Origin of the sequence: Kribbella sp. ALI-6-A (assembly GCF_001984195.1) — a bacterium.
Lineage (GTDB): Bacteria > Actinomycetota > Actinomycetes > Propionibacteriales > Kribbellaceae > Kribbella.
In genome coordinates, this window is sequence record NZ_MTQN01000009.1 from 227,629 (window position 1) to 281,539 (window position 53,911).

The 53,911-nt window shown below is 70.8% G+C and carries 61 protein-coding genes (2 of these 61 running past the window's edge); 32 read left to right on the plus strand and 29 right to left on the minus strand.

The genetic code is table 11. The features are described 5' to 3' along the window. On the minus strand, positions 1-530 hold the 5' portion of the coding sequence (locus BWI15_RS10055) for a histidine phosphatase family protein (RefSeq protein WP_077014068.1). 178 nt of this gene lie to the left of the window's left edge; the window shows 530 of its 708 coding nt (coding positions 1-530); its start codon is at positions 528-530; its stop codon lies off the left edge, out of view. Positions 531-567: 37 nt separating this feature from the next. Between BWI15_RS10055 and corA the strand changes: the two genes are divergently transcribed. Then, positions 568-1,554 carry a magnesium/cobalt transporter CorA gene (corA, locus tag BWI15_RS10060; RefSeq protein WP_083750658.1) on the plus strand — a complete coding sequence of 329 codons (987 nt, stop codon included), beginning with the start codon at positions 568-570 and terminating at the stop codon, positions 1,552-1,554. A 109-nt stretch (positions 1,555-1,663) separates the two neighbouring features. Here corA and BWI15_RS10065 read toward each other — a convergent pair whose 3' ends face one another. After that, positions 1,664-2,491: an undecaprenyl-diphosphate phosphatase gene (locus tag BWI15_RS10065; protein WP_077014069.1), complete on the minus strand. Its 828-nt coding sequence runs from the start codon at positions 2,489-2,491 to the stop codon at positions 1,664-1,666. Then, positions 2,492-3,565 carry an LLM class F420-dependent oxidoreductase gene (locus BWI15_RS10070; RefSeq protein ID WP_077014070.1) on the minus strand — a complete coding sequence of 358 codons (1,074 nt, stop codon included), beginning with the start codon at positions 3,563-3,565 and terminating at the stop codon, positions 2,492-2,494. A 52-nt stretch (positions 3,566-3,617) separates the two neighbouring features. On the opposite strand from BWI15_RS10070, the gene BWI15_RS10075 reads away from it, so the two are divergent. From BWI15_RS10075 to BWI15_RS10085, 3 genes are all read left to right on the plus strand, one after another. Beyond that, positions 3,618-4,559, plus strand: a complete 942-nt coding sequence (locus BWI15_RS10075; protein ID WP_077014071.1) for an aldo/keto reductase — start codon at positions 3,618-3,620, stop codon at positions 4,557-4,559. A 29-nt stretch (positions 4,560-4,588) separates the two neighbouring features. Beyond that, entirely contained in the window at positions 4,589-4,774 is a 186-nt protein-coding gene (locus tag BWI15_RS10080) for a DUF5703 family protein (RefSeq protein WP_077014804.1), read from the plus strand. A gap of 71 nt (positions 4,775-4,845) precedes the next feature. Continuing rightward, positions 4,846-6,531, plus strand: coding sequence for a RecQ family ATP-dependent DNA helicase (locus BWI15_RS10085; RefSeq protein ID WP_077014072.1), 1,686 nt, complete (start codon positions 4,846-4,848; stop codon positions 6,529-6,531). On the opposite strand, the gene BWI15_RS10090 is transcribed toward BWI15_RS10085, so the two are convergent. Continuing rightward, the gene (locus tag BWI15_RS10090) at positions 6,532-7,779 is read right to left on the minus strand and encodes an MFS transporter (RefSeq protein WP_077014073.1); all 1,248 of its coding nucleotides are present in this window, start codon (positions 7,777-7,779) and stop codon (positions 6,532-6,534) included. A gap of 73 nt (positions 7,780-7,852) precedes the next feature. Here BWI15_RS10090 and BWI15_RS10095 point away from each other — a divergent pair, with 73 nt between their 5' ends. Next, entirely contained in the window at positions 7,853-8,722 is an 870-nt protein-coding gene (locus BWI15_RS10095; protein ID WP_077014074.1) for a LysR family transcriptional regulator, read from the plus strand. 16 nt (positions 8,723-8,738) lie between these two features. Here the strand turns inward: BWI15_RS10095 and BWI15_RS10100 are convergent, their stop codons facing one another. Continuing rightward, positions 8,739-10,070: a M20/M25/M40 family metallo-hydrolase gene (locus tag BWI15_RS10100; RefSeq protein ID WP_077014075.1), complete on the minus strand. Its 1,332-nt coding sequence runs from the start codon at positions 10,068-10,070 to the stop codon at positions 8,739-8,741. Between the two features lie 163 nt (positions 10,071-10,233). On the opposite strand from BWI15_RS10100, the gene BWI15_RS10105 reads away from it, so the two are divergent. After that, positions 10,234-11,016 (plus strand): carbonic anhydrase family protein, encoded by a 783-nt coding sequence (locus BWI15_RS10105; RefSeq protein ID WP_077014076.1) that lies wholly within the window; start codon positions 10,234-10,236, stop codon positions 11,014-11,016. Positions 11,017-11,067: 51 nt separating this feature from the next. Here the strand turns inward: BWI15_RS10105 and BWI15_RS10110 are convergent, their stop codons facing one another. Beyond that, positions 11,068-11,463: a DUF5997 family protein gene (locus tag BWI15_RS10110; RefSeq protein ID WP_077014077.1), complete on the minus strand. Its 396-nt coding sequence runs from the start codon at positions 11,461-11,463 to the stop codon at positions 11,068-11,070. A 58-nt stretch (positions 11,464-11,521) separates the two neighbouring features. On the opposite strand from BWI15_RS10110, the gene BWI15_RS10115 reads away from it, so the two are divergent. Next, positions 11,522-12,280: a LysR family transcriptional regulator substrate-binding protein gene (locus BWI15_RS10115; protein WP_077014078.1), complete on the plus strand. Its 759-nt coding sequence runs from the start codon at positions 11,522-11,524 to the stop codon at positions 12,278-12,280. Positions 12,281-12,345: 65 nt separating this feature from the next. Beyond that, positions 12,346-13,170: an SDR family oxidoreductase gene (locus tag BWI15_RS10120; RefSeq protein ID WP_077014079.1), complete on the plus strand. Its 825-nt coding sequence runs from the start codon at positions 12,346-12,348 to the stop codon at positions 13,168-13,170. Between the two features lie 8 nt (positions 13,171-13,178). Here the strand turns inward: BWI15_RS10120 and BWI15_RS10125 are convergent, their stop codons facing one another. The 5 genes from BWI15_RS10125 to BWI15_RS10145 form a co-directional block, all read right to left on the minus strand. After that, positions 13,179-14,198: an iron-siderophore ABC transporter substrate-binding protein gene (locus BWI15_RS10125; protein WP_077014080.1), complete on the minus strand. Its 1,020-nt coding sequence runs from the start codon at positions 14,196-14,198 to the stop codon at positions 13,179-13,181. A 56-nt stretch (positions 14,199-14,254) separates the two neighbouring features. Then, positions 14,255-14,548 (minus strand): DUF4287 domain-containing protein, encoded by a 294-nt coding sequence (locus BWI15_RS10130; RefSeq protein ID WP_077014081.1) that lies wholly within the window; start codon positions 14,546-14,548, stop codon positions 14,255-14,257. Positions 14,549-14,636: 88 nt separating this feature from the next. Further along, positions 14,637-14,843: a helix-turn-helix domain-containing protein gene (locus BWI15_RS10135; protein WP_077014082.1), complete on the minus strand. Its 207-nt coding sequence runs from the start codon at positions 14,841-14,843 to the stop codon at positions 14,637-14,639. Continuing rightward, on the minus strand, positions 14,843-15,307 hold the full coding sequence (locus BWI15_RS10140) for a DUF2975 domain-containing protein (protein ID WP_077014805.1): 465 nt from the start codon (positions 15,305-15,307) through the stop codon (positions 14,843-14,845). The genes BWI15_RS10135 and BWI15_RS10140 overlap by 1 nt, the downstream gene beginning before the upstream one ends. Positions 15,308-15,358: 51 nt before the next feature. Further along, on the minus strand, positions 15,359-15,904 hold the full coding sequence (locus tag BWI15_RS10145; protein WP_077014083.1) for a dihydrofolate reductase family protein: 546 nt from the start codon (positions 15,902-15,904) through the stop codon (positions 15,359-15,361). A 184-nt stretch (positions 15,905-16,088) separates the two neighbouring features. Here BWI15_RS10145 and BWI15_RS10150 point away from each other — a divergent pair, with 184 nt between their 5' ends. Next, positions 16,089-17,042: a hypothetical protein gene (locus BWI15_RS10150; protein WP_077014084.1), complete on the plus strand. Its 954-nt coding sequence runs from the start codon at positions 16,089-16,091 to the stop codon at positions 17,040-17,042. Beyond that, positions 17,039-18,040 carry a polysaccharide deacetylase family protein gene (locus tag BWI15_RS10155; protein WP_077014085.1) on the plus strand — a complete coding sequence of 334 codons (1,002 nt, stop codon included), beginning with the start codon at positions 17,039-17,041 and terminating at the stop codon, positions 18,038-18,040. Before BWI15_RS10150 ends, BWI15_RS10155 begins: the two co-directional genes overlap by 4 nt. 7 nt (positions 18,041-18,047) lie before the next feature. Here BWI15_RS10155 and BWI15_RS10160 read toward each other — a convergent pair whose 3' ends face one another. After that, positions 18,048-18,812 carry an SDR family NAD(P)-dependent oxidoreductase gene (locus BWI15_RS10160; protein ID WP_077014086.1) on the minus strand — a complete coding sequence of 255 codons (765 nt, stop codon included), beginning with the start codon at positions 18,810-18,812 and terminating at the stop codon, positions 18,048-18,050. An 85-nt stretch (positions 18,813-18,897) separates the two neighbouring features. Next, on the minus strand, positions 18,898-19,695 hold the full coding sequence (locus BWI15_RS10165; RefSeq protein WP_077014087.1) for a class I SAM-dependent methyltransferase: 798 nt from the start codon (positions 19,693-19,695) through the stop codon (positions 18,898-18,900). Between the two features lie 63 nt (positions 19,696-19,758). Between BWI15_RS10165 and BWI15_RS10170 the strand changes: the two genes are divergently transcribed. After that, positions 19,759-20,499, plus strand: coding sequence for a DinB family protein (locus BWI15_RS10170; RefSeq protein WP_077014088.1), 741 nt, complete (start codon positions 19,759-19,761; stop codon positions 20,497-20,499). Between the two features lie 5 nt (positions 20,500-20,504). Here the strand turns inward: BWI15_RS10170 and BWI15_RS10175 are convergent, their stop codons facing one another. Further along, the gene (locus BWI15_RS10175) at positions 20,505-21,014 is read right to left on the minus strand and encodes a VOC family protein (protein WP_077014089.1); all 510 of its coding nucleotides are present in this window, start codon (positions 21,012-21,014) and stop codon (positions 20,505-20,507) included. A 116-nt stretch (positions 21,015-21,130) separates the two neighbouring features. On the opposite strand from BWI15_RS10175, the gene BWI15_RS10180 reads away from it, so the two are divergent. Then, positions 21,131-22,807 (plus strand): glycoside hydrolase family 9 protein, encoded by a 1,677-nt coding sequence (locus BWI15_RS10180; protein ID WP_077014090.1) that lies wholly within the window; start codon positions 21,131-21,133, stop codon positions 22,805-22,807. Here BWI15_RS10180 and BWI15_RS10185 read toward each other — a convergent pair. Together BWI15_RS10185 and BWI15_RS10190 are read right to left on the minus strand one after the other, a co-directional pair. Further along, positions 22,796-23,782 carry a serine hydrolase domain-containing protein gene (locus BWI15_RS10185; protein WP_077014091.1) on the minus strand — a complete coding sequence of 329 codons (987 nt, stop codon included), beginning with the start codon at positions 23,780-23,782 and terminating at the stop codon, positions 22,796-22,798. The two genes, BWI15_RS10180 and BWI15_RS10185, sit on opposite strands and share 12 nt — an antisense overlap. 9 nt (positions 23,783-23,791) lie before the next feature. Then, positions 23,792-24,253 (minus strand): SRPBCC family protein, encoded by a 462-nt coding sequence (locus BWI15_RS10190; RefSeq protein ID WP_077014092.1) that lies wholly within the window; start codon positions 24,251-24,253, stop codon positions 23,792-23,794. Positions 24,254-24,408: 155 nt separating this feature from the next. On the opposite strand from BWI15_RS10190, the gene BWI15_RS10195 reads away from it, so the two are divergent. The 4 genes from BWI15_RS10195 to BWI15_RS10210 all read left to right on the plus strand — a co-directional run bounded on the left by BWI15_RS10195 (position 24,409) and on the right by BWI15_RS10210 (position 27,673). Then, complete coding sequence (locus tag BWI15_RS10195) at positions 24,409-25,152, plus strand: GAF and ANTAR domain-containing protein (protein WP_083750747.1); 744 nt, start codon at positions 24,409-24,411, stop codon at positions 25,150-25,152. Positions 25,153-25,295: 143 nt separating this feature from the next. Next, positions 25,296-25,613, plus strand: coding sequence for a hypothetical protein (locus tag BWI15_RS10200; RefSeq protein ID WP_077014093.1), 318 nt, complete (start codon positions 25,296-25,298; stop codon positions 25,611-25,613). Positions 25,614-25,655: 42 nt separating this feature from the next. Then, complete coding sequence (locus BWI15_RS10205) at positions 25,656-26,459, plus strand: alpha/beta fold hydrolase (RefSeq protein WP_077014094.1); 804 nt, start codon at positions 25,656-25,658, stop codon at positions 26,457-26,459. Continuing rightward, positions 26,456-27,673 (plus strand): PP2C family protein-serine/threonine phosphatase, encoded by a 1,218-nt coding sequence (locus BWI15_RS10210; RefSeq protein ID WP_237771215.1) that lies wholly within the window; start codon positions 26,456-26,458, stop codon positions 27,671-27,673. The genes BWI15_RS10205 and BWI15_RS10210 overlap by 4 nt, the downstream gene beginning before the upstream one ends. Here the strand turns inward: BWI15_RS10210 and BWI15_RS10215 are convergent. The 3 genes from BWI15_RS10215 to BWI15_RS10225 form a co-directional block, all read right to left on the minus strand. Further along, entirely contained in the window at positions 27,670-27,954 is a 285-nt protein-coding gene (locus BWI15_RS10215) for a hypothetical protein (protein WP_077014096.1), read from the minus strand. The genes BWI15_RS10210 and BWI15_RS10215 overlap by 4 nt on opposite strands. Before the next feature lie 42 nt (positions 27,955-27,996). Further along, positions 27,997-28,821 carry an NADPH-dependent oxidoreductase gene (locus tag BWI15_RS10220; RefSeq protein WP_077014097.1) on the minus strand — a complete coding sequence of 275 codons (825 nt, stop codon included), beginning with the start codon at positions 28,819-28,821 and terminating at the stop codon, positions 27,997-27,999. 105 nt (positions 28,822-28,926) lie between these two features. Then, positions 28,927-29,397: a MarR family winged helix-turn-helix transcriptional regulator gene (locus BWI15_RS10225; RefSeq protein ID WP_077014098.1), complete on the minus strand. Its 471-nt coding sequence runs from the start codon at positions 29,395-29,397 to the stop codon at positions 28,927-28,929. 71 nt (positions 29,398-29,468) lie between these two features. Between BWI15_RS10225 and BWI15_RS10230 the strand changes: the two genes are divergently transcribed. The 4 genes from BWI15_RS10230 to BWI15_RS10245 all read left to right on the plus strand — a co-directional run bounded on the left by BWI15_RS10230 (position 29,469) and on the right by BWI15_RS10245 (position 32,846). After that, positions 29,469-30,536: an LLM class flavin-dependent oxidoreductase gene (locus BWI15_RS10230; protein WP_237771216.1), complete on the plus strand. Its 1,068-nt coding sequence runs from the start codon at positions 29,469-29,471 to the stop codon at positions 30,534-30,536. 39 nt (positions 30,537-30,575) lie between these two features. After that, positions 30,576-31,628, plus strand: coding sequence for an LLM class flavin-dependent oxidoreductase (locus BWI15_RS10235; RefSeq protein WP_077014099.1), 1,053 nt, complete (start codon positions 30,576-30,578; stop codon positions 31,626-31,628). Next, positions 31,625-32,314, plus strand: a complete 690-nt coding sequence (locus BWI15_RS10240) for an NADPH-dependent F420 reductase (protein WP_077014100.1) — start codon at positions 31,625-31,627, stop codon at positions 32,312-32,314. Before BWI15_RS10235 ends, BWI15_RS10240 begins: the two co-directional genes overlap by 4 nt. Positions 32,315-32,387: 73 nt before the next feature. Continuing rightward, a complete protein-coding gene (locus tag BWI15_RS10245) occupies positions 32,388-32,846 on the plus strand; it encodes a nitroreductase family deazaflavin-dependent oxidoreductase (protein ID WP_077014101.1) in 459 nt (152 codons plus the stop codon). Between the two features lie 12 nt (positions 32,847-32,858). On the opposite strand, the gene BWI15_RS10250 is transcribed toward BWI15_RS10245, so the two are convergent. Then, positions 32,859-33,533 (minus strand): FadR/GntR family transcriptional regulator, encoded by a 675-nt coding sequence (locus BWI15_RS10250; RefSeq protein WP_077014102.1) that lies wholly within the window; start codon positions 33,531-33,533, stop codon positions 32,859-32,861. A 172-nt stretch (positions 33,534-33,705) separates the two neighbouring features. Between BWI15_RS10250 and BWI15_RS10255 the strand changes: the two genes are divergently transcribed. Next, a complete protein-coding gene (locus BWI15_RS10255) occupies positions 33,706-35,070 on the plus strand; it encodes a 2-isopropylmalate synthase (RefSeq protein WP_077014103.1) in 1,365 nt (454 codons plus the stop codon). 38 nt (positions 35,071-35,108) lie between these two features. Further along, positions 35,109-36,515 (plus strand): MFS transporter, encoded by a 1,407-nt coding sequence (locus tag BWI15_RS10260; protein ID WP_077014104.1) that lies wholly within the window; start codon positions 35,109-35,111, stop codon positions 36,513-36,515. On the opposite strand, the gene BWI15_RS10265 is transcribed toward BWI15_RS10260, so the two are convergent. The 3 genes from BWI15_RS10265 to BWI15_RS10275 are packed head-to-tail and all read right to left on the minus strand — an operon-like array spanning position 36,491 to position 39,134. Further along, positions 36,491-37,078: a GerMN domain-containing protein gene (locus BWI15_RS10265; protein WP_077014105.1), complete on the minus strand. Its 588-nt coding sequence runs from the start codon at positions 37,076-37,078 to the stop codon at positions 36,491-36,493. The genes BWI15_RS10260 and BWI15_RS10265 overlap by 25 nt on opposite strands. Beyond that, positions 37,075-38,436 (minus strand): sensor histidine kinase, encoded by a 1,362-nt coding sequence (locus BWI15_RS10270; RefSeq protein WP_077014106.1) that lies wholly within the window; start codon positions 38,434-38,436, stop codon positions 37,075-37,077. Before BWI15_RS10270 ends, BWI15_RS10265 begins: the two co-directional genes overlap by 4 nt. Further along, the gene (locus BWI15_RS10275) at positions 38,433-39,134 is read right to left on the minus strand and encodes a response regulator transcription factor (RefSeq protein ID WP_077014107.1); all 702 of its coding nucleotides are present in this window, start codon (positions 39,132-39,134) and stop codon (positions 38,433-38,435) included. Before BWI15_RS10275 ends, BWI15_RS10270 begins: the two co-directional genes overlap by 4 nt. Positions 39,135-39,278: 144 nt before the next feature. Here BWI15_RS10275 and BWI15_RS10280 point away from each other — a divergent pair, with 144 nt between their 5' ends. Beyond that, the gene (locus tag BWI15_RS10280) at positions 39,279-39,593 is read left to right on the plus strand and encodes an STAS domain-containing protein (protein ID WP_077014108.1); all 315 of its coding nucleotides are present in this window, start codon (positions 39,279-39,281) and stop codon (positions 39,591-39,593) included. Further along, on the plus strand, positions 39,590-40,072 hold the full coding sequence (locus tag BWI15_RS10285) for a hypothetical protein (RefSeq protein ID WP_143465467.1): 483 nt from the start codon (positions 39,590-39,592) through the stop codon (positions 40,070-40,072). Before BWI15_RS10280 ends, BWI15_RS10285 begins: the two co-directional genes overlap by 4 nt. On the opposite strand, the gene BWI15_RS10290 is transcribed toward BWI15_RS10285, so the two are convergent. Further along, positions 40,069-40,677 (minus strand): TetR/AcrR family transcriptional regulator, encoded by a 609-nt coding sequence (locus BWI15_RS10290; protein WP_077014110.1) that lies wholly within the window; start codon positions 40,675-40,677, stop codon positions 40,069-40,071. The two genes, BWI15_RS10285 and BWI15_RS10290, sit on opposite strands and share 4 nt — an antisense overlap. 210 nt (positions 40,678-40,887) lie before the next feature. On the opposite strand from BWI15_RS10290, the gene BWI15_RS10295 reads away from it, so the two are divergent. After that, entirely contained in the window at positions 40,888-41,568 is a 681-nt protein-coding gene (locus tag BWI15_RS10295) for a haloacid dehalogenase type II (protein ID WP_077014111.1), read from the plus strand. Positions 41,569-41,667: 99 nt separating this feature from the next. Then, the gene (locus tag BWI15_RS10300) at positions 41,668-42,372 is read left to right on the plus strand and encodes a GAF and ANTAR domain-containing protein (protein WP_077014112.1); all 705 of its coding nucleotides are present in this window, start codon (positions 41,668-41,670) and stop codon (positions 42,370-42,372) included. Positions 42,373-42,384: 12 nt separating this feature from the next. On the opposite strand, the gene BWI15_RS10305 is transcribed toward BWI15_RS10300, so the two are convergent. Genes BWI15_RS10305 through BWI15_RS10315 form a run of 3 tightly spaced genes read right to left on the minus strand, consistent with a single transcriptional unit; the run spans position 42,385 to position 46,526 of the window. Continuing rightward, positions 42,385-42,963: a SecDF P1 head subdomain-containing protein gene (locus BWI15_RS10305; RefSeq protein ID WP_077014113.1), complete on the minus strand. Its 579-nt coding sequence runs from the start codon at positions 42,961-42,963 to the stop codon at positions 42,385-42,387. Positions 42,964-42,972: 9 nt separating this feature from the next. Continuing rightward, positions 42,973-44,757: an ABC transporter ATP-binding protein gene (locus BWI15_RS10310; RefSeq protein ID WP_077014114.1), complete on the minus strand. Its 1,785-nt coding sequence runs from the start codon at positions 44,755-44,757 to the stop codon at positions 42,973-42,975. Then, complete coding sequence (locus BWI15_RS10315; protein WP_202817612.1) at positions 44,754-46,526, minus strand: ABC transporter ATP-binding protein; 1,773 nt, start codon at positions 46,524-46,526, stop codon at positions 44,754-44,756. The genes BWI15_RS10310 and BWI15_RS10315 overlap by 4 nt, the downstream gene beginning before the upstream one ends. Positions 46,527-46,604: 78 nt before the next feature. Here BWI15_RS10315 and BWI15_RS38725 point away from each other — a divergent pair, with 78 nt between their 5' ends. Together BWI15_RS38725 and BWI15_RS10325 are read left to right on the plus strand one after the other, a co-directional pair. Next, the gene (locus BWI15_RS38725) at positions 46,605-47,288 is read left to right on the plus strand and encodes a TetR/AcrR family transcriptional regulator (RefSeq protein ID WP_202817613.1); all 684 of its coding nucleotides are present in this window, start codon (positions 46,605-46,607) and stop codon (positions 47,286-47,288) included. 26 nt (positions 47,289-47,314) lie between these two features. After that, entirely contained in the window at positions 47,315-47,743 is a 429-nt protein-coding gene (locus BWI15_RS10325) for a hypothetical protein (protein WP_077014116.1), read from the plus strand. Here BWI15_RS10325 and BWI15_RS10330 read toward each other — a convergent pair. After that, positions 47,705-48,295 carry a YceI family protein gene (locus BWI15_RS10330; protein ID WP_077014117.1) on the minus strand — a complete coding sequence of 197 codons (591 nt, stop codon included), beginning with the start codon at positions 48,293-48,295 and terminating at the stop codon, positions 47,705-47,707. The genes BWI15_RS10325 and BWI15_RS10330 overlap by 39 nt on opposite strands. Before the next feature lie 135 nt (positions 48,296-48,430). On the opposite strand from BWI15_RS10330, the gene sigJ reads away from it, so the two are divergent. Then, positions 48,431-49,321, plus strand: a complete 891-nt coding sequence (gene sigJ, locus BWI15_RS10335) for an RNA polymerase sigma factor SigJ (RefSeq protein ID WP_077014118.1) — start codon at positions 48,431-48,433, stop codon at positions 49,319-49,321. A 132-nt stretch (positions 49,322-49,453) separates the two neighbouring features. Then, positions 49,454-50,287, plus strand: coding sequence for a helix-turn-helix domain-containing protein (locus tag BWI15_RS10340; protein WP_077014119.1), 834 nt, complete (start codon positions 49,454-49,456; stop codon positions 50,285-50,287). A 6-nt stretch (positions 50,288-50,293) separates the two neighbouring features. On the opposite strand, the gene BWI15_RS10345 is transcribed toward BWI15_RS10340, so the two are convergent. Next, a complete protein-coding gene (locus tag BWI15_RS10345) occupies positions 50,294-50,779 on the minus strand; it encodes a carboxymuconolactone decarboxylase family protein (protein WP_077014120.1) in 486 nt (161 codons plus the stop codon). A gap of 267 nt (positions 50,780-51,046) precedes the next feature. On the opposite strand from BWI15_RS10345, the gene BWI15_RS10350 reads away from it, so the two are divergent. Beyond that, positions 51,047-53,077, plus strand: a complete 2,031-nt coding sequence (locus BWI15_RS10350; protein ID WP_077014809.1) for a HelD family protein — start codon at positions 51,047-51,049, stop codon at positions 53,075-53,077. 99 nt (positions 53,078-53,176) lie between these two features. Continuing rightward, positions 53,177-53,911, plus strand: partial view of a serine hydrolase domain-containing protein gene (locus BWI15_RS10355; protein ID WP_237771217.1) — the 5' portion only. It continues 369 nt past the right edge of the window; 735 of the gene's 1,104 nt are visible here — the first part of the coding sequence; its start codon is at positions 53,177-53,179; its stop codon lies off the right edge, out of view.

The window sequence follows — 53,911 nt, forward strand, 5'->3', positions numbered from 1 at the left end:
ATCCGCTGGAAGGTGTCCAGGTGCTGGCCGAGCGCGTCGGCGACGATCGCCTTGATCACGTCGCCGTGCGACACCGCGACCCACAGCGCGGTCGGGCCGTGACTGGCCGCCAGCGCGGCGTCGTGGGCCCGGATCGCGTCGACCGCGCGCTGCTGCATGCCGCGCATCGACTCGCCGTTCGGGAAGGTCACCGCCGACGGGTGCTGCTGCACGACGGTCCACAACGGGTCCTTGGCCAGCGTGCTGATCTTCTGGTTGGTCCAGTCGCCGTACCCGCACTCGGTCAGCCGGCGATCCGTTGCCGGACGCAACTCGGGGTGGTGCTTCGCGATCGCGGCGGCGGTCTGCTTGCAGCGGTCCAGCGGCGAGGTGACGATCGCGGCCAGCGGCAGCCCGGCCAGCCGCTCGGCGACCGCGGCGGCCTGCCGCACGCCGGTGTCGTCGAGCTTCACACCGGGGGTCCGGCCGGCCAGCACGCCGGATGTGTTGGCACTGCTGCGGCCGTGCCGAACCAGAATCACCGTGGGCATAGACCGCACGTTATCCGGTCGGGACAAGCCCGGTGCCATGATGGTCGGTGTGATCGTCGACTGCGGCGTGTACGCCGAAGGTGAGCGCAAGGACCTGCCGGCCGACCCGGAGACGGTGGCCGAGGCGATCGACGACGACGGCGGGAGCTTCGGCTGGGTCGGCCTGCACGAGCCGACCGCGCACGAGCTGGCCCGGGTGCAGCAGCTGTTCGGCCTGCACCCGCTGGCGGTCGAGGACGCGCTCAAGGCCCACCAGCGGCCGAAGGTCGAGCGGTTCGGCGACTCGGTGGTCGTCGTCCTGCGCACACTCTGGTACGTCGACGAGGGCGACGCGGTCGAGACCGGCCAGGTCAGCGTCTTCGTCGGGCCGCGGTACGTGGTCACCGTCCGGCACGGTGAAGGCGCGCCGTTGACCACCGCCCGCCAGGAGCTGGAGGAACGCGCGTCGGTGCTCGGTCACGGCCCGGCCGCCGTGCTGTGGGCGATCTGCGACTCGGTTGTCGACGGCTACGAGTCGGTCGCCGAGCAGGTCGAGATCGACGTCGACGAGGTGGAGAGCTCGGTGTTCTCCCCCGACCGGACCAGCGACGCCGAGCGGATCTACCTGCTCAAGCGCGAGGTGCTGGAGATGCGGCGCGCGATCGGCCCGTTGCGCGACCCGATGGAGGCGTTCGCGCACGGCTCGGTCCCGCTGGTCAGCAAGGAGGCGGCGCCGTTCTTCCGCGACGTCGCCGACCACGTGATCCGGGTCTCCGACCAGACCGACGCGCTGGACACCCTGCTGAGCTCGGCCCTGAACGCGCACCTGGCCCGCGTCTCGGTCCAGCAGAACGACGACATGCGCCGGATCTCGGCCTGGGTCGCGATCGCCGCCGCCCCGACGATGATCGCCGGCATCTACGGCATGAACTTCGGCAACATGCCCGAACTGCGCTGGTACTACGGCTACTACGCCTGCCTGGCCTTCATGGTTGTCGTCTGCACCACCATGTACGCCGGCTTCCGCCGCGCCGGCTGGCTCTGAACTCACCGACGCCGGCACCCCGGACACCAACCTGGGACCGTGGACAGGGTATTTCCTGTCCGCGGTCCCCAGTGGGTGTCCGAGGCCCGGTCGATGGCGGGCCGACCGGCTAGGTGGCGGTGATCGTGCTGGTGGCCAGCAGGATCAGGATCACGATGCCGAGCAGGATCCGGTAGAACGCGAACACCTCGGTGGTGTGCTTGGCGACGAACTTGATCAGCCAGGCGACCGATGCGTAGCCGACGACGAAGCTGACGACCACGCCGACGATCACCGGGACGACGCCGACGCTGCCGTCCAGCGCGTGCGGCAGCTCGAAGACCGCCGCGCCGACCAGCGCCGGGATGCCGAGCAGGAACGCCATCTTCGTGGCGGCGACCCGGTCCAGGCCGCGGAACAGACCGGCGGTGATGGTGGCCCCTGAACGGGACACCCCCGGGATCAGCGCGAGGCACTGCACGACGCCCATCACGATCGCGTCGAGCAGCGTGATCCGGGTCAGCGGCCGGGCTTTGCTGCCGAGCCGTTCGGCGGCGACCATGAAAAACGACCAGACGATCAGCGATCCCGCGACCCACCACATGCTGCGCAGCGGGCCGGAGATGATGCTGCGGCCGAGGAAGCCGACCACGCAGATCGGCAGCGAGCCGACGATCACGAACCAGCCCATCCGGTGGTCGAACTCACCCCGGTACTCCGGGTGCCGCAGGCCCTTGAACCAGGCCACGGCGTAGGTGCGGATGTCCGTCCACATGAACAGCACGACCGCCGCGATCGCGCCGAACTGGATCACCGCGGTGAAGGCCGTGATGGCCGGATCGTCGATCTGCTGGCCGAGGATCTTCGAGGTGATCGTGAGGTGACCGGTGCTGGAGACCGGCAGGAACTCGGTGAGGCCCTCGACGATGCCGAGGATGATGGCGTCCCAGATCGACACTCAGTCACCGATCCCGGCGAGCTCGAGCGCCTCGGACACCGTGCGCAGAGCGGCGATCCGCTCGTCCACGGTCGACGCGAACGGGGTCAGCGCGACGGTCGTCGCACCGGCTTCGGCGTACGCCGTGAGCTTGTCGGCCATCCGGGCCTTGTCGCCGAGCAGGGAGATCGCGTCGATGAAGCCGAACGGCACCGCGGCCATCGCCTCGCGGTGCTTCTTGGCCAGGTAGAGGTCCTGGACCTCTGCGGCCGCGTCGGCGTAGCCCATCCGGACCGCGAGCTGGTTGTAGAAGTTCTTCTCCCGGCTGCCCATCCCGCCGACGTACAGCGCGGTGTAGCCGCGGATCGGGTCGGCGGCGGCCTGCAGGTCGTCGCCGGTCATCACCGGCACGGTCGCGACCACGTCGAAGCCGTCCAGCTCCGGGCCGGGTTCGCGGCCAGGACCGGTGGCACGAGCCCGGCCCGTCCGGATGTGGTTCAACTGTTCTCCCAGGTAGGCGGGGTCGTTCAGGATGCCGAGCCAGCCGTCGGCGATCTCGCCGGCCAGTTCGAGGTTCTTCGGCCCGACCGCCGCAAGGTACACCGGCACGTGATCGCGCAACGGGCGGGTGGACAGCTTGAGCGCCTTGCCCGGCCCGTCCGGCAGCGGCAGCGTGAAGTGCTTGCCCTCGTAGTTGATCGTCTCGCGGCGCAGCGCGGCGTTCACGATCTCGACGTACTCGCGGGTCCGCTCCAGCGGCTTGCCGAACCGGACGCCGTGCCAGCCCTCGGACACCTGCGGCCCGGACACCCCGAGGCCGAGCCGGAACCGGCCGCCGGACAGCCGGTCCAGGGTGGCCGCGGTCATCGCGGTCATCGCCGGGGTGCGGGCCGGGATCTGCAGCACGCCGGCGCCGACGTCGATGGTCGAGGTCTGGGCGGCGATCCAGCTCAGCAGCGTGACGGCGTCCGAGCCGTACGCCTCCGCGGCCCAGGTGACCGAGAACCCGAGCCGTTCGGCCTCCCTCACCAGCCTCAGATGATCCAGATGGTCGTCGCCACCGAGCACGAAGCCGATGTTGAGTCCGAGTCGCATGACAGGCGAGCCTAACGAGCCGTTCCCGGTCGCTCGCAATAGGCTCGGTTTCATGCAGCAGCGCTATCTCGGTCACAGTGGTCTGGCGGTGAGCCGGCTCGGCCTGGGCACCATGTCCTGGGGCCGGGACACCGATGAGCACGAGGCCCGTGAGCAGCTCGCCGCCTTCGTGGCGGCGGGCGGGACCCTGGTCGACACCGCGGCGGCGTACGGGGACGGTGACAGCGAGCGCCTGATCGGCACCTTGCTCGGCGACGTCGTCGACCGCGACGACCTGGTGATCGCGACCAAGGCCGGCTTCAGCGTGCGGCGCGGGGAGCGGATCACCGACACCTCGCGCGGCGCCCTGCTCCGCGATCTGGAGGGCTCGCTGCGGCGGCTGAACGTCGATCACATCGATTTGTGGCAGCTGCACACCTGGTCCGACGACGTCCCGCTGGAGGAGACGCTGTCGGCGCTCGACCACGCGGTCAACTCCGGCAAGGTCCGCTACGTCGGCGTCTCGAACTACGCGGGCTGGAAGTCGGCCCGCGCGGTCACCTGGCAGCAGGCCTGGCCGGGCCGCGCGGTCCCGGTGTCCAACCAGGTGGAGTACTCGTTGCTGGCCCGCGACGCCGAGGCGGACGCGATCCGCGCCGCCGGCGGTCTGGGCATCGGCGTACTGGCGTGGTCGCCGCTTGGGCGGGGCGTGTTGACTGGGAAGTACCGAACCGGCATCCCGGCGGACTCCCGGGCGGCGTCTCAGCATCTGTCCAGATTCGTCGACCCCTACCTCGACGGGCGCGGGTCGGGCATCGTGGAGGCGGTGGCCCGGGCGGCCGACGGCCTCGGCTGGAGCCCGCTCGAGGTCGCGCTGACCTGGGTCCGGGACCGGCCGGGCGTGACGGCGGCGATCGTCGGGGCCCGGACGGCGATGCAGCTGAAGTCGGTGCTGGGAACGGAGGAGCTCACCCTTCCGCCGGCCATCGCGGCCGCGCTGGAGGATGTCTCGTGAGGTAGACGGCTGGTGTGACGGAGGTGCGGATGGCCGAGTACGAACTGCAGCAGTTCGAGGTGTCCCGGACAGAATCGCGTGGCGCGGTCCGCCGGCTGCTCACCGAGCACGCCGAGTACGGCGGCTGGGAGCTCGCCCGGCTGCGGCGCTATCCCGACGGCACCCGCCGGGTCTGGCTCCGCCGCCGGATCATCAAGGTGATGCGCACGCTCTGACCTCGTCCTCCAGGTGTGTGAGCCCGGTTCGCTGGGTACCCGCCGTCGCCTGACAGCGATGCGGGGGTCGAATGAGCGAGAACGACGCGGTACGGCGGTTGCGCCGGACCGCCGCCGAACAGTACGGCTGGAAGCAGCTGCGCCCGGAGCAGCTGAAGGCGATGACTGCAGTGGTCGCCGGTCAGGACACGTTGGTGGTGATGCCGACCGGCTCGGGCAAGTCCGCGATCTACCAGGTCCCCGCGCTGCTGCTCGACGGGCCCGCGGTCGTGGTGAGTCCGCTGATCTCCCTGCAGCACGACCAGGTCGCGTCATTGCTGGATCACGGTGTGCACGCGCGCGAGCTGAACAGCACGGTCACTGCCGGCGACCGGGAGACGATCTACCGCGAACTGGCTGACGGCCGGCTGCGGTTCGTGTTCCTGGCGCCCGAGCAACTGGCGCGGGCCGACGTACGGGACCAGCTGGCCGAGGCGAAGCCGTCGCTGCTGGTCGTCGACGAGGCGCACTGCGTGTCGTCATGGGGTCACGACTTCCGGCCGGACTACCTGCGGCTCGGCGATGTCGCGGAGCAGCTGGGACGCCCGACGGTGCTCGCGCTGACCGCGACCGCGTCGCAACCGGTGCGGGCCGAGATCGGCGACCGGCTGCGGCTGCGCGACCCGCTGGTGGTGGTCGCGGGCTTCGACCGGCCGAATCTGTCGCTGGAGGCTGTTGGCGCGGCGGATGCGAAGGCGCGGCTGGAGGCGGTCGTCGAGCGCGCCGCCGGGATCGCGGGGACTGGGATCGTCTACACGACGACTCGGCGCGAGACGGAAGAGTACGCCGCCGCGTTGAACGGGCGGGCGGCTTCGGGCGCGACCGAGACCCGCGACCGTGCCGGCGCCTCGCCTTCCGGCGGTGAGCGCTTGCGGGCGGCGGCGTACCACGCGGGACTGCGCAAGGCGGAGCGGGCGCGAGTGCACGAAGACTTCCTGGCCGGCCGGCTCGACGTGGTGGTCGCGACGACGGCGTTCGGCATGGGCATCGACAAACCCGATGTCCGGTACGTGCTGCACGCGGGGGTCGCCGACTCGCTCGACTCCTACTACCAGGAGATCGGTCGCGCGGGCCGCGACGGCGAACCGGCCGAGGCGGTGCTGTTCCACGGCTCGGCCGATCTCGGCCTGCGACGCTTCCTGTCGGCGGCGCCGCCGGATCCGGAGGCGATCGCGCAGGTTCTCGCGGCCGTCAATGCGGCCGACGCTCCCCCGCTCCGCCGGGACCTGGCGCAACAGACCGGCCTGTCGACCCGCCTGGTCGGCCGCTGTTGCTCGCTGCTCGAACAGGTGGGCGCAGTCCATTTCGACCGCCGCAACCGGCTGCACCCCGGCTCCTCCGAGGACGATCCGGTCGGCGAGGCCGTACGGCTGGCCGAGACCCGACGGCAGGTCGAGCGCTCGCGGCTCGACATCATGCGCGACTACGCCGAGACGACCGGTTGCCGCCGCCACTTCCTGCTGTCGTACTTCGGTGAGGAGCTGCCGGAGCCGTGTGGCAACTGCGACTGCTGCGACACCGGCACGGCGCAGAAACACGCTCGCGACCGAGGCGAGTCGCCGTACCCGCTCGACTCGCAGGTCCGGCACGCCGAGTTCGGGACCGGCCAGGTGCTGCAGTACGACGGCGACCGCATCGTCGTCCGCTTCGACGAGGTCGGCTATCGCACGCTGTCCCTTGCGGCGATCGAGGAGAACGACCTGCTCGAGCAGCTGTGATCAGCGGTCTTGCTGCACCAGGACCCGCGGCTCGGCGGTCCTGGCCCCTCGCCGTACGAGGACTGCGAGGGCGACGGCGCTGGTGAGCAGGCCTGCGCCGACCAGTGTCGCCTCGGCGCCGGCGGTCGCGATGATCGGTCCGCCGACGAAGAGTCCGGCCGAGCTGCTCGCGTTGACCACGACGCTCTGCCCTGACAGCAGCGCTCGCCGCTCGGCGCCGTACGACGTCCTGGTGATCAGCACCGAGATCGCGGCGATGCCGAGCACCACCGTCACGCCGGAGAGCGCACCCAGTACGGCGACGACGGCCGGTGTCGTCCACACGCCCATGCCGACCCAGCACAGGCCCATGGCGGTCCAGGCCAGCGCGGCGACCGGGATCGGTGGGAGGCGGCGGACGACGGCGAGCGACACGACGGTGCCGAGCAGGGCGCCGGCGCCGTACCCGCTCATGCCCGCGGCGAGGTAGACGCCCGGCTGCCCGCGCTCGGCACCGATCACCGAGAGGCCGAGCGTGAAGGCGAACCAGGTCAGGCACCCCGTCCCACGCGCGATCCAGCCGTACAGGATGTCCGGGCGCCCGCGCAGACTCGCCCGGATCGACGGCGCTTCCGGTCCGCCGTCGCCCGCCGGCTCCGCGCCAGGCGTCTGCTCAGCGTGCTGTGCCGCACCCGCGCGCTCGGGCTTGACCCGTACGGCGAGCGCCCCCGCCCCGAGTACCGTCGCCGCCTCGATCCACAGCAACGTGTTGGCCAGCCCGGTGGCGACCGCGACGGCGCCGATCGGTGGACCGACCAGCATGCCGACCCGGCGCAGCCCGTCCTGCCAGGTCAGCAACAGCACCGCCCGGTCGACTCCCCAGCGGTCGCCGGTATCGGCGAGCAGCGCCGAGCGACCAGGGTTCGACAACGCGTCGGCGCAGCCGAGCAGCAACCCGCTCAGGATCAGCAACGCCGGGCTCAGCGCTCCCAACGCCGCTGCGCCGGGCACGATCGCCAGCGCTGCAGCCGCCACCGCGGCGACCATTGCAAGGCGCGGCCCTGAATCGACCCACTGGCGTGCCCTTCGCGCCCACCACGGCGAGAGCACCACCGGAATCCCCGCCGCGCCGCCGGCCAGACCGGTCGCCGCCACCGAACCGGTCTCGTGCAGCACGACCAACGGCAACGCGACCTGCGCGATCCGGAACGCGAAGTCGGCGGCCGCACCACCCGCCAGCAACATCACAGCGTCCCGGCGAGCTCCCATACCTGCGATCCTCGATCCTGTCCGGCGATCCAGGTAGCCGTGGGTTCTTGCGCACCACCCATAGCCTGAACCTATGGCCTCATCACCCAGTCCGTCGGTCGACGATCTCCGCCTGGTGCTCACCGTGCACCGCACCGGCTCGGTCGGCTCGGCAGCCCGCGAGCTTCGGATCTCCCAGCCGTCCGCCTCGCAACGCCTGGCCCGCCTCGAGCGCGCCTGCGGCGTCAAGCTCTTCGACCGCGACACCCGCGGCGCCCGACCCACCTCCGCCGGCCACGAACTCGCCCGCCGCGCCGAGCACATCCTCGGCCACCTCGAGGACGTGTACGACGCCACCCGCGCGGCCGCCGCCGGCTCCCGGCTGGTCGTCGGCACGTTCGCCAGCCTCGCGCCGATCCTGTTCCCGGTCCTGGACGCCGAACTGCCCGACCTCGAGATCGAGCAACAGGTCGACCACGGTCACTCCCTCGTCGACAAAGTTGCCGAGGGCACCATGGACGCGGCGTTCATCGCGATCGCCGACCAGATGGTCCTGCCCCGCGGCGCCGTCGCCCGCACCGTCGGCCGCGACGAACTCGTGCTCTTCGCCCCAGCCGGCGCGGCACCACCCAGCCGAGGCCGCCAGCCTTTGAAGGACCGCCCGATCCCCTTCTCCACCTACGACCGCGGCGCCGACGACCTCCGCGCCCGCCTGCTCACCCTCGGCGCCACCCCACGCCGCGGCGTCACCCTCGCCACCACGATCGCCATGGCCCGCCGCCGCAACCACCTGGCCCTCGTCCCCCGCAGCGCCCTCGCCCACGAACTCCACCCCGGCGAACGCTTGCTCCCGGCCCCCTTCCGCTACCGCCTCACCCTGTCCGCCGTCACCCGCAGCACCCCACCCACACCCCTGACCGCCCTCCTGCCGCGCCTGAGGTCCGCCCTCAACCTCACCCGCTGAGGGCGGTACGGCGTACTCAGGCCTCGGTGAGGAAGCGGTCGAGGACTCGGGAGCCGAACTCCAGGGAGGCGGTCGGGACGCGTTCGTCGATGCCGTGGAACATGCCCATGAAGTCCAGGTCGGGCGGCAGCTGCAGCGGGACGAAGCCGAAGCAGCGGATGCCGAGGCGGGACCACGACTTGGCGTCGGTGCCGCCGGACATCAGCAGCGGGGCCGTGCGGCTGTGGGGGTCCTCGGCGGCCAGGCAGGCCTTCATCGCCTCGACCAGGCCGCCGCTGAACTCGGTCTCCAGCGCGATGTCCTCGATCACGGTCTCGCGCTGCACCTTGTCACCGAGCAGTTCGTCGATGGTGGCGAAGAACTCGTCCTCGTAGCCGGGCAGGAAGCGGCCGTCGATGTGCGCCTCGGCGTCGCCGGGGATCACGTTCACCTTGTAGCCGGCGTTCAGCATGGTCGGGTTGGCGGTGTTGCGGATCGTCGCGCCGAACATCCGGCTGAAGCTGCCGAGCTTGGACAGCACGCCGGTGCGGTCCTCGGGGTCCAGCTCGGTGCCGAGCAGGTCCTCCAGCGTCTTCAGGAACTCCCGCACGGTCGGGGTCAGCCGCAGCGGCCACTCGTGCTCGCCGATCCGGGTCACCGCCCGGGCCAGCTCGGTCACCGCGTTGTCCTCGTTCACCATCGACCCGTGGCCGGCCGTGCCGCGGGCCTTCAGCCGCATCCAGTTCATGCCCTTCTCGGCCGTCTCGATCAGGTACAGCCGCAGGTCGTCCTGCACGGTGATCGAGAACCCACCGACCTCACCGATGCCCTCGGTGCAGTCCGCGACGGTGTCCGGGTGGTTGTTGATCAGCCACTGCGCGCCGTACAGGCCGCCGGCCTCCTCGTCAGCGGTGAACACCAGCCGCACCGGCCGCCGCGGCTTCACCCCGGCCCGCTGCCGCGCCCGGACCACCGACAGCACCATCGCGTCGAAGTCCTTCATGTCGACCGCACCCCGGCCCCACACGCACCCGTCGAAGATCTCCCCCGCGAACGGATCGACCTTCCAGTCCTTCGGATCCGCCGGTACGACGTCCAGGTGCCCGTGCACCAGCAACGGATCGGCCGAGGAGTCCTCGCCCTCCCAGTGCGCCACCAGCGTCGCGCGCCCCGGCGCGGACTCGTAGATCGTCGACTCGATCCCGACCTCGTCGAGCTTCGCCGCGACGTATTCGGCCGCGCCCCGCTCGCCGTTGCTCTTCCCGTTGCCGTAGTTCGTGGTGTCGATGCGGATCAGCTCACTGCACAGCTCCACCACCTCGGCGTCCGGCTGGTACGAGCTGCTCGCGGGAGACGTCGGAGAAGTCATGTCCCTATCCTGCCCCGACCACAGCTCGCACCAACCAGCGGCCTGTTCGGCCCAAGTCGGCATCTTTTCGCAACCTGTGCGACCACGTCACGCAACCGGGCGCATACTCCGAAAGGGCCCGGCAGAGGACCGGGCCGTCTTCCCGCCCGAATCCGGAGTTCCCGTGTCCTTGCCCGTGTCCCGTCGCGCCCTGTTGTTCGGTGTTCCCGCGGCGGCCGCCGTCCTGGCGTCACCCTCGCTGCTGGCCGGCACCAGCGCCGAGGCAGCCCAGAGTCAGCTCGACGTCGCCCATCAGAGCCCGATCGACATCCGCACCGGTCATGCCGTGACCAACCTGGCGCTGCCGGCGCTGCACGTCCACTACCCGACCTCGATCGACCTCTCGATCCGCTACGAAAGCCGCGACGCCGGCCAGCCCGGTGGCTGCGAGAACCGGACCGCGGAGGAGACGATCCTGGCCGAGATCCCGGCCGGCGCCGCCTGGGTGACCGTCGGCGGCGTCCGCTACGACCTGGTCAACTTCCACTTCCACACCCGCTCCGAGCACCGGCTGAACGGTCACCAGTACGCGCTCGAGCAGCACTTCGTGCACAGCGGCCCGAACGGCGAGAAGCTGGTCGTCGCGCTGTTCATCACGCCCGGCGGCCACGGCGGCACGCTGCAGGACAAGGTGCTGGCCACAGTCCCGATGGAGTGCGACGAGGACGTCCACCTCCCGCGGCTCGACCTCGCCGCCGCGCTGCCGCACGACCTCTCGACGTACCGGTACGACGGTTCGCTGACCACCGCGCCGTACACCGAGCCGGTCTCCTGGCTGGTGCTCGCCCACCACCGCGAGATCCTCCCGGTCTCGCTGGAGCACTTCCAGAGCCTCTTCCCCGACGGCGACAGCCGCCCGCTCCAGCCGCTCAACGGCCGCACGGTCCAGTATCGCCCGCAGCACTGACACACGAAGCGGGCGGGCCTCCCGGCCCGCCCGCCCGTCGACCGCGCTGGATCAGGCCTGGGTGCGCCCGGCCTTCTCCGCCTTCTCGGCCTTCAGCTCGGCGGCCTCACGCTGGACCTCGGCGTGGGTGTTGCGCTCGCGCCGCAGCCACTCCGGGAACTCTTCCTTCAGCGCCTCGATCTCGTCCGTGGTCAGCGGGTCCATCACGCCGGCACGGGCGAGTCCGGAGATGGACACACCGAGCTTGGCCGCGACGACCGGGCGCGGGTGCGGGCCGGTACGGCGAAGTTCGCGCAGCCACTCGGGCGGGTCGGCCTGCAGGGCGTTGAGCTCGTCGCGCGAGACGACGCCTTCCTGGAACTCGGCGGGGGTCAATTCGAGCAGCACACCGAGCTTCTTCGCCGCAGTCGCGGGCTTCATCGTCTGAGGGGATTTCTGCGACGTCATACCGCCAGGGTATCGAGGGTTGACCGGCTCCCCGACCACCGGCGGATAGCCTGGCCCGGTGACCGACCCCGCAACCGACGCCGACGCCCCCGCCTCCTTCCGGCTCGCGTACGTCCCCGGCGTCACGCCGGCCAAGTGGGTCCGGATCTGGAAGGAACGCCTCCCCCAGGTCCCGTTGACGCTCGTCACGGTCACCGCCGCGGAGGCCGCGGACGTCGTACGGGCGGGTGAGGTGGATGCCGGGCTGGTTCGGGTGCCGGCCGACCGGACCGGGCTGATGGCGATCCCGCTCTACACCGAGACGACGGTTGTCGTCGTCCCGAAGGACCACCTGGTCACCGCGGCCGAGGAGGTCACCGCCGCCGACCTGGCCGACGACTTCATCCTGTACCCGCGGGACGACACCCTCGTCTGGACCGACCGGCCGGGTGAGGCCGCCACGATCGTGCCCGCGACCACCGCCGACGCGATCGAGCTCGTCGCCGCCGGCGTCGGCCTGCTGATCGTGCCGCAGTCGCTGGCGCGCCTGCATCACCGCAAGGACCTGACGTACCGGCCGCTCGTCGACGCTCCCGAATCGAGCGTCCTGCTCGTCTGGCCGGAGCCGGAGAGCAAGGGTCAGCACAGTGAGCTGATGGAGGAGTTCATCGGCATCGTCCGTGGTCGCACGGCCAACAGCACGCGCAGGTCGCAGCGTGTCGACCAGCAGCCGGCGGGGAAACTGACGGCCAGCCAGAAGGCCGCCGCGAAGAAGGCGAGGAAAGCCGCGCCCGCGCGGAAGGCCGTGGCGCCGCGCCGCGGCAAGCCCCGCCGCTAGCTGGTTTCCCACCCCGCAGCGGGGTACCGGGCGGTGAACGCACACCACCCAGCGAGGGGAACGACATGTCCGCAGTACTGCTCACCGGCGCCGGCAGCGGGATCGGCGCCGCCACCGCACTCCGTCTCGAGCGGTCCGGCCACCGTGTCTTCGCCGCCGTGCACGATCCCCACGACGGCGAGATCCTCGCCAAGCAGTCGTCGGACGCACTGTCGGTCCACCAGGTCGACGTGACGAACGCGGAGTCGGTCCGCGCGCTGATCGCCGAGGTCGACGCCGCACTCGGCGAGCAAGGACTGGACGCGGTCGTCAACGTCGCGGGCGAGGGAGTCGCCGGTCCGCTGGAGCTGCTGCCGATCGACAGCCTGCGCCACCAGCTCGACGTCAACGTGGTCGGAACGGTCGCGGTCACCCAGCTCGCGCTCCCGCTGCTGCGCCGCGGTACGCCGGGCCGGGTCGTGTTCGTCGGGTCGATGGGCGGGCTGGTCTCCGTCCAGCTGGCGGGCGCGTACCACGCCTCCAAGTACGCCGTGGAAGCGATCGCCGACGCCTGGCGGCAGGAGCTCGCGCCCGACGGCATCGCGGTCTCGCTGGTCGAGCCCGGCCCGGTGTCCACTCCCCTGTGGGCCAAGGCGATCCAGACCCTGGACCGTCTGCCCGCCAGCGACCGGTACGCCGAACGGGTCGACGCGTTCCGCGAGAGCCTGCGCAAGGCATCGAAGAACGGCGCGAGCCCGCACAAGGTCGCCGAGACCATCGAGCACGCGCTCACCTCGGCCCATCCCCGGACCCGCTACCCGATCGGCGCCGCGGCGGTCGTCGTACCGAAGATCCGGCGGCTGATCCCGGACCGCCTCTTCGACAAGGCGGCCCAGCGGGTCACCAGCTAGCCGGGGTCTCAGCTCGCGGCCAGCGCCTTGGTCAGCAACGGGCCGATCTTGCCGGTGATGTACTTGATGCCGAGCGGGCCGCCGATCGAGAAGGCGCTGGAGAACTGGCCGCTGGCGGAGTTGGAGTTGATCACCGGCGCACCGCCGAAGTACGCGACGTGGCCGGCCTTGACCGTCGTCAGGTTGTTGAAGACGGCGTTACCGGTCACGCCGGGGTCGACCTTGCCGTTCTGGTCCTGGGCGGCGAGCAGGATCAGGTCGGCGTTCAGCTTCTCCAGCTGCTCGGTGGACAGCTTGACGTAGAAGTCACCGTTGTCCAGGGCATCGATCTGCGGGTTGGTCCGGAAGCCCAGCGAGGTGAGCAGGCGCATCCGCGGGTCCGACGGCAGCCAGGCCGAGAACGCGTCGCTGCTGAACACCCCGGCGGTGATCGTCTTGCCGGCGAAGACCGGATTCGCCTTCGCGGTGGCACTCAGCAGCGCCTCGGTGTCGGCGATCACCTTCTCGCCGTCGGCGACCCGGCCGGTCGCCTTCGCGATCGTGGAGACCTGCTGCTGCCACGCGACGCCGTACACGTTCTTGGTCCCGGCCGGCGCCGCGACGGTCGGGGCGATGCCACTGAAGGTCTCGTACTCCTTCTTGTCGTTGATCGAGTTCACGTACAGGATCAGGTCCGGCTTCAGCGCCGCGATCTGTTCGAACTTCGGCTCGAACGACTGGATCAGCGTCGGGGCCGGCCGGTCGCCGAGGCCGTCCTTCACCCAGCTGCGCAGCTCGGTGTACCCGAACCAGTCCGCGCCCGCGACCGGCACCGCGCCGATCGCGATCGCGCTCTCCATGTCGCCGCCCCCGATCGCGACGATGCGCTCCGGCTTCGCCTTGATCGTGGTCGATCCGAACAGATGGTCCACCGTCACCGGGAACCCGTCACCGGCCGGAGCCGCGGCCACGCCCCTGTCGTCGCCGCTGCCACAGGAGCCCAGCGCCAGGACCAGCGCCGCCGCCACCGCGACCACCCGAAACCGCATCACCCGAACTCCTCACCGGTTCAGCAAACGGTGGTTAGCCTACCCTAACTTCAGGGTCAGGAATTCGGGTTGGTGGCCTTGCCGTCGAGCCACAAGGTGGCGCTCGCGTCGCGGTGCGTCCCGGGGCTGCCGACGTGTTTGCCGCTGATCCCCGCGCCGTTCTTGATCACGTGCAGCAGCGCCATCGCGTGCCCGCGCCCCACGCCGTAGTCGTCCTTCAACCACGCCGCTAACGGCGCGATCTTGGTCTCCGGACCCTCGAAGCCACGCTCCCGCGCGACCTCCAGCAGCGCCCGCGGGGTCATTCCGGTCTTGTCTTCGATCGTGTCGAGGTACGCCTGGAAGGACATCGGTCCAGCCTTTCGTCGAGGTCTGCCTTTCACCACTGCGTCGGACGGCGTACCGCCTGCTCGACATCGGCCGGTGAAATTTCCCGTCTCAGTCCTCGACCCACTCCAGCAGGTCGCCGGGCTGGCATTCCAGGACGCGGCACATCGCCTCGAGAGTGCTGAACCGGACGGCCTTGGCGCGGCCGTTCTTGAGCACCGCGACGTTGGCCGGCGTCAGGCCGACCCGCTCGGCGAACTCGCCGACGCCCATCTTGCGCTTGGCCAGCTCGACGTCGATGCGGACCACGATCGGCATCAGATCACCGCTTCCATGTCGGTGCGCAACGTGGTGGCCTGACGCAACAAAGCTCGCATCACCACCATCAGCAGCAGCACCACTCCGCCGGCCAGCACGAGGCCGATCAGCAGGATCGGCAGGCCCGGGTCGTCGGCGCGCACCGACAGGTAGATCGTCATGCCGAGCAGCAGCACCCAGCCGGCCGCCATCGCGTAGAGGATCACGTTGACCCACGCGAAGGCCTTCTCGCTGAAGATCCGGTCCACCTTCACCAGCGTCAGCAGCCGCCAGATGCAGACGATCACCACCTGGACGCAGACCACCTCCAGGATCGAGAACACGGTCAGCGGCCAGCGCAGATCCGCCCCCTCGCCCCGCAGCTGCGCGAACTGCCCGGGCAGGCTGACCACCTGCGCGAACACCAGCCCGGCGAACAGCAGCACCAGAAACACCCTGAGTGGCACGACCACCCGATCCATCATCTGCACGGCTCGACTATCACCGCGTTCCTATCGACTGTCAATCGACACGCGTCACGCCGTGTAGACGACCCCCAGGCTGCCACTGGGGAACGACCGCACACTGCGCAATGCCAGCGTGGTTCGCTCCGGCAGGTCGAAGAACATCGACCGCCCCCGCCCGACCACCACCGGGTGCACCTTGAGCCAGTACTCGTCGACCAGCCCGGCGGCCACCAGCGCCCGCACCGTCTCCACTCCACCGAAGACGACGATGCTCTTCCCGTCAGCTTCTTTGAGTTCCCGCACCAACTCGACCCCGTCCCCTGCCGCGGTCGACGCGTTGTCCCACGCCCCCACGTCGTACTCGTCGTCGCTGGTCAGCACGAACTTCGGCGTGCCGTTCATCCAGTCCGCCAACTCCCCCTCCGCGGCCATCCAGTACGCCGCCATCTCCGGGAACGACTTGCGCCCGACCACGATCGTGTCCGCCACCTGCATCAGCTCGCCGTTGAGCGCCTGCTCCAGCTCCGGATCGTCGATCGCGAAGTCGAGGTCGTTGTCCGGACCGGCCATGAAGCCGTCCGCGGTGACAGTGCAGAACACGATCAGTGGTCTCATCGTCGTTTCCTTCGGTCGGGAGATCCTCCGCACCCCCAGCATGCGCTGTCCGGGCGATCCAGGTCAGGGCCAAGTACGAACCACTCCCCCGGCGTGGTTACTTACCGCAGCCGGATGTGCACGGATAGTCTGCAACTGGGTACAGGGACGTCGCCCGTCGCCACCGATCGAATCGGGGCTTGTCGTGAACTCTCGCCGTTTTGTTCCGCTCGCGCTCCTGGTCTGCCTGGCCGTCGGCTGCAGTGATGTCGAGGCCGACACCGCCGCGGTCAGCGCCGATCGCCCTGCCCAGCAGCAGGCGAACCCGAGCGCACCCGCCGTACCGAAGCCGAAACCGAAACCACCGGCGGAGCTGCCGCGGGGCGGGCGACGACTGTTCCCCGACCATCAGCTGGTCGCGTTCGTCGGCGCGCCGGGAGCACCGGCACTCGGGCCACTGGACAGCAATCTGGACGAGCGCGCGCGCCGCCTGGAGAAGATGGGCACGTCCTACCGGGGCGGCCGCAAGATCCTCCCGGTGATGGAGCTGATCTCCGTCACCGCCCAGGGCGCGCCCGGCCGCGACGGCAAATACCGCAGCCGGATCGAACCGAGCGAGATCGACCGCTACCTGGCGGTCGCGCGCAAGTACAAGATGCTGCTGATGCTCGACGTGCAGCCCGGGCAGGCCAAGCCGATCGACGAGGTCCGCCGGCTCGAACCGTGGCTGCGGCAACCGGACGTCGGACTGGCGCTCGACCCGGAATGGGAGGTCGGTCCCGGCCAGGTCCCGGGCCAGGTCTTCGGCCGTACGTCGGGCGCCGAGCTCAACGAGATCGGGGCCTACCTGTCCGCGCTCACCATCAAGTACCAGCTGCCGGAGAAGCTGTTCGTCTTCCACCAGCTGACCAGCCGCATCGTCGCGAACGAGGCCACGCTGCGCCCGCACCCGGGAGTCGCGCTGGTCAAGTCCGTCGACGGCATCGGCACCCGCGGCGCCAAGGAGGCGACGTACCGCGGGCTGGTGACCAAGCTGCCCAAGGGCGTGCACACGGCGTTCAAGCTGTTCTACGTCGAGGACACCCGGCACGGCCCGCTGATGACCCCGGCCCAGGTCCTTGCCCTGCGCCCCCGTCCCGAGCTGGTGATCTACGAATGAGCACTCTGCCCCGCCGCGCGTTCCTCGGTCTCGCCGCCACCACGGTCGTTGCCGGCTGCAACGACACGCGGGTGCCGGACGCGTCCCCGGTGGTCGCGGCCGACTCGCAGCCGACGACGAGCCCGGCCAGCACCCCGAAGGCCAAACCGGTCAGCAGCCGGCCGCCCGCGCCCAGCGAGCTCGGTGTGGTCCCGGTCCTGATGCACCACCGGATGGCGACCTCGGTCAGCGGTGAGTACGACATGACGCCGGCGTTCTTCCGGGCCGAGCTGGAACGCCTCTACCGGGAGAACTACTTCCCGATCCGCACCATCGACCTGGTCCGCCGCGACTTGTCCGCCGTGCCGGTGGGCAAGACGCCGGTCGTGCTCACCTTCGACGACAGCACGCCCGGCCAGTTCGCGCTGGACGCCGCCGGGCGGGTCGTGCCGGACACCGCGGTCGGCATCATGCTCGCTTTCCAGGCGCGCCACCCCGACTTCCCGGCGGTCGGGTCGTTCTACCTCAACAAGTCGCCGTTCGGCTTGCCGGCCAGTGAAGTCGGCCGGGCGCTGAAGTACCTGAACGACCTCGGCTGCGAGCTGGGCAACCACACCTGGGACCACCCGAACCTGCGCCAGCTCGGCACCGCCGAGGCCGAGAGCGAGATCGGGCGCCTGGCCGCGATGATCTCCGCCGCCGTCCCGGCCGCGTCCGCGCGGACGATCGCACTGCCGCTCGGCGTGCACCCGCGCGACCGGCGCATCCTGGCCGCCGGCGGACGCGGCAGTACGGCGTACAAGAACGAGGGGGTGCTGCTGGTCGGCGCCGGGCCCTGCCCGTCGCCGTACAGCAAGAGCTTCGACCCGATGGCGATCCCGCGGATCCGGTGCAGCTCGTACCAGGGTGGCCAGGGCAACCTGTTGATGGACTACTGGTTGGACAAGCTGGCCCGGGCTCCGCACCTGAAGTTCGTGGCCGCGAGCAACAACGGCAACGTCGTCGTCCCGAAGGCCTGAGCCCGGCTCAGTACTGGACTCCGCGGGTCAGCGCACCGTCGATGACCAGGTTGGTCCCGCTGACGAAGCTGGCGGCGGGACTGGCCAGGAACACGACGCCGTTCGCGATCTCCTCCGGGCGGGCCATCCGGCCGGTCGGGTTGAGCGCGAGGGAGTCGGCGAACAGCTGCGGGTTGCCGCTTTCGACCGACTCCCAGACGCCGCCCGGAAAGTAGGTGTTGCCCGGCGAGACCGTGTTCGCGCGGATTCCCCGGCCGGCCAGCTGGAAGGCCAGCCCCTGGGTGTAGTGCACGATCGCGGCCTTGAAGGTCCCGTACGGGCCGGCGGCGAAGTCGATCTCGCGGGCCGACACGCTCGACACGGTGACGATCGACGGCGCCCGGCTCTGGCCGAGGAACGGCATCGCCGCCTCGACCATCCGGACCGTGCCCATCAGGTCGACCTCGAAGCTCTGCTTCCAGGGCTCCTCGCCCTCGACGCCGATCGCGAGCGCGCTGACGTTGGCCACCACGATGTCGATCCCGCCGAGCTCGGCGGCGCTGTCGGTCACCCAGCGGGTCAGCGCCGGGCCGTCGCCGATGTCGAGCGCCGTACCAGTGACTGTCGCGCCGCGGCCGCGCAGCTGTTCGACAGCGGCGGCGACGTCGCTCTCGGTGCGCGCGCAGAAGGCGACCGAGGCGCCTTCGGCGGTCAGCCCTTCGACGACCGCCCGCCCGATGCCCTTCGTCCCACCGGTGACCAGAGCCCGCAGGCCCTTCAGCTGGAGATCCACCGCTCACCAACTCCTTCAGGCCGTGCTGCCGAGTCGTCCCAGAGTAGAGGAGCCCTCCACCCTTGCGGCGCGGAAACTCCCCGGCCTATCCGGCGGCGGGGACCCTGCCGATCGAGACGAGATACTCGGCCGACACGCTCAGCGAGCCGTCGGTGGCCGTGTTCCACTCGTTGTCGAAGGCAATGATGGCGTCGCGCAGGGCCGGCCAGTCCGGACCGAGCGCCTGCCGGGCCGTCACCAGCGGGCCGAAGTTCTCGGCGTAGAAGTCGGCGAACTGCTCGACCGACGGCGCGGTCAGCACCACCTCGTCGGTGTGGAAGGTGAAGTCCACGCCAGGGATCATCTCCCGGACGTGCTCGGGTTCGCCCCACGCGACCGGCCGCGGGCCGCTGGAGGCGGGCACCGGGAGATGCCGGCCGACCACCTCGAACATTCGGCCGGCGTACCCGGTCGGCAGCCAGGCGGTCACCGCGATCGTGCCGCCGGGCCGGCACACCCGGGCCAGTTCCGCGCCGGCCTTGGCGTGGTCCGGCGCGAACATGTGCCCGAACGTCGAGAACACCCGGTCGAACCGGTCGTCGTCGAACGGCAGCTCCGCCGCGTCGGCCTCGACCCACTCGATCTCGACGCCCGCCTCGGCCGCGCGGCGCCGCCCGGCCACGAAGTGCTGCGGCGCCAGGTCGCAGCCGACCACCGTCGCCCCGCGCTGCGCCGCCGGGATCGCGATCGAGCTGCCCGAACCGGTCGCGACGTCCAGCACCTCGTCCGACGGACCGACCCCGACCTCGTCCAGCAGCTTCGGACCGACGCCCGCGATCAGCGTGGCCACCGCGTCCCAGCTGCCCGCGCTCCACATCGCCCTGTTCTGCTCGCGCTCGTCCATCTGCTCATCATGTGACTCGGCTCGCGGAAGCGGAATGTCCTGGAGCGGTTTTAGGGTGACGGTATGGACGAGTTGCGACTGAGCGACGCGCGGCTGCGCGGGGTGGCGATCAGCGACGTACAGGTCCGTGGTGGCAGCCTGTACCGCGGCAAGCTGTACGGCCTGGAGTTGTGTGACGTGGAGATCACCGGTGAACTGCGCAACGTCACCGTGAACGGCGTCGACATCGCGCCGCTGATCGACGCCGAGCTCAACCGCCGGATGCCCGAACGCGCGAAGATGCGGCCCGAGAACGCCGACGGGTTCCGCGAGGCGTGGTCGATCCTGGAGCGCCTGTGGGACGGCACGGTCGCTCGCGCCCGGACGTTTCCCGAGGCCGACCTGCACCGCAGCGTCGGCGAGGAGTGGTCGTTCGTCCAGACGCTGCGACACCTCTGTTTCGCCAGTGACGCCTGGGTCGCCCGGGCGATCCTCGGCGATCCGTCGCCGTGGCATCCGCTCGACCTGCCGTGGGACGAAGCGCCCGGCTGGCCCGGCATCCCGTGGGACCGCGAGGCCCGCCCGTCCCTCGACGAGGTCCTGGCCGTCCGCGCCGAACGCCAGGCGATGGTCCGCGAGGTGATCGCCGGCCTCACCGACGCCCAACTGGCCTCGACGGTGACGCAGACCGCGCCCGGCTGGCCCGTGCTCGAGGATTTCCCGCTGCGCGAATGTCTGGACATCGTGCTCATCGAGGAATGGGAGCATCGCCAGTACGCCGAACGCGACCTGACCGCGCTCGCCGAACAACCACCCGCCGGCTGAAGGCTCTAGCGGGAGATCCCGACCCCGCTGCGCGCGTCACGCCCGTACTTCGCTAGCTCGGCCGGCAGGTCGAGCGGGGCCACTCCGACCTTCGCCCGGTCGGCGTCGGTCAGCAGATCGGCTGGAATCAGCCAAACGATCTCGAACTCCAGCCCGTCGGGGTCCTTGCCGTACAGCGACTTCGTCGTCCCGTGGTCCGACTTGCCGACCAGCGCACCGGCCGCACTCAGCTTCTGCTCCAGGTCGGCGAGGTCGCCGAGCGTGTCGACCTCCCAAGCGAGGTGGTAGAGCCCGACCGTCGCCCGGCCCGCGAGTGATGGCCCGGCCTGCGCGCCGATCTCGAACAGCCCGAGGTCGTGGTCGTTGGCCGACCCCGGGGCCCGCAGGAACGCGCCGCCCCGAAAGGAGTCCCCGACCTCGGTGTAGCCGAACCCGAGCACGTCGCGGTAGAACCCGACGCTGCGCTCCAGGTCCCCGACGTACAGCACCGCGTGATTCAGCCGAAAGATCGCCATGTCCCCAACTCCCTGGTCGCCACTACCCACCACAGTAGTTGAACACTCAATGTGCGCGCCGCACCTGGACCGGATCCGGCGGACAATGGGTCGAGTTGCCCGCTGAAAGGACAGTGATGCGCGCGAGGGACGAGAACCGCCCGGGAATCCTGGTCCCTCATCTCGGCTACGGCGCCGGCGCCGCGAAGGCGGTGATCGCGGTCGTGCCCGACGGCCCCCTGGTCGCGGAGCTGGTCGGCCCCCACCGGATGAAGCTGACCCCCGGCCCGGTCGAGCGAGTGCCGGGCTGGACCGGCGGACCTTACTCGCGCATCCCGCTGCCCGACGTACTGGAGCCGGGGACGTACTCCGTCCGCGTCGTCGCCGGCGAACAGGAACTGGTGTCCGAGCCGTTCGTGATCGCGCCCGAGCGACTGCAGCGGCAGACGATGTCCGACGTCCTGGCCTACTTCAAGGCGATGCGGTCCAGCGGTGAGATCGACCGCAAGGACCGCGCGGCCCGCTTGTGGGGCGACGACTCCGGTACGACGGTCGACGCGCGCGGCGGCTGGCTCGACGCGAGTGGCGACACGAGCAAGTTCCTGTCGCACTTGACCTACACGTCGACGATGAGCCCACAGCAGATCCCGCTCTGCGCGTGGGCGATGATGGCGGCGCGGGACCAACTCGGCGCGGCGCTGACCAAGGTGCTCGGCGCGCGCCTTCGGGACGAAGCGCTCTGGGGCGCGGACTTCCTGCTCCGCTTCCGATCGCCCGAGGGATACTTCTACACGGGCATCTTCGACGCGCTCACGAAGCGGCTGGACGAGCGTGTGATCACCGCGCCGCTGCAGGACTGCGTCCGCACCAGCCGCTACCAGGCGGCGTACCGGCACGGTGGTGGGCCGGCGATCGCGGCGCTCGCTCGCGCCTCCACCCTCGACGACGACGGCGACCACAGCCGCGCCGAATACCTGACCGCCGCGCGCGAAGGCTTCGAGCATCTGGAGCAGCACAACCTGGAGTACCTGTTCGACGGCACCGAGTCGATCGTCGACGACTACACAGCCCTGCTCGCCGCGACCGAACTCGTCGCCGCCGGCGAAACCGGCGGCCCACTAGAGGCCGCCCGCCGCCGAGCCGCCTCCCTCACCCAGCGCTATGTAGGCGAGACTCCCGGCTGGTTCCGCGCCGACGAGCTCGGCCGGCCGTTCTTCCACGCGGCCGAACCCGGCCTGCCGATCCTCGCCCTGCTCCGCTTCGCCGAGATCCTGCCGGACACCCCGGAAGCCGAGCCCGCCCGCCGGACCGCCGTCCAGGCCATGCACGACGTCCTCGAGCGCACGGCGTCCGTTCCCAATCCCTTCGGTTATCCGCGCACGCTCGTCCAGCCGTCGGACGGCGTACCGCGGGAGGCCTTCTTCTTCCCGCACGCCAACGAAACCGGCTACTGGTGGCAGGGCGAGAACGCCGCGATCGCCTCCCTCGCCGCCGCTGCCAACGCCTGTGCACAACTCGGCGGCAACACCCGTGAGCTGAGGGCCTTCGCCGACGACCAGCTCGCCTGGATCACCGGCCGCAACCCGTTCGACACCTCGATGCTGCACGGCCGCGGCCGCAACAACGCCGACTACTCGTCGGACTTCCCGAACCTGCCCGGCGGCATCGTCAACGGCATCACCTCGGGCTGGACCGACGAGAACGACATCGCCTTCCTGCCCGACGACGCGCCCGAGGGCGACAGCTGGCGCTGGGCCGAGCAGTGGATCCCCCACACCGGCTGGTTCCTGCTGGCCGTCGCCTCAGCCCGCTGACCCGAGCAGCTCGGCGAGCAGCGTTCCCGTCTCGGGCTCGTCGCCGGTCCCGCCTGCGTGGGCAAGCGTGACCTGGTGGGACAGGTCCGCCGAGTGGTAGCTCACGGTGAAATAGCCGAAGATCCCGCCGGTGTGCCCCCACAGGACCAGGCCGCCGGACAGAGTCCGCTGCTCGATCCCGAGCCCGTACGCCGTACCGTCACCGCTCGGCACGACGGTGAGCATCTCGGCGAGCTCGTCCGCACCGAGCAGCTCCCCGCCCAGAACGGCCGCGTAGAACCGGTTCAGGTCGTCCGCCGTCGACACCACCTGCCCGGCCGCCCACGCCTGGGACGGGTTCATCCGAGCGCAGTCGACCAGCTCACCGCCGGACTCCAGATAGGCATGCAAGTGCGGATCCGGCAGGTCCACCGCGTCCCCCGGCACCTGGGTCCGGGTCAGCCCGAGCGGTTCGAGGATGCGGGCCCGCACCTCGTCGGCGTACGGGCGGCCGGTGACGGCCTCGATCAACAGGCCGAGCGCGATGTAGTTGGTGTTCGAGTAGGACCAGTCGGCCTGCACCCGCGGCTTCCCGACGACGGCCGCGAGCGTCTCGGCCGGATCCCAGTGGTCGTACCGGATCCGCAGGAGCCCGGCCACGTCCGGCAGGTCGTCGGTGTAGTTGTACAGCCGGCTGGTGTGGTTGAGCAGCTGTCGCAGCGTGATGTCCGCAGGCACGTTCGGCAGCTGGGCCGTCACCGCCTCGTCGAGCCGCAACCGGCCCTCACCCACCAGCTGCAGTACGACGACCGCCGTGAACGTCTTCGTGATGCTGCCCGCCCGGAACCAGCTCTCCGGGTCGACGGGCGAACGCGACGACCGCTCCCCCACCCCGCTCACACCGATCCAGTCGCCCTCGGGCGAACGCCGGTGCAGCAGCACTCCGGACGCGCCGTTCGTCACCAACGAGTTCAGCGTGCTCTGCGGCTTCTCCACGCACGGAGGTTACTCGCGAGGTTGCCGCTCCGGCTGCTCGACGGTCGCCTTGATCCCGCTCAAGGTCCGCTGCAGAGCCTCGTCGATGGACGGGCCCTCGGCGTTCTCGGTGTGCAGCCGGACCGTCAGCTGCGCCGTGCCGTCGGCGATGAAGCCGACCTCGAGCTCGCCGTGGTACTCGTGCGGGCCGGGAGCGGACCAGCGGATCTTCCGGTCCTCCTCGACGATGTCGAGCATCGCCTCGCTGCGCTCCTCGTGCTGGTCGACCACGGCGGCCACCTCGACCCGCTCGTGCACGGGTTCGCCGGGCCGGCGGGCCTCCGCGCCCTGGGACTCCCGGGACGGCTCGTCGAGGCGGTGCGCCTCGGTCATCTGCGGCAGGTACTCCGGCAGCCGCTCGACGTCGGACAGGTAGTCGAACAGCACGTTCGGTGCGACGTCCACCACGGTCGAGGCTTCGTAGTCACCCATCGAATCCGTCCTTGTCTCGAGAGCACCCGTACCACGCCCGGGTACCCGCGGCCGCCCGGTGGAAACAGCTCGCGACGACCGCCGGCCTGGGCGACCGGCAGGGCATCATCGGGGAGTTATGTGCAACCGTGGGAACGGCCGGGCATCATATGCACATGACGGAGCGGGACTCGGCCTCGGCGGTTGAGAAGCAGCAGTTGCAGCAGGCGCTGGAGCACGAGGGCCCCGAGCCCGTCGTGGCCACGGTGTTCGCCCAGCTGGCGATCGAGTTGCACGACGCCGAGGGCCTCGACGAGACGGTCGACGCCGTCGTCCAGTTCGCCCTCCAGGCCGAGGCCTGCACGTACGCCGGGGTGGTGCTGTCCGCCCCCGGCGGCTGGGAGATCGGCGCGGTCACCGACCCGCTGGTGACCAAGATCTACCAGGAGCAGCTCGACGCGGGCGAGGGTCCGCTGATCGTCGCGCTCACCGGGGGCACCACCGTGCACGTCGACGACATCGCGGCCGAGACCCGCTGGCCCGCCTGGCGCGAGCGCCTCACGTCGTACGGCGTGGGCTCGGTGCTGCACGTCCCGATGTGGTCCGGTGACCAGATGCTCGGCGTGCTGAGCCTGTACAACGGGAGCCCGCACGCGTTCGACGCCGACGACGAGGCGATCGCACACATCCTGGCCCGGCACGCCTCGGTGGCGGTCGCCTCGGCGCGCGACGGCGAGTCGATGACCGCGGCGGTCGACGCCCGCAAGCTGGTCGGCCAGGCGATGGGCATCCTGATGGAACGCTTCGGCCTGGACGAGGCACGCGCGTTCGAGATCCTCAAGCGCTACTCCCAGCACACGAACACCAAACTGAGGGACGTCGCCCAGCAACTGATCGACACCCGTAAGCTGCCCCAGTGACCACTGCGCCGCCCGCGGCCCGCAACCGCCGCCGACCAGGTCCCGGTTGCACTGTGACGAAGACTTCGCCATCGGATGCGTAACACAACCTTGCTCTGGGCACCTAGGAGGACGAGCGCAGACCAGCCCGGAGGACGACGCCCGTGACGGACCCGTACGCCGAGATCAACGGCCACCAGGTGATCGATCTGCACCGGGTGACCTCGGAGGGCCGATTCTCCGCCGGACCGGTCTGCATCCGCTGCGACGCGCACTTCGACGACCGTCGCGAGATCGAGAACACGGCGTGCCCGGTGCCGTTCTCCACCGGCAACCACGACCTGCTGGTCGACCCCGACGACGGCTTGCTGTACTGCACCCGCTGCCCGCTGGTCGCCTACGACCTCGCCGACGCCGCGAGCGAGGAGCCCTGCCCCGGGCCGCTGCGCGGTCAGCGCCCCTGGCGAAGCGACCGCCGGTAAGTCGCTGCCGGCAGAGTCCGGCCGGGCTGCGAAGATGTCGGCGTGAACATCCTGCGCCGAAACAACGTGACGACCACCGGTACCCCGGACGGCCGCACGGTTCTGCTGGCCCACGGCTTCGGCTGCGACCAGAACATGTGGCGACTGACCGTCCCGGCTCTGGCCGCTGACCACCGGGTCGCCCTGTTCGACTACGTCGGCGCCGGCCGATCGGATCTGACCGCGTTCGATCCGCAGCGGTACTCGACGCTCGAGGGGTACGCCGACGACGTGGTCGAGGTGTGCACCGCGCTCGACCTGCACGACGCGGTGTTCGTCGGGCATTCGGTCAGCGCGATGATCGGCGTCCTGGCGGCCCGCAAGGCGCCGGAGCGGATCGGCGCTCTGGTGATGGTCGCGCCGTCGCCGTGCTACCTGAACGACGGTGACTACCGCGGCGGGTTCGACCGCGCCGACATCGAGGAGCTGCTGGCCTCACTGGAGTCCAACTATCTCGGCTGGTCGTCGGCGATGGCGCCGGTGATCATGGGCAACCCCGAGCGGCCCGAGCTCGGCGAGGAGCTGACGACGAGCTTCTGCGCGACCGACCCGGCGATGGCCCGGGTCTTCGCCCGGACGACGTTCCTGTCCGACTCCCGGGACGACCTGGCCTCGGTGAAGGTGCCGACGCTGATCCTCGAGGCGACCGAGGACGTGATCGCGCCGCGTGCGGTCGGCGCCTACACGCACGCCGCGATCGAGGGGTCGAAGCTCGTCACGCTGGACGCGACCGGTCACTGTCCCCACCTGTCCGCGCCGGCCGCGACCAACCGGGCGATCACCGAGTTCCTCGCCGACCTGGGGTGATCGTCACGGACAGCACCGAGGAGGTCTACGAGACCGCGCCGAGCGGGCACCTGTCGACGACGATGGACGGCACGATCGTCAAGATCAACGCGACCCTACTCGGCTGGCTCGGCCTGACCCGGGATGCCGTGATCGGGCGGATGCGGTTCGCGGACCTGCTGACGATCGGCGGCAGGCTGTACAACGAGACGCACCTGGCACCGTCGTTGCGGATGCAGGGCGCGGTCAGCGGCATCGCGCTCGAGCTCAAGCGTGACGACGGCGGCCGGTTTCCGGTGCTGGTGTCGTCGGTGGTCAAGTACGACGAGACCGGCGAGCCGGTCCTGATCCGGACGACGGTCTTCGACGCGCAGATCCGGCGCGCGTACGAGGAGGAGCTGCTGCGGGGCCGCCAGGTGGCCGAGGAGGCCCGGCAGCAGGCCGACCTCGCGCGACACGAAGCCGAGATCGCCCACCGTCAGGCCGAGGCCGATCGTGCCCAGCTCCAGGACGCGCTCTCGGTGCTCCAGCAGGCGCTGCTGCCAGAACGGCTCCCCGACGTACCGGGGCTCGAAACCGCGTCGTACTACCACACCGCTTCCGCGATCCAGCTCGGCGGCGACTTCTACGACCTGTTCGCCGTCGACCAGGAACGCTGGGGATTTTTCCTCGGCGACGTCTGCGGCAAGGGGCCCGCGGCCGCCGCAGTGACCTCGCTCGCCCGCTACACCCTGCGCGCGGCGGCGCTGCACGACCCCGGATCGGCCCTCGCGGCGCTCAACGCGCTGCTGAACGAGCGTTTCGCGACCGGTGACCCGCGCTACTGCACCGCCGTCTTCGGCACTCTCCGGCCGGATCCGGACACCGGGCAGGTCGCCGTCGAGTTCGCCTCCGGCGGTCACCCGCCACCACTGCTGATCCGTGCCGGCGGCACCGCCGACTTCGTCCACACCACCGACGGAACGCTGCTCGGGATCCTGCCGTCCGGCGAGTTCCCACCGACCCAGCTGCTGCTCGAGCCCGGCGACACTCTCCTGCTCTACACCGACGGCCTCACCGAAGCCCGCGTCGACGAGGACGAGTTCTACGGCGAGCAGGCGCTGCGCACCCTCGCCCTCCGGTACGCCGGCGCGCCCGCGAGCGAGCTGGTCGAGGCCCTGTCCGAGGTCCTGACCAGCTTCGGCGTACCGCTCGCGGACGACACCGCCTTGCTCGCCCTCCGGGCCACGCCTTAGTCCGCGGAGACCTTCACCCCACGAGCGGCCGCGACCTCCAGCGCCTCGCGCGCCGGTGCCGTCATCCACCGCAGCGGCTGGTCCAGCACGCGGGACACGATCGGCTCCTCCAGGTGCAGGATCTCGGCCACCCGACGCAGGGCGTCGGCCTCATCAGTTGCCGAGTACAACAAATGGATCACCTCGTGGCGGTGGGCGTAGACGCTGAGCGTCGCCGCCGCCAACCCCGGATCGACCGCGTCCGGCCGAACCTCCTCAACACTGTCCCCGTGAGTCTTCATGACTCCACAACGCGCCAGCGGACCCGTCTGTCACGCGCGGCCTCACCGAAGCTGGAAGCCCCTGACCCGGAGCGCCTCGCGCAGGTGCTCGCGGCCGTTGAGGCCGGCCACGCTGCCGAAGCGAGCCGCCACCCGGCGTACCCAGCTCTGCGGCAGTCCCGCGGCGGCGTAGTACCGGTTGAGCAGTTGTTCGTAGGCCTCGACGTGCGCCGCCTGCGGTTCCAGCGCGTATTGCTCGTGGTGCAGAACTGCCTGCTGCGGAAGCCTTGGTTTGACCGTCGTCTCGTCGTACCGGTCGGGACGGCCGACGGTCAGCCCGAACACCGGGAAGACGTTCGGCGGCAGGTCGAGCTCCGCGGCCACCTCGAGCGGCCGGTTGCGGATCGCGCCGACGAACACTGTGCCGAGCCCGAGCGATTCGGCGGCCAGCGCCGCGTTCTGTGCCGCGAGCGCGACGTCCACGAACCCGAGCAGCGCGGCCTCGACGAAGTCCGCGCCCTCCGACGACGCCTGCCCGATCTGCTCGGTCACCTGGCGGGCCCGCGCGAGGTCGGCGAGCCACACGAGCAGCAACGGCGCCTGGGCGATGAAATCCTGCTCACCGGCGAGCTCGGCCAGCCTGGTACGGCGTTCCTGGTCCCGTACGGCGACGACGCTCCACAGCTGGAGGTTGCCGGAGGTGGGCGCCGACTGCGCCGCGGCGACCAACGCCGACAGCGTTTCGTCGGAGACCGGGTCCGGCCGGTAGCTCCGCACCGAGCGGTGAGCCAACTGCTGGGCGAGCACCTCGTTCCACACCGCCGGCGGCTCGATCGGCGCCTCGCCGCCGTACCGGAGCCGGTAGGAGGTATCGGGCGAAAGCGTCATCTGCTGGTCCTCACCGAAGCGTCGAAAGCCGGGTCCATCGGTAGCCAGGGTAAGGACGCTCCCCCGCACGGCCCCACCGCCGTCCACCGGCCGGACGAGACGAGCTCAGCTGACCTTCAAGTGGGTGCGCAGCGCCGTCGCGAGGTCCGCGGCGGCGTCGAGCTGCTCCGGCGTGAGCGCATCGACGAAGAGCGCGCGGATGGCACGCAGGTGCGGGATCGTCGCGGCCTGGAAGGCGACGGCACCGGCCGGAGTCAGGACGACGTCCGCGCCACGACTGTCCGTCGCGCACTCCTCCCGGCGGATCAGGCCGCGGCGTTCCATCCGGCCGAGGTGGTGGGACAGCCGGCTGCGTTCCCAGTCGATCCGCGCGGCCAGGTCCGACGGACGCAGGCGGTCCCCTGCGGCCTCGGTGAGTGCCAGCAGTACGGCGTAGTCACCGCGCGACAGGCCGGACTCGTCCTGCAACCGGGCGCCGAGCTGGGTCCGCAGCGCCTCGGCGGTCTCGATGAATTCCCGCCAGATCCGCAGCTGGTCGGTGGTGGGAAGAATTCGCCGGGACACCGCGTTACTCATCTCGAACCTCCTGGTTGACGCGTCAACTCAAGAGTATATGATTGACATGTCAACCCCGAAAAGGAAACGACGTGAACGAGGTGACAGCGGTGACGACGAGCGGTTTCGAGCTGGGTCTCGACTCCTTCGGCGAGGTGGCCACGGACGGTGGCCGGATCATGAGCGACGCCGAGACCGTGCGGCTGCTGGTCGAGGAGGCGAAGCTGGCCGAGTCGGTCGGCCTGGACGCCTTCAGCCTCGGCGAGCACTACCGCGAGGGTCACAACGACTCCGCGACCCCGGTCGTCCTGGCCGCCGTCGCGTCGGCGACCGAGCGGATCGCGCTCGGGACCTCGGTGACGGTGCTCAGCACCAACGACCCGGTCCGGCTGTACCACGAGTTCTCCACGCTCGACGCGGTCTCCAACGGCCGGGCCCAGATCGTGCTCGGCCGGGCCTCGGCGACCGAGTCGTTCCCGCTGTTCGGGTACGACCTGGCCGACTACGAGCGGCTGTTCGAGGAGAAGCTGGAGCTGTTCGTCCGGCTGCAGCGCGAGGAAGAGGTGACCTGGTCCGGCACGGTCCGGGCACCGCTGACCGCCCAGACCCTGCACCCCCGGATGCGCCCCGGCGGCATCCCGACCTGGATCGGCGTCGGCGGCACGCCGAACTCCGTACTGCGCGCCGCCCGCTACGGCCTGCCGCTGATGATGGCGATCATCGGGGGCCGTCCCCAGCGTTTCGCCGGCAACGTCGCACTGTACGAACGAGCCCTCGACGACCTCGGCACGCCACGGCTCCCGATCGGCCAGCACTCGCTGGGCCTGATCGCCGAGACCGACGCCGAAGCCCAGAAGATCTGGTGGCGGTACTGGCAGCCGGTGGTCGAGAACCTCGCCCGCGAGCGCGGCTTCTACGCACCGACCATGGACCGCTACCTGGCCGAGGTCGACCACGGCGCGCTGTTCGTCGGCTCCCCGGAGACCGTCGCGCAGAAGATCGCCACCATGGTCCGCGACCTGCACCTGAGCCGGTTCGATCTCAAGTACGACGTGATGTTCCTGCCCCGACAAGCCCGGGCCCGCACCATCGAGTTGCTCGGCCGCGAGGTCGCGCCGCGGGTGCGCGAGCTCATCGCCCAGCAACCCACCGCCGCCTGACCACTTCAGCACCATCCCAGCACAAGGAGCGCAGCAGCCGTGACAGATATCGAGTTCGGACTCGACACCTTCGGCGACGTCCCCCAGGACGACAACGGCCAACTGGTCTCGCACGCCGTGGCGATCCGCCAGGTCGTCGAGGAGGCCGTCGTGGCCGACGAGCTCGGCGTCGACGTGATCGCCCTCGGCGAGCACCACCGCCCGGAGTACTCGGTCTCCTCGCCCGAGACCGTCCTGGCCGGCATCGCGACCAAGACCAACCGCATCCGGCTGGCCTCCGGCGTCACCGTGCTCAGCTCGGACGACCCGGTCCGCGTCTTCCAGCGCTTCGCCACCGTCGACGCCCTGTCGAACGGCCGGGCCGAGGTCATTCTCGGCCGCGGTTCGTTCACCGAGTCGTTCCCGTTGTTCGGCTACGACCTGGCCGACTACGACGTCTTGTTCGAGGAGAAGGCGGACCTGTTCGTCAAGCTGCTCGACGAAAAGCCGGTCACCTGGACCGGTACGACGCGGGCGGCGCTCGACAACGCCGACGTCTACCCCAAGACCGAGTCCGGCCGGCTGAAGACGTGGATCGGCGTCGGCGGTTCGCCGCAGTCGGTGATCCGGACCGCGCACCACAACCTGCCGCTGATGCTCGCGATCATCGGCGGTCAGCCCGAGCGGTTCGCGCCGTACCTGGAGCTGTACCGCCGGGCCGCCCAGGAGTTCGGCACCACGGCGTACCCGGTCGGCATGCACTCCCCCGGCTTCGTCGCCGACACCGACGCCGAGGCCCGCGAGGTCTACTGGCCGCACTACAAGGTGATCCGCGACCGGATCGGGCAGCAGCGCGGCTGGCCGCCGATCCGTCCCGAGGAGTACCTGGCCGAGATCGAGCACGGCTCGCTCTACATCGGGTCGCCGGACACCGTCGCCGCCAAGATGGCGCGGGCGATCAGTTCGCTGGGCGTCGGCCGGTTCGACCTGATCTACACCAGCGGCACGCAGCCGATCGGCGCCCGGATGCGGGCGGTCGAGCTGTTCGGCGGCAAGGTGATCCCGCAGGTACGTGAGCGGCTGGCCGAGCTGACGCCGGTGGAGCAGGCATGAGTGCCACCGGCATCCACACGATCGGGATCCTCGGCGCCGGCAAGGTCGGCACCGTGCTCGGCCGGCTGGCCGTTGCCGCGGGCTACAAAGTGCTCATCGCCGGCTCGGGTGACCCGGCCAAGATCGCGCTCACTGTCGAGATCCTGGTGCCCGGTGCCGTCGCCACCACCGCCGCGGAGGCGGCGGCCCGGGCCGACCTCGTCGTCCTGGCCCTGCCGCTCGGCAAGTACCGGGCGATCCCGGCCGAGCAGCTGCGCGGCAAGCTGGTCGTCGACGCGATGAACTACTGGTGGGAGATCGACGGGCAGCGCGACGACCTGACCGACCCGCGGACGTCGTCCAGCGAGATCGTCCAGCGGTTCCTGGACGGCGCGCGCGTGGTCAAGGCGTTCAACCACATGGGCTACCACGATCTCGACGAAGAACCCCGCCCCGCCGGTACGCCGGGCCGCAAGGCGATCGCCGTCGCCGGTGACCGGCCGGACGACGTTGCCGTGGTCAACGAGTTCGTCGACGACCTCGGCTTCGACCCGGTCGTGCTCGACCGGCTCGCCGACGGCGTCCGGCTCCAGCCCGGCGCCGAGGCCTTCGGCGCCAACGTCGGGGCCGAGGAGCTGCGCGTGATGCTCGACCGCTTCCCCGGCACCGAGCTCGGCCGGCAGGTGGCCGCCGCCCGTCACGCCTGACGGCGGCGGCTCGCCCGCAAGGTGATCAGGAATCGAGAAGCACCCGGCGGGGCCCGGCTCCTAGCGTGAAGCCATGACGAACACACAGCAGGCCAAGCGCAAGCCCGGAACGCCGGGACGGTTCTCGCGCTGGATGCAGCGCACGACGGCCGCGCGGATGAGCAAGAAGATCCGCGGTGGCAAGGCACAGATGATGGGCATGGACGTCCTGGTCCTGAACACGGTCGGCCGGCGCAGCGGGGAACCGCGGGCGACGCCGCTGGCCTGGTTCCCCGACGGTGACTCCTGGCTCGTGGTCGCCTCCGGCGGGGGCAGTCAGCACCCGGACTGGCACGCGAACCTGACGGCCCACCCCGACAAGGTGTCGGTCGAGTTCCCGGGCCAGGACGCCGTACCGGTGACGGCCCAGCGGCTCGGCAAGGCCGAGCGCGACGAAGCCTGGCAGCGGATCGTCGCGGCCCAGCCGCGGTTGGGCAAGTACCAGAGCAAGTCCGAGCGGGAGTACCCGGTCATCCGCCTCACCCGGCGATGATCGCCGGATCCGTCAGCCGGGCAGGTCGTCGCGGACGCCGGCCAGGTGGGACCGGCTCCGGCCGGCCGCCAGCTCGGGGTCCTGCGCCCGGATGGCGTCCACGATCGCCGCATGCTCGGCCTGGTCACCCCGGTGCCGGGCATGCGCCGCGTCGAGCTTCAGCATGTCCAGCATCGCCCGGCGGATCCGGGGCACGAAGCTGTCGAACAGTTCGGCCAGCACGAGATTGTGCGCCGCGGTGATCACGGCTCGGTGGAACGCGAGGTCGGCCTCGACGTACTCGTCGTCGGGCGACTCCGCGGCGGCCCGCGACCGTTCCGCCAGAGTCCGCTTCAACGCCCGCAGGTCGGTCGCCGTACGCCGGGCCGCCGCGAGCCGGGCCGCCTCGGTCTCGATCGCCAGCCGCCCTTCCAGTACGTCGGTGATCGCGGCCCGGCGCAGCACCCGGTCCCAGTCCTCGACCGGCTGCGTCCCGACCACGAAGACCCCCGCGCCTTGGCGGCTCTCCAGCACCCGCCGTCCGGCCAGCTCGCGCACCGCCTCCCGCACCGTCGACCGGCCGACGCCGAGCTGAGCCGCCAGCGTCGTCTCGCCCGGCAGCTTCTGGCCCACCGGCCACTCGCCCGCGCCGATCCGGCGCAGGAGCTCGTCGGCGGCCTGCTCGGCCAGTGGGTGACGGCGAATCATCGCACCACTCTAGCTCCTCAGCTTGTCTGAGGAGCTGCCGCCGGGTTAGGGTCGCTTCGTGTCCTGGAGCCGCCTTCTTCTCAGCCGCCACGGCGGGAGCTGATTCGACCGGCGCCCCTCCGTGGAGTGCTGGTGTGCGCCGGTCCCCGAGCTCTCCCGCAAGGACACCTTCATGGACCACCGCTGGAACCGCCAGCAGCCCTCGCCGATGCCGAACCAGCGCTACCGCCCGGTCTTCGACCGCGTGCCGGTCGTCCCGATCGCCCGTGACTGGCCCGGCCGCCGGACGACCACCGCCCCGCTCTGGGTCCCGGTCGACCTGCGCGACGGCAACCAGGCGCTGGCCGAACCGATGGACCCGGCCCGCAAGCGCCGCTTCTTCGACCTGCTCGTCGGCATCGGCTACAAGGAGATCGAGGTCGGCTACCCGTCCGCCTCGCAGACCGACTTCGACTTCGTCCGGCAGCTCACCGACGTGCCCGACGACGTCACCGTCGTGGTGTTCACCCCGGCCCGGCGGGCGCTGATCGAGCGCACGATCGAGTCCGTCCGCGACCTCCGTACGCCGGTCGTCGTGCACCTGTACGCCGCGACCGCGCCGCTGTGGCGCGACATCGTCCTGCGCCGCAGCCGGGACGACTTGACCGCACTCGTGCTGGACGCCGCCGACGACATCCAGCGCCTGACGCGGGACCGCGACAACCTCCGATTCCAGTTCTCGCCGGAGGTCTTCAACCTTACCGAACCCGACTTCGTCCTGGACCTGTGCAACCGGCTGACCGCCCGCTGGGACGCGTCGCCGGACCGGCCGGTGGTGCACAACCTGCCCGCCACGGTCGAGGTCGCCACACCCAACATCTACGCCGACCAGATCGAGTACATGCACAAGTCGCTCGACCGCCGCGACAGCGTCATCCTCTCGGTCCACCCGCACAACGACCGCGGCACCGGCGTCGCCTGCGCCGAGCTCGCGGTCCTGGCCGGCGCGCAACGCGTGGAGGGCTGCGTGTTCGGCAACGGCGAACGGACCGGCAACGTCGACCTGGCCACCCTCGCACTGAACCTCTACACCCAGGGCGTCGACCCGATGATCGACTTCTCCGACATCGACCACATCCGGGCGACCGTTGAGTACTGCACGCGGCTTCAGGTCCCGGTCCGCCACCCGTACGTCGGTGACCTCGTGCACACCGCCTTCTCCGGGACGCACCAGGACGCGATTCGCAAGGGCCTGGCCGAGCACAGCCGCCGCGCGGCGGCGGCCGGCGTACCGGAGCGGGAGCATCCGTGGGATGTGCCCTACCTTCCGATCGACCCGGCGGATCTCGGCCGTACCTACGACGCCGTGATCCGGGTCAACAGCCAGTCGGGCAAGGGCGGCATCGGCTATCTCCTGCAGACCGAGTACGGCCTGACGCTGACGCCCGAGCAGGAAGCCGACTTCGCGCGCCACGTGCAGCAACACACCGACAGCACCGGCCGGGAAGCCACTCCGGCTGAGCTCCACGCGCTCTACCACCAGGTGTACGCGCTCTGACGACTGACAACCAGGGTCGCTGATGGTAGTTTCGGAACATGTTCCGAAACTACCGAAGCGGCCTGACCCTCACGGTGGTCGCCGTCGTGCAGTTCATGGTGTCGCTCGATCTGTCGGTCGTGAACGTGGGACTTCCGCAGCTCGCCACCGGGCTCGGGTTCAGCGCGACCGGCGTCACCTGGGTGATCCACGCCTACGCCCTCACCTTCGGCGGTCTGTTGCTGCTCGGCGGCAAGGCCGGCGACCGCTACGGGCGCAAGCGGATGCTGCTCGCCGGCCTCGCGCTGTTCGGCCTCGCGTCGCTGGCGGGCGGCTTCGCCCAGGACCCCGGCCACCTCGTCGCCGCCCGCGCCGCGCAGGGAATCGGAGCCGCTGCCTTGGCGCCGGCGGCGCTCGCACTGCTGGCGACCACTTTCCCCGGCGGCCGGGCGAGGGTCCGGGCCTTCGGCGTCTGGAGTGCGATGAACGCGGCCGGCGGCGCGCTCGGCGTACTGATCGGTGGCGTGCTCACGCAGTACGCGAGCTGGCGATGGGTGATGTTCGTGAACGTCCCGATGGCCGCCGTCGCGTTCGCGCTGGCCTGGCGGGGTGTCGCCGCAGACCTGCCCGCCGTACGGCGCGGCCGCCCGGACGTCCTCGGCGCAGTCCTCGCCACGGCCGGGATGACCACGCTCGTGTTCGGTGTCGTCCGCACCGACCGGCACGGGTGGGCCTCGCCGGCCACCGTGATCACGCTGGCGATCGCCGTCGTCCTGCTCGCGGCTCTTGTGCTCGTCGAGCGCACCACGCGCCGGGAACCGCTGGTCCGGCTCGGCCTGTTCGCCAACCGGTCCGTCTCCGGCGCGAACGTTTTCAACCTGCTGGTCGGCGCCGCGATGGCGTCGGCGTTCTACTTCCTGTCGCTGTATCTGCAGCGCGTGCTCGGCATCGGGCCGGCGCTGACCGGCGTGATGTTCCTGCCGTTCGCGCTCGGCGTTGTCGCCGGGTCGGTGCTCGCGGTCAAGCTCGGCTACCGCTTCGCGCCGAGGAACCTTCTGATCGGCGGCGCGCTGCTGACGGCGACCGGGTTCGCCTGGTTCGGGCTGATCAGCGCCGACGGCGCGTTCGCCACCGACGTACTCGGTCCGTCGATCCTCGCCAGCGTCGGTTTCGGGCTCTGCCTCGGCCCACTCGTCGCAACCGCGACCACAGACGTCGAGCCGCACGAAACCGGTACGGCGTCCGGCCTGCTCAACAGTTCCCGTCAGCTCGGTGCTTCCCTCGGACTGGCTGCCCTCGGTACCGCCGCGCAGCAGCACACCGGCGACACGATCACGCCGGAAACCCTCAACGCCGGCTACGCCCGAGGCCTCACCTTGTGCGCGGTGCTGCTGCTCGCCGCCGTACTCGTCGCCGTCACGGTCCTCCGCCGTACCGCGGATCAGCCCGCGGCCAGGGCGGCGTAGTCGGCAGCGGTCAGTGGTCTGTTGGTCAGGGAGCCGTCCGCGAGCAGGGCGTCCACCGGGAGACCGTCACGCTCGAAGGTGACCTCCCTGACCGTCGGCACCGCGGTCGCCGACAGCACGATCTGCCCGACCGCGAGCACGTTCTCCGCCGCCGAACTCCCGTCGGTCTCGCCGGACAGCTCGATCACCGCCCGGTCGCCTTCGAGCGCGACGACGGTCAGCTGCAGGCCGGTCGGCAGCGCCGAGGAGATCCCGGCGGCCCGCTCCCGATCGGTGGGTCCGGAGACCAGTGCGGCGACGGTCGCGGTCAGCCGATCCTGGACCGGACCGCTCGGCAACTCGCGGACCAAGCGCACCAGCCGGTCGTCCCGGACGAAGTGCACCACGACGCTCACCTGCCCGAGGCCGGGTGTCGTCGGCGCGACGTCCCGCGGCAGCGCCGTCTCCCGCAACCGCGACGGCAACGCGTCGGGCTGGATCTGCACCGGTGACTCCTGCACCGGCACTCCACAGCCCGTGACCACCAGCACGACGACCAGCGCCAGCGCCCACAGCCTCCTCATCGCTTCGCCTCCGGCAGCCGTACGACGAACCGCGCGCCGCCCGCGGGCGACGACGTGCACCACACGGCACCACCATGCGCCGCCGCGGTCTCCGCGACCAGCGCCAGCCCGAGCCCGGTCCCCGACGAGGACCCGCGGCGGGTCGGCCCGGTCGCGAACCGCTCGAACACCCGCTCGCGTTCCTCCGCCGGGATCCCGCTGCCCGCGTCGTCCACTTCGACGAGCACGTCGTCCCCGGACCGGCTGACCAGGACCGCGGTCAAACCACCACCGTGCCGTTCGGCGTTCTCGAACAGGTTGCGGAACAGCCGGCTCAAGCGCGCCTTGTCGCCGAGCACCTCCACGTCGTCGACCCCGGAGACCAGGGCCGGATCGCCGACCTCGTGCAGCACGTACCGCAACAACTCACCGAGGTCGACCCGCGCCTCCGGACGCAGATCGAGCCCGGCGTCGGAGCGCGCCAGCTCGAGCAGGTCGTCCAGCAGCCGCCGGAACCGGTCCAGATCCGCCGAGATCAGGTCGAGCAGCTGTTGCGACCTCGGCGGCAGCTCGTCCCGCCGCGCGGCCAGCAGGTCGACGCTGCCCACCAACGTCGTCAACGGCGACCGCAATTCATGGCTCACATCGGCCGCCAGCCTGGCGTCCCGCTCGATCCGCTGCTGCAGGGTCTGCACCATACTGTTGAACGAGGCAACAATCGTCGCGAGTTCCGGGTCCTCTGTCGGCGGCAGCCGGGTGTCCAGCTCGCCACCGGCGATCGTCGCCGCGGCGACGGCGACCCGGTTCAGTGGCGTCACCACCGACCGGCTGGCCCAGGCTCCGAGCGCAGCACCGGCCGCGGCGGCCAGCGCGGCGCCGCCGATCAGGATCGTGCTGAGCAGCCGCAGGATCGCGTCGAGCTCGTCCAGCGGGGCGATCTCGTAGAACTCACCACCGACGGCCGGCAGCGGTACGCCGACCACGATCACCGGCCCGTCCGCGGTCCGCACCCGCTGGACCGCGGCCCGCCCCTCGGCGGTCTCGGCGCGCAGCGCCGCGGGAACCGCGTCCCGGCCCTGGTCCAGCGCCGAGGCGTACCACTGGTCCTGCCACTTCAGCACGACGGTGTGGCCGGCCGGCATCCCGGCCGCTGTCAGTACGGCGGAGACGTCGGCGCCCGCGGTCTCGAGCCGTCGCTGCACGAACCCGGCGTCGGCGAGCGCCTGGTGCTGGACGACGCGTTCACGCTGGTCGAGCAGATACCCACGGGCCAGCGCGTAAGTGCTGACCGCGAACACCGCCGAGACGAGCAAGGCCACCAGCGCGAAGCCGATCACGATCCGGTGCCGCAGGCCGAGCGCACCGATCCGCCGGGTCACCGCGGGTCCAGCCGGTAGCCCATCCCCCGCACGGTGACCACCAGCATCGGGCGGCCCGGATCGCGTTCGATCTTGGTGCGCAGCCGCCGGATGTGCACGTCGACGATCCGCTCGTCGCCGTAGAAACCGTGCTCCCAGACCGAGGACAGCAACGCCGGACGACTCAGCACCCGGCCCGGCGGGCGGGCCAGCTCCGCGAGCAGCCGGTACTCGGTGACGGTCAGGTTCACGTCGGCGCCCTGGAGCAGGACCGAGCCGCGCGACCGCGACAGCACCAGGCGGCGGGACGGATCGGAGTCCAGCACGACGTCCGGCTCGGTCGCCTCGGCGCTGGTCCGCAGCCGGCGCCGCAACGCGCGCAGCCGGGCGGTAAGTTCCTTGATCTGGAAGGGTTTTGTCACGTAGTCGTCGGCACCGGCTTCCAGCCCGGCGACGATGTCGTGGGTGTCGGAGCGGGCGCTGACGATCACGATCGGGATGTCGCTGAGCTTGCGGATCTCCCGGATGCAGGTGAAGCCGTCGACCTCGCCGAGCATCAGGTCGACCAGCACCAGATCGGGCATCGCAGTGCGTACCAGGGCCAGGGCGGTGGGCGTGTCGGCGGCTTCGGTGACCTGATGCCCCTCGTCCTCCAGCGCCAGCCGCAGGACCGTGCGAATGCGGTCGTCGTCCTCGACGACCAGGACCTGCAACGCCATCGGACCATCCTCGCAACGATCGGCGGCCGCTGACGACCGGGCCCGTTCTCGTCATCTGATCGTAAAGAAGGCGCTCGACCGTTCTCAAAGTACGACCGCCAGAGTGGAACGATCCTGTCAGAGCCGCCGGGAAGGTCGTTCGCGATGACGCACACCGTTCACAAACCACCGCCGCGGAAAGCCATCGTCACGATCAGCGAGCAGGAGATCGCCGGTGGACTGACCGAGCTGCGCTGGCATCTGAACGACCTGGTGATGGACGGCGCGTGCCTGGTGGTGATCGACGTCTCCGATCTGGACCAGCTGTCCTCGACCCTGCTCTCGGCGCTGCTCGACACCCATCGGGTGTGCCGCCGGCGCGGTGGCGGCGTCGTCATCCGGCATGCGAACCGTCGCGCGGCCGACATCCTGCGCCGGACCGGCCTCGACCGGGTCTTCGAGGTCGAGGCCGCCGCGTGAGCCACCGTTACACCCACCGCCGCGACCTGCCGGTCTCCCCCACGCGTCACTGCCTGCGCCGCCCCGGTACGCCGTACTCGCGGCCTGTGCCCAGCACGACCTACCTGCCGCACGGCGTCGCGATCGCCTGCTCCTCCGACGACGCCGCTCGGCCCGGAGTCGACTACATCGATCTCGCCGTCGTCGAGCTCGACGCCGCCACGGCGTACCTCGACGAGCTCACCGGCACCGGCCTGCTCGCGCTGCCACCCGGCGTCCACTCACCCGATCCAGCCACCCTCGACGAGCTCGACCGGCTCGGCTGGCTCGTGCTCGACGGCAACCAGGGCTTTCCGGCAATCGCCGGACGCACCACCGGCGGCAACCTCGTCCTGTGCCTGTACGCCGACTTCGCCGTCACGCCGGAACCGGACCGCACGACGCTCCACAACACGCTGACCGCCCTGCACTTTGCGGCCGGCCTGCTCGAGAACCCCTAAGCCGGCGCGTGCGCGCGGATGTGATCGATGGTCGCGGTCAGTACGGCGTACAGCGCGTCGGTGTCGCGTCGGACCTGAGTCATCAGCAGTCCACCCTGCAGCGCGGTCAGCAGCACCAGCGACAACTGATCGACATCGGCCGCGGGATCCAGCTCACCCCGGTGCTGCAAGGACGCCAGGCCGTCGCGGATCGCGCCTTCCCACTGCCCGAAGGTCCCGTTCAGATCGCCGCGCGCCGCCGGGTCCTGGTCGGCCAGCTCGGCGGCGAGTGAGCCGATCGGGCAGCCACCCGCACAGTTCCGCGCCCTCTGGACCTCCACGACCGCGTCCCGCCAGGCCTCCAGGGCCTCGAAACTGTCCAGCCGGCTCAGCAGCGGCTTCTGGAATCCCAGCATCGACTCGGTCTGGTACTCGATCACCGCCCGCACGAGCGACCGCTTGTCCCCGAAGTAGTGGTAGAGCTGCGACGGACTGGTCACGCCGGCCGCCGTCAGCACGTCCTCCGTGCTCGTCCCCGCGACGCCCCGCTCGTACATCAACCCCGCCGCGGCCGCGACGATCCGCGCCCGGGTCGCTTCCCCCTTCGCCGTCAGCTTCCGCGCCACCCCGCTAAGCTACCATTTCTAGAATCATCTCTCTATTTTTTCCTCCTGGGAGCGCTGGTGCTGGACCGCGTCGTCGCCGAGGTCGGCCCCGCATGCCGGCCACCGGATAGGAGCCGGATCGCGAACGTGAGCACTTCGGTCGTCGCCAACCCCGGCGCCGGGACCGGCCAGATCTGGAACGCCCCTTCGACCGCACGGAGCTGATCTGTCATGACCCAGGTGCTCGCCTTCGATGTCAACGAGACCCTGCTCGACCTGAAAGCGCTCGACCCCCGCTTCGAGGACCTGTTCGGTACGGCGGCGCTGCGGCCGCTCTGGTTCGCCCAGATGCTGCAGCTCGCCTTCGTCGGCGGGCTGACCGGCGCGTACGTCGACTTCACCAGCGCGCAGAAGGCCGCGTTGCGGATGCTCGCAGCCCGTCAGCGGGTCGAGCTGAGCGACGACCAGGTCGACCAGACCGTTGCCCTGATGAGCTCCCTGCCGCCGCATCCCGAGGTGCCCGACGCCCTCGCCCGGCTGGCCGCGACGCCGCTGAAGCTGGTCGCGCTGACCAACTCGGTGCAGGAGGTCGCCGAGCAGCAACTGGTCAATGCCGGAATCCGGGTGCACTTCGACCAGGTGATGTCGGCCGACACCGTGCGTCACCTCAAGCCGTCGCCCGAGCCGTACCAAGCGGTCGCCGCGGCGTACGACGTGCCGGTCGGTGAAGTGCGCCTGATCGCGGCCCACAGCTGGGACGTCACCGGCGCTCTGCAGGCGGGCTGCCGGGCCGCTTTCGTCGCGCGGCCGGGCATGGTCCTCTCCCCGCTGGGCCCCCGACCCGATATGGTCGCCGACGACCTCGCCGCCCTGGCCGGCCTGATCGTGGAGCGCGACACCTACGCGGCGTGATCCGCACCATCGGGGGTTGGGCTGGGGCTGGTGAGGCAAAATGAACTCGTCGGCCGCTCCGATCCCCGGGGTGGTCACCATCGGAGCTGGGAGATCCTTGTGGCGACGCTCGACCCTGTAGACAGCGCTGCCGCCGACGCGTTCGCGCGACTGGCGGTGGAGTTGCACGACGCATCGGGAGTCGAGGAGACCGTCGACGCCGTGGTCCAGTTCGCGCTCCAGGCGCTGAACTGCACTTACGCCGGTCTCGCGCTGTCCACCCGGGGACGCCGTACCGAGATCGCCGCGGTGACCGACCCGGTCGTGGCCGACGTCTACAACCTGCAGATCGACGCCGAGAACGGGCCGCTGATCACCTCGATGCGCGAGCGGACCTCGGTGCTGATCCGCGACACCGGCACCGACGACCGCTGGCCGGAGTGGGCCGCGAAGGTCGCCGGTCTCGGCGTACGCAGCGTGCTCGACGTCCCGCTCACGCTCGGCGACGGCAGCTCACGAACCGTCGGCGCGCTCGGTCTGTACAGCCCGATGGTGGACGCGTTCGGCGTCGACGACGAGGCGATCGCCCGGATCCTGGCCCGGCACGCGACGGTCGCGGTCGCCACCGCCCGGCACGAGCAGACGATGGCCGAGGCCGTCGACGCCCGCAAGCTGGTCGGGATGGCGATGGGCATCCTGATGGAGCGCTTCGACGTCGACAGCGACCGCGCGTTCGCGATCCTCAAGCGCTATTCGCAGGACACCAACACCAAACTGCGCGACGTCGCCCAGCAGCTCATCGACACCCGGAAGCTGCCGCGCTGACCGGCGACCGCCTCACCCGCGGATGTCCGCGGCCAGCTTCTCGGCGTCCTGCTGGGTGAAGCCCGAACTGATCTCGACCTCACCGCCGGTGATCGCCGACATCACCGTCGGCGCGCTGACGACCCGGTCGTCGACCACGATCGCGAGCTGATTCGCCGGCGGAGACTGCTTGGCCAGCTCGGCGGTGAGCTGTTCGAACAACCTGCCGCCCTCGTCGTCCAGCTCGAGCGCGACCACCCAGGAACCGTTCGAGTCGCGCGCGGCCACCTCGGACACGTGCTTGCCATCCAGCTCCACGGTGCCGAGCGTGTAGGCCATGCCGTCCGCGCCGCAGACAACGCCGCCCGAGCTGCTCGCGGGCGACGCACATCCGCCGGGGGCCACCTTCACCACCCGGCGGAACTCCACCGCCTTCGGCGCCGACGCGGGGGCGCTGTCCGGCGCTTCGTTGCCGGTGCGAAGCACGAGCAGCACGAGCACTCCGAGCAGAACGAGCAGCACCAGGACGAGCGCGCCGACCACGATCAACGGACCACGCTTCTGCGGCGACGAACCGTACTGTGGCGGAGGGTACGGAGTCTGCTGTGCCATGTCCGGAGTCTATTCGGGCACCAGGTCTCCGGCCCGGAAACCCTTGTGGAGCGCGGATTCAGGGCCGTCGGGCCGTTGCAGGCGCCAGCCTCTGGCGCGCCGGCGTTCCCGCCAGTAGTGGGCGTAGCGACCGTTCCGAGCGAGCAGGTCGTCGTGCCGTCCTTGCTCCACACACCGCCCACCTGCCAGTACGACGATGTGGTCGGCCGCCTGCAGGGTGTGCAGGCGGTGGGCGATCACCAGCACGGTCCGGTCGCGCGCCAGCGCCGTCATCGCCGCGTGCAGGGCGTGCTCGTTGTCCGCGTCCAGCGCGGCGGTCGCCTCGTCGAAGAGCACGATCGGGGTGTCCTTCAGCAGCGCCCGGGCGATCGAGATGCGCTGCCGCTCGCCGCCGGACAACCGGCTGCCCGCTTCACCGACCGGCGCGTGCCACCCACCGGGCAGACGCTCCGCGATGTCGTCGACCCGCGCCGTCCGCGCCGCGGCGTACACCTGCTCGTCGGTCGCTTCGGGCCGGCCGACCCGGATGTTGTCGAGGATGCTGCCCTCGAACAGGTAGACGTCCTGGAACACGACCGAGATCAGCGCGGTCAGGTCCTCGGTGCGCAGCTCGCGGACGTCGGCACCGCCCACCCGCACGGCACCGGCCGCGGGATCGAAGAACCGCGCGATCAGCTTGACCACGGTCGTCTTGCCCGCGCCCGACGCCCCGACCAGCGCGGTCAGCCGCCCGGCCGGGACCTCCATCGAGAGTCCGGTCAGCACCGGCGAATCGCCGTACGAGAAATGCACGTCCCGGAGCTCGACCGAGGAGCCGTTCGGCCGCGCGGAACGCTCGGGCTCGTCCAGCGTCTCGGTCGCCAGCAAACTGTTGATCTCCTGCAATGCGTTGCCCGCCACTCGGAGCGCGCCGCCCAGCTCGGCGGTCAGCATCACCGGTTCGACGAACCGGACCGCGAGCACCAGCAGTGCGACCAGCTCCGCCGCACCCAGCGACCCGCCGAGCACCAGGTAGGTGCCCAGCGCAAGCATCACCACGAACGACGCCTGCGCCACGAAGCCGAGCCCGACGACCCCCGACAGTCCGGCGCGCAGTATGCGGCGCCCCGCGCGATGCTGAGCCGCCAGCGCCTCGTCAAGTACGGCGTGCCCGTCGACGGTCCGCCCGAAGGCCCGCAGTACCGGCTGGGCCCGGGCGAACTCCACGATGCGTCCGGCGGCGTCCGCGTGGATCCGGTCGGCCTCATGGTCGGCCGCCGCCAACCCGCGACTCGCCACGCGATAGACCACCGCGACCACAACGCCCGCGACCGCCATCGCCACGGCCAGCCGCCAGTCGAACACGGCCATCGCCAGTACGACGACCAGCGGCATCACGGTGGCGTCGACCAGCTGCCGCAGCAGGTGCGCGGGCACTCCCATCACGTCGAGGATCCGCTGCGAGGCAAGCCGACCGAGCCCGCCGACCCGATCGGCCGTGAACCAGGCCAACGGCAGCTGCGCGACCTTGTCGCCAATGCGGTGATGCAGATCGCGGCTCAACCCCGCGCCGGTCCGGAACCCGGCGAGCGTCGCCAACGGATTGACCACCGCGTACCCGATCCACAGCACCGCGAGCCCGATCACCCACGGCCAGGCCCGTGCCGGCTCGTCGCCGAGCAACTCGCGCAACGCCGGCACCAGCACGACGAACGCCGCGCCTTGCAGCAATGCCGCGACCACGAGCAGCCCTAGCAACCGCCGCAACGTCCGGTCGTACTGCGGCCCGAGGGCCCTGAACAACCGCCGGATCATCGCCCCTCCCCCGACCCGACCGCGGCACCAGCGCCCACGTGATCCTCCTGCAGCTCCCACAGCCGCGCGTAGGGACCGCCGGCGGTGAGCAGTTCCTCGTGCCGGCCTTGTTCCACGATCCGCCCTTCGTGCAGCACCACGATCCGATCGGCGCCCACCACCGACGCCAGCCGGTGCGCCACCACCAGCACCGTCCGCCCGGCGGCGAGCTCGGACAGCGCGTCCTGGATCAACGCCTCCGACTCCGCGTCGGCGTGCGCCGTCGCCTCGTCCAGCACCACGATCGGCGTATCGGCCAGGATCGCGCGGGCGATCGACACCCGCTGTGCCTCGCCGCCGGACAAGCGAACGTCCCGCCCCACCACCGCGTCATAGCCGAGTGGCAGTGCGCGGATCCGCTCGTCGATCGCGGCCGCTCGCGCCGCGCGCCGTACCGTCTCGTCGTCGGCGTCCGGCCGGGCCAATCGGATGTTGTCCCGCACACTCGCGTCCAGCAACTGAACGTCCTGCAGCACGAACGACACCAAGCGATACAGCTCCGCCGGCGCGATCTCCCGTACGTCCACCCCACCGATCGCCACCCACCCGGACACCGGGTCGAAGAACCGCGGCAACAACTTGGCCAGCGTCGTCTTGCCCGATCCCGACGCCCCGACCAGTGCCGTCACCGTGCCCGGTTCGAGCACCAGGTCGATCCCGTTCAGCACCGGCCGCCCGGCGTCGTACGCGTACTGCACGGCGGCCAGCTCGACCCGGGCGCCCACCGGACGCCGCGGATCACGCGCCACTTCCAACACGGGTGCCGCAAGCAACGACCCGACCCGCTTGGCCGCCACCGACGCCTTCTCCGCGTCGTGGCTGTAGTAGTGCAACGCCTGCAACGGCGACGCCAGCCCCAAGCCGAGAATCGCGAACGGCAACAGCTCGGTCGCGGCGAGCCGGCCCGACGTCACCATCGCCGTCCCACCGACCAGTACGGCGAGCAGCACCGTCACCGGACTCAGCAGCAGCTCCGACACCGCCGACGCGCGGTAGCCCTTCGACACCCAGGCGAGAAAGAACCGTGCGAAGTCGTCCGCCGCCTGCCCGTACTGCGCGTGCGCCCGCCGGGCCTGGCCGAACAGCTTCACCACCGCGATGCCTTCGACGAACTCGACCACCCGGCCGGCGATCCGCTGCTGCGCCTCGTCGAACGCCGCGGTCTGCGATTCCATCGTCATCGCCAGCCGGACGAACACCGCGACGCCGGCCGTGATCGGGATCAGCAGGATCAGCGCCATCCGCCAGTCCACCGTGAACAGGTAGACCAGTGTCACCACGGGCGTGATCACGCTCGACGTCAGGCTCAGCGCTGCGTGCGCGACGAGATGGTGCATCGTGTCGACGTCGTGCTGGACCGCCTTGCCGATGGCGCCGGCACCGCGATCGGTGAACCACCCGAGCGGCACTCTGCCGAGGTGTCGGACCAGTCGCCGGCGGACCGACAACTGGAAGTCCAGGTCCGCGTGATGGGCCAGTGCGCTCGCTACGCCGCTCAGCGCCAGCCAGCCGATCAACGCGCCCGCTGCGATCCCGGCCACCTGCCAAGCCCGGTCGTGGTCGATCGGACCGGCGGCCAGGAGGACCCGGGCCAGCTCGGCGACCGCGGCGAGGGGCACGACCGCGACCACCGCCGCGGCGGCCTGCAGCGTGATCGCCAGGCCCAGCCGTCGTCGTACGGGCTGCAGCAGGTCGCCCAGCCCGACCACTCCTGTCGAATTTCGGAACATGTTCCTAAAGTAGCACCGGTGGCGGCGCCACGCACCCCGGTGCTGGGATCGGCCGGCAGCGGACAGCATGATGGGACCGTGCCCAGATCCAGCGCCGCCGGCGGCCAGACCGGCCGTCCCCCCGTGACCTCGCGCGCCGAGATCCTCGCGGCGGCCCGCCGGCTGATCGACCAGAACGGCTGGGAGAAGCTGACGATCCGCGGCCTGGCCGGTGAGCTCGGTATCGGAGCCACGACGCTCTACCACCACGTGCGCAACAAGGAAGATCTGCTGCTCCTGCTGATCACCGAGTACGCGCTGCAGATCCCGCGGCCCGAGCTGCCCGCGGAGCCGCGCGACCGGATCGTCGCCGTCGGCGTGCTCATCCACGACGCGCTGGCCGCCTGGCCGTGGGCCGCCGAGGTGCTGGCCACCGACGGCTTCATCGCGCGGATCGGCGACCCGGCGCTCTGGGTGGTGGAGACCATCCTGGCCGGAGCCGTCGACCACGGCTGTACGCCGGCCCAGGCCGTCCTGGTCTTCCGCAACATCTGGTACTACACCGTCGGCGAGATCCTGGTCCGCGCCAACACCGCGCAACGCCATCGGCCCGAGACCGAGGACCCCGCCGGGTACAACACCGCGTTCAGAGGCCTGCAGAACCCCGACCTGCCCTATCTGTCCGCCGTCGCCGACCAGTGGGGCGAGATCGCCCAGGCGAACACGTTCCCGCAGGGACTCAGTGCCGTGGTGGACGGCCTGCTCGCCCAAGCGACCAGCTGATGGCGGCACCCCTCTAAGGTGGCGGCGTGGAGAGCGAAGGTAGTTGGCGGGACCGGCGGCGGGAGGCAGCAGCCGAGCAGGCGGCGGCGCTGGACCGGCGGCGCGCGGCGGAGACCGCCGAGGCACGGGCGCTGCTGGCCGGCTTCGTCGAGCAGGTGACGGCGGCCGGGATCGCACCGCAGCCCTTGCGGGCGCAGGTCGTCGGATCCGGCGCCAGCTACCGGACGAACCTCGTCGGCTGGTACCTCAAACGCAACCGGTCCCTCGCGGTCAATGCCGACGGCAACTTCTATGTGCTGGGCGTCCGGCCGAGCCTGAAGGCCCGCATCTCGGGCCTCCAGGTCGAGCCGTCCGACCCGCCGCTGACCGTCGGGCTCGGCGCCCGGGACGGCGAGTCGATGCCGCTCAAGCAGCTGCTAGCTCTTCGTCTCGAAGCCGGCGACGACTGGCCCTGACGGCGCCTGCCGCGGCCGTCGCGTCGCGACGACGTCCACCTGGACCGTCACGTCGTATCCGACGAACAGTCCCCACCCCTCCGCGGGAGCGTTCCAGACGACCTGCCAGTCGCGCCGGTCGATCGTCGTCTCCCCGTGGAACCGGGGTCCCGCGGTCAGCTTCAGCTCCAGCGTGACCGGCTTCGTGACACCCCGCAGCGTCAGTACGCCGGCCACCCGGAAGGTGGACTCCCCGAGCCGCCTCACCTGCGTCGACGAGAAGGTGGCCAGCGGATGCCCTGCCGCGTCCAGGAAACTGCGGCACAGGTGGTCGTCGCGGCGCTTGTTGCCCGTCCGGATGCTGTCGGTCCGAATCGTCAGCTGGACGCTCGACTTCGACGGGTCGTCACCGTCGAGCCGCGCCGTGCCCTCGACCCGCTCGAAACGGCCCCGGACCCGGCCGCCCACCGCCTGCGCGACAGTGAAGCCGAGCTGGGCCTCGAGCTCGTAGTCACCGGTCAGCTGCGTCAGCGGTTCGTGCGACCGCTCGGCGATATTCTCGATGTCACTCATCAGTTGTCCTCCTGGCTGGTGTTTCGCCGGTCCGACGACGCAGCCGGGCGAACTGTGAGGCCTCACAGTTCGGTGCGCTGTTTCGTCGGACCCGGTGACGGCCTCCACCAGCGACCACCGGGAGATGTGCACGCCATGACCGACGACCCCGCCCTGGACGCGGTGATGAGCGAACGGCGGCAGCTGATCAACCTGGCGTACCGGATGCTCGGCTCGCTGGCCGACGCCGAGGACGTCGTCCAGGAGACCTACGCGCGCTGGTACGCCCGATCCGCCGAGCAGCGCGACGCGATCGACTCCCCCGGCGCCTGGCTGACCACGGTCGCCAGCCGGATCTGCCTCGACGTGCTCGGCTCGGCCCGCGCCCGCCGCGAGCGGTACGTCGGTGAGTGGATCCCCGAGCCGCTGCCCGACCGCCGCGAGCTGACCGGCCCCACGGCCACCGACCCGGCCGAGCGGGTGACGCTCGACGAGTCGGTCAACATGGCGTTCCTGGTCGTCCTGGAGTCGATGACCCCCGCCGAACGGGTCGCGTTCGTACTGCACGACATCTTCCGGTACCCGTTCCCCGAGGTCGCCGCGATCGTCGGCCGCTCCCCGGCGGCCTGCCGGCAGCTCGCGTCGTCGGCCCGCCGCCGGTTGACCGGCTCCCGCGCGCCGGTGCGGGCCGCGCCCGAGCACGCCGACGTGGTCAGGGCGTTCAAGGACGCCTGGGCCGCGCACGACGTCGCCGCGCTGATCGGCCTGCTCGACCCCGACGCGCTCGCGGTCGCTGATGGCGGCGGCGTGGTCACGGCCCAGCTCGACCCGGTTCAGGGCGCGGCGCGAATCGCCCAGCTGCTGGTCGACATCGCGGCCCAGGTTCCTGGCTTCACCATCCTCGAGCGCTCGGTCAACGGCCGGCCCGGCGTGATCGCCCAGCTCGACGGCGTCACCGTGGTGGTGATGGCCCTGCACGTCGAGCACGACCGGATCACCAACGTCTGGGCGGTCCGCAACCCCGAGAAGCTCCGCCCGTGGACCTGAGCCGCGGCAGCCGGCGAGGTTCGAGCGGGAGAATGCGGCAGGCTGCCCGACCCCGTGGCCGACGGACTCGAGCCCGTTCCTGGGAAAGATTCTTCCCTCCCGCCCGAGGTGGGCACGGCGGAGAATGGAGGTATGACCGACGAGCTGGGCACCTTCCTCAAGGCGCGCCGCGCCGCGCTGACGCCGTACGCCGTCGGCCTGCCCGACACCTCGCACCGCAAGGTCGCCGGCCTGCGCCGTGAGGAGGTCGCGCAGCTCGCCGCGATCAGCGTCGACTACTACACGCGCCTCGAGCAGGGCCGCGTGCAGGCCTCGGCAACGGTGCTCGCCACCCTCGCCCGCGCACTGCGCCTGAACGACGACGAGCAGACCTACCTGTACGCCGTCGCAGGCAAGAGCGACGCCCGTCCGCGCCGCCGCCGTCCGGCGCAGAAGGTTCGCCCGGCCATTCGCCGCCTGCTCGACCAGCTGACCGAGAATCCGGCGATCGCGCTCGGCCGCCGGATGGACGTGCTCGCCTGGAACGAGGCCGCCACCGCGCTGTTCACCGACTTCGCTCAGCTGCCTGTTGCCCATCGCAACTACATCCGGCTGCTCTTCACCAACCCGGCCGTCCGCGCGCTGCACGTCGACTGGCAGCACGACGCCCGCGACGCCGTCGCCGCCCTGCGGATGGAGGCCGCCGCCGATCCCGACGACCCGGCCCTGGCCCAGCTCGTCGGCGAGTTGTCGGTCCAGGACGCCGACTTCCGCACCTGGTGGGCGGAAGCGCGAGTGAACTCCGCCAGCTACGGCACCAAGCACTACCACCACCCGGTCGTCGGAGACCTCTCCCTGGACTGCGACGTCTGGACCAGCCCCGACGGCAGCGGCCAGCGCCTGATGGTACTGACCGCCGAGCCCGCCACCCCGTCGTACGACGCCCTGCGGTTGCTGGCCTCCTGGCAGGCGTCGCCGGTGCGCTGACGCGCGTCAGTTCAGGAACTTCGCCGCCATGCCCGCCTGGTAGTTGCCGCCGGGCACGCGGGCGATGATGTTCATCCGGTTGGCGGCGTTGATGAACGCGATCAGGCAGATCAGCGTGCCGGTCTGGTCCTCGTCGAAGTGCTTGCGGACCGTTGCCCAGGTCTCGTCGGAGACTCCCTCGAAGGCGTCGGCGAGCCGCGTGCCCTCCTCGGCCATCGCGAGCGCGGCCCGCTCGGCCTCGGTGAAGACCGTCGCCTCACGCCAGACCGCGACCATGTTGAGCCGGTGCTCGCTCTCGCCGGCCGCCACCGCCTCCTTGGTGTGCATGTCGACGCAGGCGGCGCAGCCGTTGATCTGACTGACCCGGAGCTGCACCAGCTCCCGCAGCTCCCGCGGCAGCGGGGACTCCTCGAAGACCAGCGCGGCGCCGGCGAACCGCTTGGCCAGCTTGGTGGAGGTCGCGCTGTCGAACAGGTTGATCCGAGCTTCCATGATCCGTCCCTTTCTCTCGTGCACTTGGTTGTGCACGAGACACCGGGCCGTCGGAGCGCGTGACGGTGCGCGGAAGTGACCTGTGCCTCCTCCGGAAAACCGGTGGCGGCCCGTCAGCGCCGCTGGTAACGTCGCCGGTCTGTCTTTTCGGGTGGCTTGTTCGCACTACGTGTGGATCGTTACGAACCGGGCGTGCTCCGGGGCGGGATCTCGATGATCGCCGCCGGAACGTCGTTCGTTTCCCTCCAGCACGAGAGGTCATCCCTGATGCCCGACACCCCCGAGCTCGCCTCCGAACGCGCCTACCTGGCCGAGTCCCGCGCCGCCCTGCGCCGGATGCACCACGACGTGCTCGAACGCGAGATCCCCGTCATCGGTGGCGAGGACAACGACGAGCGGTTCACCAACGAGGCGAACCAGCGCGCGCACCAGCAACGCACGCTCGCCCTGCTGGACCTGCCCGACGTGCCGTTGTTCTTCGGCCGGCTCGACTACGACAAGGGCGCGATCGACGATCTCGAGCGCTTCTACATCGGCCGCCGGCACGTGCACGACGGCAGCGGCGTACCGATGGTCGTCGACTGGCGGGCGCCGGTGTCGGTGCCGTTCTACCGGGCGACGCGCAGCGACCGGCAACGCGTCGTCCTGCGCCGCCGGTACGGGTTCTCCGACGCCGCCGAGCTGACCGGCTTCGAGGACGAACCGCTGATCGGCACGGCCGAGGTCGACCAGGCCGACGCCTTCCTGCGCGCCGAGATCGAGCGTCCGCGGACCGGACCGATGCGCGACATCGTGGCCACCATCCAGCCCGAGCAGGACGATCTGGTCCGGGCACCACTGCAGCCGAGCGTCTGCGTCCAGGGCGCGCCCGGCACCGGGAAGACGGCCGTCGGGCTGCACCGCGTCGCGTACCTGCTCTACACCGAACGGGAGCGGCTGCGCCGCGGCGGCGTCGTGATCGTCGGGCCGAACCGCTCGTTCCTGTCCTACATCCGCAAGGTCCTGCCCGCCCTCGGCGAGGTCGACGTCCGGCAGATCACCATCGAGGAGCTGATCACCCAGCCGGCGCTGGCCGTCGACACCGCCGAGACCGCGCGGATCAAGGGCGACGCGCGGATGGCCGAGATCCTGCGGCGCGCGCTGTGGACCTTCGTCGGTACGCCGACCGAGGGAATCCTGTACAGCAAGGGATCTCAGCGGTATCGGGTGCACGACTACGAGGTCGTCGACATCGTGGCCGGCCTGCGCGAGTCCACCAGGTACACGCCCGGACGCAACGCGCTCGCGCAGCGCATCGCGCACGCGGTCCTGGTGCTGATGGAACGGCGTGGCGAGTCGCCGGACGACCGCGTGCAGAACGCCGTCGCCCGGTCGAAGCCGGTGAAGCAGCTGGTCGACGCGGTCTGGCCGAAGGTGACTCCCGAGCAGGTGCTGTGGCGGTTGTTCTCCGACGCAGAGTTCCTCACCGCGGCGGCGCCGGAGCTGACCGACGACGAGCGCGCCGCGTTGCTGTGGCCCAAGCCGCCGCGGTCCTGGAAGTCGGCGAAGTGGTCGAGCGCCGACACCGTGCTGCTCGACGAGCTGGACGACCTGATCGAACGGCACGCCGGTTCGCTCGGGCACCTCGTACTCGACGAGGCACAGGACCTGTCGGCGATGCAGCTGCGCGCGCTCGGACGGCGCTGCCGGACCGGCTCCGCGACGGTCCTCGGCGACCTCGCCCAGGCGACCACCGCGTGGGCCGCGGGACCTTGGGACCAGGTGCTGGCTCACCTGGGCAAGCCGGACGGGATCGTCGCCGAACTCGACCGGGGCTTCCGGGTGCCGGAGCAGATCATCGACTTCGCGGCCCGGCTGCTGCCGGCGATCGCGCCGACGCTCGGGACGCCGACCGGGGTCCGGACCGTCGCCGACTCGCTCAAGGTCGTTGCCACCGACAAGGAATTGTTCGAGGCAACGATCGTGGAGGCGTGCCGCGAGGCGCTCGCCGGGGTCGGGTCGGTCGCGGTGATCGCGGCCGACGAGCAGGTCGAGCAGTTGCGCGACGTCCTGGCCGGCGCGGGTCTCGACGCGGCGCTGCTCGGGGCGGTCGAGGACGCGATGGACACGACCCGGCTGGTCTGTGTCCCGGCGACACTGGCGAAAGGCCTGGAGTTCGACGCGGTGGTGGTCGCCGAGCCGTCGCGCATCGTCGCGGCCGAACCACGCGGACTGCAGCGCCTGTACGTCGTACTGACGCGCGCGGTCAGCCGGTTGCAGATCGTGCACGCGGATCCGTTGCCCTCGGCCCTGGGGTAGCGGGGGTTTCCCTGATGGCTCGATCAGGTCTTTCCCGGTTTCGGTGGTCCCCCGCGCGGCGGCAGGGTGGAGTCACCGAAACAACAGAGAGGCACACGCGTGACAACACGATTGGGGAGGCGGCCGCGGCTCGCCGTGGCCGGGGTCCTGACGGCAGCGCTCGTGGCCGCGCCGGCGACGGCGACGGCGGGCGGCACGTCCGAACTGCAGCGCGAGGTGGACGCCGTGGTCGCCGCGGGGGCGACGAGCGCGACGGCCGAGATCAGCACAGCGGACCGGCGGGTGCGCGCGTCCAGCGGCACCGCGGTGGCCGGCTCCAACCGGCCGGTGCCGGCGAACGCGCGGTTCCGGATCGGCAGCCAGACCAAGGCGTTCCTGGCCACGGTGGTGCTGCAGTTGGTCGACGAGAACCAGCTGAGGCTCGACGACACGGTCGGGAGTCTGCTGCCCGGCGTCGTACCGGACGGCGACCGCATCACCGTGCGGCAACTGCTCAACCACAGCAGCGGGCTGTACGAGGTGCTGGCGACGATGCCGAACCCGCGGTCGGAGGAGTTCCTGAAGATCCGGTGGAACACCTGGACCACCGCGGAACTCGTCGCCCGCGCCACGGCGTACCCGCTGGTCTTCACGCCGGGGTCGAAGGTCCAGTACAACAACACCGGCTACCTGGTGCTCGGCCTGATCGTCGAGAAGCTCACCGGCACCTCGTACGCCGACCAGATCGAGCGCCGGGTCATCCGCCCGCTGCACCTGAGCGGGACGTCCGTACCTGGCACCAACCCGTTCGTGCCCGGCCCGCACGCCCACGGCTATCTCCCGCTGCAGCGCAAC

What these genes read in the sequence shown, in the direction of transcription:
- corA (WP_083750658.1), top strand. Translation starts at nt 568, where the DNA reads ATGATGGTCGGTGTGATCGTCGACTGCGGCGTGTACGCCGAAGGTGAG.
- BWI15_RS10070 (WP_077014070.1), bottom strand. Translation starts at nt 3,565, where the DNA reads ATGCGACTCGGACTCAACATCGGCTTCGTGCTCGGTGGCGACGACCAT.
- BWI15_RS10075 (WP_077014071.1), top strand. Translation starts at nt 3,618, where the DNA reads ATGCAGCAGCGCTATCTCGGTCACAGTGGTCTGGCGGTGAGCCGGCTC.
- BWI15_RS10080 (WP_077014804.1), top strand. Translation starts at nt 4,589, where the DNA reads ATGGCCGAGTACGAACTGCAGCAGTTCGAGGTGTCCCGGACAGAATCG.
- BWI15_RS10085 (WP_077014072.1), top strand. Translation starts at nt 4,846, where the DNA reads ATGAGCGAGAACGACGCGGTACGGCGGTTGCGCCGGACCGCCGCCGAA.
- BWI15_RS10090 (WP_077014073.1), bottom strand. Translation starts at nt 7,779, where the DNA reads ATGGGAGCTCGCCGGGACGCTGTGATGTTGCTGGCGGGTGGTGCGGCC.
- BWI15_RS10095 (WP_077014074.1), top strand. Translation starts at nt 7,853, where the DNA reads ATGGCCTCATCACCCAGTCCGTCGGTCGACGATCTCCGCCTGGTGCTC.
- BWI15_RS10100 (WP_077014075.1), bottom strand. Translation starts at nt 10,070, where the DNA reads ATGACTTCTCCGACGTCTCCCGCGAGCAGCTCGTACCAGCCGGACGCC.
- BWI15_RS10110 (WP_077014077.1), bottom strand. Translation starts at nt 11,463, where the DNA reads ATGACGTCGCAGAAATCCCCTCAGACGATGAAGCCCGCGACTGCGGCG.
- BWI15_RS10120 (WP_077014079.1), top strand. Translation starts at nt 12,346, where the DNA reads ATGTCCGCAGTACTGCTCACCGGCGCCGGCAGCGGGATCGGCGCCGCC.
- BWI15_RS10125 (WP_077014080.1), bottom strand. Translation starts at nt 14,198, where the DNA reads ATGCGGTTTCGGGTGGTCGCGGTGGCGGCGGCGCTGGTCCTGGCGCTG.
- BWI15_RS10130 (WP_077014081.1), bottom strand. Translation starts at nt 14,548, where the DNA reads ATGTCCTTCCAGGCGTACCTCGACACGATCGAAGACAAGACCGGAATG.
- BWI15_RS10135 (WP_077014082.1), bottom strand. Translation starts at nt 14,843, where the DNA reads ATGCCGATCGTGGTCCGCATCGACGTCGAGCTGGCCAAGCGCAAGATG.
- BWI15_RS10140 (WP_077014805.1), bottom strand. Translation starts at nt 15,307, where the DNA reads ATGATGGATCGGGTGGTCGTGCCACTCAGGGTGTTTCTGGTGCTGCTG.
- BWI15_RS10145 (WP_077014083.1), bottom strand. Translation starts at nt 15,904, where the DNA reads ATGAGACCACTGATCGTGTTCTGCACTGTCACCGCGGACGGCTTCATG.
- BWI15_RS10155 (WP_077014085.1), top strand. Translation starts at nt 17,039, where the DNA reads ATGAGCACTCTGCCCCGCCGCGCGTTCCTCGGTCTCGCCGCCACCACG.
- BWI15_RS10165 (WP_077014087.1), bottom strand. Translation starts at nt 19,695, where the DNA reads ATGGACGAGCGCGAGCAGAACAGGGCGATGTGGAGCGCGGGCAGCTGG.
- BWI15_RS10170 (WP_077014088.1), top strand. Translation starts at nt 19,759, where the DNA reads ATGGACGAGTTGCGACTGAGCGACGCGCGGCTGCGCGGGGTGGCGATC.
- BWI15_RS10175 (WP_077014089.1), bottom strand. Translation starts at nt 21,014, where the DNA reads ATGGCGATCTTTCGGCTGAATCACGCGGTGCTGTACGTCGGGGACCTG.
- BWI15_RS10180 (WP_077014090.1), top strand. Translation starts at nt 21,131, where the DNA reads ATGCGCGCGAGGGACGAGAACCGCCCGGGAATCCTGGTCCCTCATCTC.
- BWI15_RS10190 (WP_077014092.1), bottom strand. Translation starts at nt 24,253, where the DNA reads ATGGGTGACTACGAAGCCTCGACCGTGGTGGACGTCGCACCGAACGTG.
- BWI15_RS10195 (WP_083750747.1), top strand. Translation starts at nt 24,409, where the DNA reads ATGACGGAGCGGGACTCGGCCTCGGCGGTTGAGAAGCAGCAGTTGCAG.
- BWI15_RS10215 (WP_077014096.1), bottom strand. Translation starts at nt 27,954, where the DNA reads ATGAAGACTCACGGGGACAGTGTTGAGGAGGTTCGGCCGGACGCGGTC.
- BWI15_RS10220 (WP_077014097.1), bottom strand. Translation starts at nt 28,821, where the DNA reads ATGACGCTTTCGCCCGATACCTCCTACCGGCTCCGGTACGGCGGCGAG.
- BWI15_RS10225 (WP_077014098.1), bottom strand. Translation starts at nt 29,397, where the DNA reads ATGAGTAACGCGGTGTCCCGGCGAATTCTTCCCACCACCGACCAGCTG.
- BWI15_RS10240 (WP_077014100.1), top strand. Translation starts at nt 31,625, where the DNA reads ATGAGTGCCACCGGCATCCACACGATCGGGATCCTCGGCGCCGGCAAG.
- BWI15_RS10245 (WP_077014101.1), top strand. Translation starts at nt 32,388, where the DNA reads ATGACGAACACACAGCAGGCCAAGCGCAAGCCCGGAACGCCGGGACGG.
- BWI15_RS10250 (WP_077014102.1), bottom strand. Translation starts at nt 33,533, where the DNA reads ATGATTCGCCGTCACCCACTGGCCGAGCAGGCCGCCGACGAGCTCCTG.
- BWI15_RS10255 (WP_077014103.1), top strand. Translation starts at nt 33,706, where the DNA reads ATGGACCACCGCTGGAACCGCCAGCAGCCCTCGCCGATGCCGAACCAG.
- BWI15_RS10260 (WP_077014104.1), top strand. Translation starts at nt 35,109, where the DNA reads ATGTTCCGAAACTACCGAAGCGGCCTGACCCTCACGGTGGTCGCCGTC.
- BWI15_RS10265 (WP_077014105.1), bottom strand. Translation starts at nt 37,078, where the DNA reads ATGAGGAGGCTGTGGGCGCTGGCGCTGGTCGTCGTGCTGGTGGTCACG.
- BWI15_RS10275 (WP_077014107.1), bottom strand. Translation starts at nt 39,134, where the DNA reads ATGGCGTTGCAGGTCCTGGTCGTCGAGGACGACGACCGCATTCGCACG.
- BWI15_RS10280 (WP_077014108.1), top strand. Translation starts at nt 39,279, where the DNA reads ATGACGCACACCGTTCACAAACCACCGCCGCGGAAAGCCATCGTCACG.
- BWI15_RS10295 (WP_077014111.1), top strand. Translation starts at nt 40,888, where the DNA reads ATGACCCAGGTGCTCGCCTTCGATGTCAACGAGACCCTGCTCGACCTG.
- BWI15_RS10305 (WP_077014113.1), bottom strand. Translation starts at nt 42,963, where the DNA reads ATGGCACAGCAGACTCCGTACCCTCCGCCACAGTACGGTTCGTCGCCG.
- BWI15_RS10310 (WP_077014114.1), bottom strand. Translation starts at nt 44,757, where the DNA reads ATGATCCGGCGGTTGTTCAGGGCCCTCGGGCCGCAGTACGACCGGACG.
- BWI15_RS10315 (WP_202817612.1), bottom strand. Translation starts at nt 46,526, where the DNA reads ATGTTCCGAAATTCGACAGGAGTGGTCGGGCTGGGCGACCTGCTGCAG.
- BWI15_RS10330 (WP_077014117.1), bottom strand. Translation starts at nt 48,295, where the DNA reads ATGAGTGACATCGAGAATATCGCCGAGCGGTCGCACGAACCGCTGACG.
- sigJ (WP_077014118.1), top strand. Translation starts at nt 48,431, where the DNA reads ATGACCGACGACCCCGCCCTGGACGCGGTGATGAGCGAACGGCGGCAG.
- BWI15_RS10340 (WP_077014119.1), top strand. Translation starts at nt 49,454, where the DNA reads ATGACCGACGAGCTGGGCACCTTCCTCAAGGCGCGCCGCGCCGCGCTG.
- BWI15_RS10345 (WP_077014120.1), bottom strand. Translation starts at nt 50,779, where the DNA reads ATGGAAGCTCGGATCAACCTGTTCGACAGCGCGACCTCCACCAAGCTG.
- BWI15_RS10350 (WP_077014809.1), top strand. Translation starts at nt 51,047, where the DNA reads ATGCCCGACACCCCCGAGCTCGCCTCCGAACGCGCCTACCTGGCCGAG.